The following is a 57,671-nucleotide window of genomic DNA, read 5'->3' as shown; positions in this document are numbered from 1 at the left end:
TATGCTTGTTGTTGCACTCTCCACCATCTTTGTTATTGATCCGGTGCGCAGAAGACATATGAGCTTTACGTTCCATTTCGGATTCGTCCTGTTTACGTTTTTAACGTATGGACTCCTGTCTGCCATCTGTGTCGGACAATTGACGATGTTGATCTATCAATTGCGGACGTTCCATACCGCAATCGGCCGCCGGCGTATGCTACATAATTACCCGTTTAATGTCACACTCGAGCTGTTATTGATTTTGCCTGCCGGACTGGCTTACAATGCGCTCGGCGGGACGCACGGAAAAGATTTTTTATTGATTGAAAATGTCGGACCGTTGCTCGTCATGGTCTTGATTTTATGGATCGTCTTACTGTTCCAGTATAAATTGTCGAACTTTTTACTTGGTGAAAACATCCCGAACAGTGTCATGCTACCGTTGCTTCGGTTTGAGGCAGTTGTCATTGCCGCCGAATTGCTGTTTGGAATTTTCAGTACATTGATGGTTCAAAACAACGGCAACAGCGGTCTCGTCATGACAGCTTTTGCGCTGTTCATCATCAAACGGTCGCTTGGCAGTTCCGTCCATGCCAGTGACCGGATCGAGCACTGGGAACAGATTGAACGATTAAAGGAAGCAGCCTGGAAAGACGGCGATGCCCAGTTCATCATCGAACGGTATTTACGCCAATTGAACCATTTCGTTCGTCCGGATATCGCCTGGATTAAGTTTGATTTCGGTGAAGGGGAGTCGATTTATTATTCGTTAAAAGATGGCCGGAAATTAAAAGCGGATCATGTCCACGGCATCATCATTGAAGATATCATTGACGAAAAAGAAGAAGTGTTGCTGTACGGTATGCAACAGGAATGGGATATCCGCCTGTATGATTGTGTCCCGGAAGAAACGCAATCGATTCTATTTATTCAGCCGGAAGCAACCGAAAAAATCAATTGCTCTTTATTTTTAGCATCTGAAGCGAGCGGCGAGTTCACAAAAGACTTTGGTTATGAATTGTACCGCGCGTTACGTGTCCTCTCCTGGGCAGTTGAACGGGCACAGGAGCGGGAACGTCTGTTGACGGACAGCCGGACGGACGCGATGACGAAATTACCGAACTACCGGGCGTTGCAGGAGTGGGGCGATCGCCGGATTCGGCAACGTGATCTATATCCATTCTCAGCCTTGATGATCGATTTGGACCATTTTAAACAGATCAACGATACATATGGGCATGAAGTCGGGGATATCGTTCTGTTTGAAGTCGCCAAGCTGTTAATGCAGGCGACGCGAATCACGGATCTTGTGGCCCGTTACGGCGGCGAGGAATTTGTTGTCTTGTTACCGAATACGGATCTGGAATCGGCTCAAATCGTTGCCGAACGGATTCGCGAGACGTTACATGCCAATCCGATTCAGGTTGAAGGAGATTCGTTAAGGATTACGGCAAGTATCGGTGTCGATACGTTAAACGAGCTGGGTGATTTAGCGAGTCTGATCCGCAATGCCGACCGGGCAATGTATATCGGTGCGAAGTTCCAAGGACGCGACCGTGTCGCATCATACCAAGAATGGAAAGAACGTGTCATCTAAGCTTAAGATAAAGGGGCTGACTCAAAAGTCGGATTCTACAAAGAGAAGGGTGGCAGAATTGGAATCTGCCACCCTTTTCGCGTAAAAAAAGAAACACTCTTTTCACGCAACTCCTACAGGGAAAAGCGCGATTTTGCGCTGTCAGAGACAAACAAGACCCGGGTTCCTGCCTGATTCAGGCAGGAAAACTGGCTTGTGTCTCGCCTGAGGAAAGGGCGTGAAAGAATGAGTGTTTCTTTTTTTGAGTCAGCCCCTTTTAACGTTCTGATAACGTGTGTAGATCGTGTGGAGAGCTCTTAAGTACCCGTAGTAAGAGTAAGAACAGGAAGCTCTCTGAGGGCGTTAAATGAGACAAAAAAGCCTCATTTTGCAAGAGAAGGAGGCTCAGTGATTATGAATGTATTTGAAGGAAAAATAAAAGCAGGATTATTGGGCTTGCTGGTTGCTCGTACGGATTTCGCTTTCAATCGCATGGATGGCCGCAGACCAAGAACCATACCGGTGCAGTAGAGCTTTCGTCGACGGTTTGTTGTTTCGTTTCGCCCATTCACGATAGGCTTCGAATGAGAGCGAGAAACCGACTTCTTCAATCGCTTGGCGCAATGATGCGGCAAGCTCAGCTTTTGAATAGGTGACGCTTGCTTCTAATCCGGCGGCCGTACAGGCATCATGCCAAGATCCGAACATCTTCACGATATGATAATGACTCGGAGCATGATGAACCGATTTACGCCAGATTTGATATTTCTTTAAGGTGATGGTCGATCCGACATCCTGGGCGTACCGGTGAAACGACTTCAGGATTTCATCTTTCGTATATTTCGGAGCCCGTTCGAGTTCTTCCGGCTGTTGATCGATATGCCATTCATAACCGGCTGCAGATAAAGCTTCCGGCCAAGATCCGAACTGACGAATGATGGTTTCCGGTTGCGGCCAACCATGTTCGATGGCATAACGACGATAAATCGTCCGGCGGGGACGATCCTGGATGAGTTCGCCTAAGGCCTGGATGGCTTGAATCATTTCAAGTTGTTCTTCCGTCCATGTCTGCTGACTCGTAAGTACACGTTGTTTCAAGGGTGAGTCCTCCTTCCTAGTAAATCGTAATAGTTGAGGCAAAAGTCCTCTGTATAGAATATATCGGCACTTTTCCATTAATTATGAATAATTACCGTGAAATATTGTAAATAAAGTGAAAATCATTCTTCTGCTAAGTATAAATGGAAGTAATCCAAATGAAAACAGAATGTTACCAATTTTTAATGAACCGTATAAAAACAGTACATTTGTCTCATATGGAAAAAAAGACCAGACCCGCATGGAGCGAGACTGGTCTTAGGTCATACTTATTTTCCTTCGATATACGTCCATTTGAACGAAGTATCCGCACCGACTTTATGGTTGACGATTCCTTTAACGTACGGTTTACGTAAGAGGGAAGCACCGCGTTGGTACATAACTGAGATCGCTTGATCGTCTTCAAGTAAGACTTTCTCCGCATCTTTCAGTGACTGCCAACGTTTTGCTGCATCTGTTTCTTTCATCGCCGACTTGATGAGTGAATCGTACTTGTCGCTTGTGTACTTACCGCGGTTGTACGGTCCATCTGTCATCCACATGTCGAGGAATGTCATTGGATCCTGGTAGTCAGGGCCCCATCCTGCGAATGAAAGTTCGAACTGACCTTTAGACTCGAGGTCCAATTTGTTTTTGAACGGTTGCTGTTTGATTGTAACTTCAAGACCTGGAAGGTTTTTCTCCCACTCGCCTTTGAGGTATTCGGAGATTTTCTTCGAGTTGTCGTCATCGTATGAAAGAAGCTCAAGCTTGACGGATTTCTTACCGATATCCTTCAGACCTTTTTCGAACGAAGCTTTAGCCGATGAAGCATCGAATGATCCGAAACCTTCGTTGCCGTCACGGAAGTCTTTTCCGTCCGGACCTTTAGCGAATTCTTTGGGTACATAGTAGTAAGCAGGGATCGATCCGTTGTTTAAGAGGACTTTCGCCATCTGCTCTTTATCGTAACCAGAGTCGATTGCTTTACGGATGTCTTTGTTTTTGAGCAATTCGTTTTTGAAGTTCATTTGGATGTAGTACATCGACGCGTCAAGACGTGTATCGAAGTCTTCGCTATCTTTGTACTGATCAACGAACTCACTTGTCAGACCAACTGTATCGATATCACCTTTTTCGTACAGGTTGACGGCTGTTGATACTTCTTTAACGACTTTATAGTTGACTTCTTCGAGTTTGACCGTATCTGCATCCCAATACTGATCGTTTTTCTTGTAGCTCCAGCCGACTTCTGTTTTCCAGTCCGTCAGTTGGAACGGTCCGTTGTAAAGGAAGTTCTCCGGGTTCGTCGCGAAGTCTTTGCCTTTTTCTTCAACAAATTCCTGTTTGAGTGGCATGAATGAACCGAAGCCAGTCAATGCTTTGAAGTATTCAGCCGGTTGTGTCAGTTTGACTTCGAGTGTCTTGTCGTCAACCGCTTTAACACCAACGTCAGCCGGTTTTCCTTTTCCTGTGTTGTACGCTTCAGCGCCATCGATGATATACATGATGTACGCATATTGCGATCCGCTTTTCGGATCAAGAACACGTTTCCACGCATATTCGAAGTCTTTTGCCGTGACGTCACTGCCGTCCGACCATTTAGAATCACGTAATTTAAATGTGTATGTAAGACCATCTTCAGAGACGTCTACACTTTCCGCAACACCAGGTGTCGGCTCTTGTTTTTCGTCGAGACGGAAGAGACCTTCCTGGACGTTGTTTAAGACTGTGAATGAAACTGAGTCTGTCGCAACGGTCGGGCTGAGTGCCGGGATGTCTGAACCGCTTGTCAGGTTAAGAACCTGTTTGTCCGACGCCTTTTTCGTATCAGTCGAACCTGAAGTATCTTTTGAATCATCTGTCGATGTACAAGCAGCGAGGCTTGATCCGGCGATGGCTAAAGCACCAACAAGTGCAAGTGTTTTTTTCGTTTTCATAATAATAAGTTCCCTCCCAAGAATGAATATATATGATTGAAAAATGAGTACCGATTAGAATAGCGATCCGGTGTCCTATTAAAAAAATAAGAGGGGTCATCGCCTTTTATTTTGTTGAAGGAAAGCACCGGATCAACTTGTTACCAATAATAAATACAATATTCAGAAAAATCAATAGTTTATTTTCAGATTATTTCAAATTGATTAAAATTTCGTGTAATATCAACGGTTTTTTTGTAAAAATAATTTTTCGGAAGGATAATATTGGGAGGTAAAAATGATTCCAAAATTAAAACACGCACATCAAATGGCGTGTTTTAATCCGGTCAGTTCAGTTGTTCGAGGAAGGAAAGTGCTTCTGTGACGTGATCTTTGACTTTCACGGAACGCCATTCCTGAATCAATTCACCAGATTCATTGATTAAAAAAGTAGAACGAACGATTCCATAATATTCCTTTCCGTAATTCTTTTTCAACTGCCAGACACCGTATTGCTCACAGACGGTATGGTCGACATCAGACAATAATTCGAATGGAAGTTCGTATTTTGAAATAAAATTCTGGTGACGTTTTTGACTGTCTGCCGAAATGCCGAGAATGACCGTGTTCTTTGCGGCAAAGGCTTCCGAAGCATCACGGAAGTCACACGCCTCCGTCGTACACCCAGGTGTCGAATCTTTCGGATAAAAGTAGACGATGACTTTTTTTCCGCGGAAATCACTTAGTGAAATCATCTCTCCCTGCGCATTCGGCAATGTAAAATCGACTGTATTCATGAATGGTCCTCCTCAACCCAGTTCCATATTCAACTGGTCAGCGTATTTTTCGAGTTTCTTTTGCAGACTTTCCTTTAACGGATCGAGCGCAATCAAATACTTTTCAAAGTCGGTGCCGGCTTTTGCCGTCTTCAGTAACAAGGATTGTTCCTCCCGGTACCAGTCGGCGTAATCCTCATAGTAATTGACAAGCGTCTCCGGATTTCCCTTGTTACCGAGGGCCGGACCGTAAATCATCAGGATGTTGCTGTTCATTTCAAGCGCCATGTAGTCCGTCTGGGCATTGACCCGGGTAAAGACTTCATCCTGCTTATCTTCTTTCGTATTCCCGACGGCTTCCGCCGCTTTCGCATTGACGCCGTATTCATCGGCATTAAAGGATTCAAACAGCGAGGCGAGGGTCGTAAAGACTTCGGGATCAAACTTCGTCGGCACGATGACGACTTTCCATTCGCCGTCCTGTTTTAAAAACAGTTTTGAAGCGCGGTTCGGTAAAGGCAATCCGTCTTCATCGTTGAATTCGTGAATGATGTAGGCGACGTTACCTTCCTGAAAACTTTTGACGACTTTACCCGGTTTGATCTTTAAATTCTTGGCGCCGAGTGTCGCGGCCCGCAACAACTTTTGATCCCCCGTATACTCAATCGCGGCAAGTGCTTCAGCATCAGCTGTACCGGACTGACCAACAGTTTGTTGATACGTCTTGTAGACATCAAGAACGTCTTGACTTGCCTGTTTCGTTTGTTTCGTTTCCGTCGACTTCGGGGATTCAGTATCAGTAGACGGAGCGGAATCGTTTCCGCATCCGGCGAGGATGATTCCCGTTGATACGAGTACCGTCAATAATCGTTTCATATTTCAGTTCCTCCTATATGAACAACATCTTTTATGAACAACATCTTTCATTATGTCTTCACCATACAGGAAATTCGCTTTTTTGAGTAGGGAATAGGTACACTAGCATAAAGGAGAGTGGGTTCACCATGAAAATTCACGTAACAGACGAAGCACTACAATATTTCAAAGAAGAGATGGAAGCAAAGGAAGGCGATACGATCCGCTTTTTCGCCAAGTACGGCGGCTCTACCGATTTAACGCAAGGGTTCTCAGTCGGAGTCCACATGGAGACCGTTGACCGGGCAGCGGTTGAAGAAACCGTCGACGGGATTCATTTCGTCGTCTCCGATCAGGATGACTGGCTGTTCCAGGGACAGGATGTCGAAGTATCCGTCCAAAATGAAGAGATTGTCTTTTCACAAGCTAAGCAATGAACAGCGGATGAAGAGGGCCGAAACGGTCTTCTTCATTTTTTTGTCTAGAATAATTGTAAGCGGCGACATGCTTCTGTACAATGGAGAATGTAAGCGATTAAAAGCAAGTATAAAAGGGGGAATAGAGATGATTCCGTACAAACACGAACCATTCACGGACTTCTCACAGGAAGCAAACAAGAAAGCGTTCGAAGAGGCGCTTGAACTTGTATCGAAAGAGCTTGGAAAAGATTATCCGCTCGTCATCGGGGGAGAACGTGTGACGACAGAGGACAAAATCGTTTCTGTCAATCCGGCAAACAAAGAAGAAATCGTCGGACGCGTTTCGAAAGCGACACAAGCACACGCTGAAGATGCCATGCAGGCAGCTGTCAAAGCATTTGAAACGTGGAAATTCGTCAATCCGAGTGTTCGTGCGGACGTCTTATTCAAAGCCGCAAACATCATCCGGAAACGCAAACATGAATTCTCGGCTTACCTCGTCAAAGAAGCAGGTAAACCATGGAACGAAGCAGATGCGGATACAGCGGAAGCGATCGACTTCCTCGAATACTATGCGCGTCAAATGCTTGTCTTAAAAGAAGGCAAAAAAGTCGAGAGCCGTCCGGGCGAATATAACCGGTACGACTACATTCCACTCGGTGTCGGTGTCATCATCTCACCATGGAACTTCCCACTGGCCATCATGGCAGGAACAGCGGTTGCTGCGATCGTGGCAGGTAACCCGATCCTCTTGAAACCAGCATCGACGACACCGGTTGTCGCTGCTAAATTCGTTGAAGTCATGGAACAGGCAGGTCTTCCGGCCGGCGTCTTGAACTTCATTCCGGGACCTGGGGCGGAAGTCGGCGACTATCTCGTCGATCACCCGAAAACACGTTTCATCAGCTTCACAGGTTCGCGTGATGTCGGACTCCGCATCAACGAACGTGCTTCAAAATTGAACGACGGTCAAATCTGGCTTAAACGCGTCATCGCGGAAATGGGCGGAAAAGACACGATGGTCATCGACGAGTCGGCTGATCTCGACTATGCGGCAGATATGATCACAAAAGCGGCATTCGGTTTCTCGGGACAAAAATGTTCAGCTTGTTCACGTGTCGTCGCACTCGATTCGGTTTATGACGAGTTGCTTGCGAAAGTCGTCGAAAACACAAACAAACTCAGTATCGGTAACCCGGTCGACGTGACGAACAACGTCGGACCTGTCATCGATGCAGCAGCGTTCAAGAAAATCACATCGTACTTCGATGTCGCGAAACAAGAAGGCCGGATTGCAGCAGGTGGTACAGCGGATGATTCGACAGGATACTTCGTCGCACCAACAATCGTCGCTGATGTCCAACCGACAGACCGTCTGATGCAGGAAGAAATCTTCGGACCGGTCGTTGCGTTCACAAAAGCAAAAGACTTCAAAGAAGCAATCGACATTGCCAACAACACGGAGTATGGTTTGACAGGTGCCGTCATCACTCAAGATCGTACGAACCAGGAATACGCACGTGCGAACTTCCATGTCGGTAACTTGTACTTCAACCGCGGTTGCACAGGTGCAATCGTTGGGTACCAACCGTTTGGCGGATTCAACATGTCAGGGACGGATTCAAAAGCAGGCGGACCGGATTACTTGACTTTACATCTTCAAGCAAAAACTACTTCTGAAATGTTCTAAAATGATGTTTAATAGATGAAACGGGTATGCAACCTGCATATCCGTTTTTTTTTTTTAGAAAAGGGGGAGCACGAGATGAACGGAATGTGGTTCGCGATTTTGTTGTATCTGGGTTTGATGGTCACACTAGGTGTCGTCGCGTATTATCGGACAAAAAACATGAACGATTATATGCTGGGAGGACGAACAATCGGACCTGTCGTCACAGCGCTCTCAGCAGGAGCCAGTGATATGAGTGGGTGGCTGTTGATGGGATTACCGGGTGCCATGTTTGCAACTGGTCTGTCCAGTGGTTGGATCGTCATCGGGTTATTGCTCGGTGCCTATGCCAACTGGCTGCTCGTCGCACCACGTTTACGTGCGTATACAGCGCATGCCGGGGATGCCATCACGATTCCCGACTACTTTGAAAAGCGGTTCCACGATAAAAGTGGTGTCCTGCGTACAGTTTCAGCTGGAGTTATCTTAATATTCTTTATAATGTACGCTTCAAGTGGTTTTGTTGCCGGTGGTCGTCTGTTTGAATCCGTCTTCGGACTCGAATATACAACCGGCTTATGGATTTTGGCGGCTGTCGTCATTGCGTATGTCTTCCTCGGCGGATTCCTTGCCGTCAGTTGGACGGACGTCGTGCAGGGCATGATCATGGTCATCGCCTTGCTGATCGTTCCGGCTGTCACGCTGACGCTCAGCGGCGGAATCAATGAAACGCTTGAGACGATTCGTTCGACGGACGGTTCGAAACTCGAACTTTTTAAAGGGACGACCGTGATCGGGATCGTTTCCCTGCTGGCATGGGGACTTGGTTACTTTGGTCAGCCGCACATCATCGTCCGTTTTATGGCGATTCGAAACCTGCATGAAATGAAAGCGGCGCGCCGGGTCGGGATGATCTGGATGACGTTTTCGATCGTCGGGGCCATGATAACGGGATTATTCGGATATGCCTACTTCACACAACAAGGCGGAACACTCGAGAATCCGGAGAACGTCTTCATTCAATTGTCGCGTGACTTGTTCCCGGGTTTCATCACAGGGCTATTACTCGCAGCATTGCTCGCGGCCATCATGTCGACGATCTCGACGCAATTGCTCGTCTCGTCGAGTGCTGCAACCAATGATTTTTATCAGCGTTTCCTGAAACGGAATGCATCAGATAAAGAGTTGATGGTTATGGGGCGGATCATGGTTCTCGTCGTTGCACTGCTTGCGATCGCCTTATCATTTGGCGCGCAAAAATCCATTCTGACGTTGGTCGGATATGCGTGGGCCGGATTCGGTGCCGCCTTTGGACCGGTCGTCCTGTTCAGCCTATTATGGCGCCGGATGAACAAACATGGTGCCCTTGCTTCGATGATTACGGGATCGGTCGTCGTCATCGCCTGGATTTTAGTGAAGATGTACGTCAAAGATCTTCCGTTCTACATCTCGGAGATGTATGAAATGATTCCTGCATTCATCGCGTCTACCGTCGCACTTGTTGTCGGCAGTCTCTTGACGAAGGCACCAAGTCAAGCGATGTATGATGAATTCGATGAAGTACAAGCTCAGCTCAAAGGAGCGGAGCAACAACGGAAAGTAGTTTGATGTTAGCAGAGAGAATGTCCGGTGCCTTGTGCGCCGGACATTCTTTTCTATAGAAGAAACTAACTTGGTGAACATATCTTTACATAAAGCATATATGTTGCCTATACGCAAAAAAAGCGTATACTAACAACTAAAGAGAGGTGAGGCAAAGTGGTAAGTCAACCGATCGTTCCAGTGGAGCGTTTGAAAAAAAGACACTATATCGGACCGGCTTTTGTCGCCGCCGTCGCTTACCTCGATCCGGGGAATTTTGCGACGAACATGACGGCAGGAGCCCAGTACGGATTTTTACTGTTGTGGGTAATTGTTGCCGCCAACCTGATGGCCGTGATGATTCAGACACTATCGGCCAAACTGGGGCTGGTCAGCAATACGAGCCTTGCGGAAGTCATTCGGGATGAACTGTCGCCGGTCATGCGAATTCTTTATTGGGCGCAGGCCGAACTCGTCGCGATGGCAACGGATTTAGCGGAGTTCGTCGGGGCGGCACTCGGTTTTAACCTGCTGTTCGGCATCGATTTGAAAATCGCCGCCTTGCTGACAGCGGTTGCTTCGTTCGTCATCCTTGGATTTGAACGGAAAGGGTTACGTCATTTTGAAGCTGTCATCGGAGCGTTAGTCCTCGTCATCGCTCTGGCGTTTGCGATTCAGGTCATTGAAGTTAAACCGGTCCTGCGCGATGTCGCCGGCGGATTGATTCCCGGATTTTCCGGAACGTCGAGCATTGTCCTTGCAGCAGGGATGCTCGGGGCAACGGTCATGCCGCATGCGATTTATCTCCATTCCGATTTAACGAAACGCCGGATGGGAACAATCGCGGATAAAAAAGGGTTGTTACGGATTCAAAAGATGGATATTTGGGCTGCGATGCTGATTGCGGGGGCAGTCAACGGCGCAATGCTTGTCATTGCCGCGACGGTCTTCTTCGGAACGAGCCAACAGGCAGAGACACTGGAAAGTATTTTTCACGGACTCGGGACGTCGCTCGGCGGCGCGGCACCTTATCTGTTTGGCGGAGCGTTACTGATTTCCGGACTTGCCTCGTCGAGTGTCGGGACGATGTCCGGGGATGCCATCATGCGCGGATTCCTGAAGATGGAGATTCCGATTTTCCTCCGGCGCAGTGTGACGATGTTACCGGCGATCCTCTTATTGTTATCCGGCTTTGACCCGACCCGGGCGTTGATTTGGAGTCAAGTCGCCTTATCGTTCGGAATTCCGTTTGCCTTGATCCCGTTAATTCGTGCGACATCCAGTGAACGGATCATGGGCAAATATAAAAACCGGACGCTGACGAAAGGTGTCGCTTGGACGATCGTCAGTATCGTCATCGTCTTCAATGTCTATCTGCTGGGGGATCTTTTATTTTGAATAATCAGATTTCTTGTTTTGCTTACCGACAGCACGGGTAATTCATTACTAGAAGCTTTCTGCCCGGAAGCTTTGCTACCCCTATAAGGACGATGGTGCGGACCTCCCCCCGATGCACCATCGTCTTTTTTGTCTGGACAAAAAGTGCTATGATTAAAAATAGTGTAAAATATATTGAAAAAGTTCCGGAGGTGGAATCAGATGGCAAAGATTAATGAAGAACAAGTCCGCCATGTGGCGCATTTAGCACGTCTCGCCGTAACAGATGAAGAAGTCCAACAATTTACCGTTCAACTTGAGAAGATTCTCGGGTTCGCTGAACAATTAAATGAGCTTGATACGACAGGCGTCGAACCGACGACACACGTCCTCGATCTCAAAAACGTCTTGCGTAAAGACGAAGTCCGCCCGTCGCTACCGCGCACGGAAGTAGAACGACTCTCACCTGATTGGGAAGACGGACAAGTCCGTGTCCCGGCAGTATTCGAATAAGGAGGAGACCACCGATATGTCACTTTTTGAACATGGTGTAAAGAACTTACACACACTCGTCAAAGACGGAGAAGTCAAAGTATCCGAACTTGTCCAGGAATCCTTTGACCGCATTGACCGTGTCGACGGAAACATCGGCGCATTTTTATCATTAAACGAAGATGCTTTCGAACAGGCAAAACGGATGGACGAGATTGCGAAACACGAAGCAAACCCGTTATTCGGTTTACCGATTGGTGTGAAAGACAATATCGTCACGAAAGGGATGACGACGACGTGCGGTTCGAAGTTCCTCGAAAACTTCGTCCCGGCACACGATGCGACAGTCGTCGAGCGTCTGCATGAAGCAGGAGCCGTCACAATCGGGAAACTTAACATGGATGAGTTCGCGATGGGTTCATCAAATGAAAACTCGGCCTACAAGCCGGTCCGTAACCCGTGGAACACGAAACACGTCCCGGGTGGCTCGTCAGGCGGCTCAGCAGCTGCTGTCGCGGCTGGAGAAGTCTTGTTCAGCCTCGGTTCGGATACGGGTGGTTCGATCCGTCAACCGGCCGCTTACTGTGGTGTTGTCGGATTGAAACCGACTTACGGTCTCGTCTCGCGTTACGGTCTCGTCGCTTTTGCGTCGTCACTTGACCAAATCGGTCCCTTGACACGGACAGTCGAAGACAATGCGTATTTATTGAGTGCGATTGCCGGACACTGTGAAAAGGATTCGACGTCAGCGAACGTCAACCCGACCGATTACACGCAAGCATTGACAGGTGATATCAAAGGTCTCAAGATTGCCGTCCCGAAAGAGTACTTCGGCGAAGGAATCAGTGAAGGCGTTAAAGAAAATATCCGTGCTGCCATCAAGAAACTTGAATCGCTTGGCGCGACAGTCGACGAAGTCTCGCTTCCGAACTCGAAATATGCGCTCGCGACGTATTACCTGCTTGCTTCTTCAGAAGCTTCATCGAACCTCGCACGTTTCGACGGAATCCGTTATGGTGTCCGTGCCGAAGCCGATGCACTCGAAGATGTCTTCAAGTATTCCCGCGCACAAGGCTTTGGTGACGAAGTTAAACGGCGGATCATGCTCGGCACATATGCCCTCAGCTCAGGTTACTACGATGCCTACTATAAAAAAGCACAACAAGCGCGGACGCTGATCAAACAGGACTTCGACCAGGTCCTTGCCAACTACGACGTCATTATCGGACCAACTGCTCCGACACCTGCGTTCGAACTCGGTGCCCAAAACGACGATCCGGTCACGATGTATGCCAACGATATCTTGACGATTCCAATTAACCTGGCAGGTGTTCCGGCAATTTCGGTTCCAGCCGGTCTTGTCGACGGATTACCGGTCGGTCTGCAAATCATCGGAAAACACTTTGACGAGGCGACGATTTATCGTGCGGCGCATGCATTTGAGCTTGCGACCGGCGGATTCGCGCTTCCGAAGTTATAAAGGAGAATGCCTTATGAACTTTGAAACGGTCATCGGTATTGAGGTCCATGCCGAATTAAATACAAATACGAAGATGTTTTGCGGCTGTGCCCGGGAATACGGCGCAGAAACGAACACGAAGACGTGCCCGATCTGTCTCGGACATCCCGGCGTCCTGCCGAAAATCAACGAAAAAGCGGTTGAACTCGCGGTTCGTGCTGCCATGGCGTTAAACTGTCATGTCGCTGATCAAACGAAATTCGACCGGAAAAACTATTTTTATCCGGATACACCGAAAGCCTATCAAATTTCACAGTTTGATCAGCCGATCGGTTTTGACGGCTACATCGATGCGGAGGTCGACGGCGAAACAAAACGTTTCCGGATTGAACGTGTCCACCTCGAAGAAGATGCCGGGAAGATGAACCACACCGGTGCCAATCATTCGGTCGTCGACTTCAACCGGACCGGTGCCCCGTTAATCGAGATCGTCAGTGAAGCGGACATGCGCTCACCGAAAGAAGCGGTCGCTTACCTCGAACGACTCAAGGAAGTCCTCCAATATGCCGGTGTCTCGGACGTCAAGATGGAAGAAGGTTCGTTACGTTGCGACTGTAACATCTCCGTCCGTCCATACGGTCAAGAGAAGTTCGGAACGAAAACCGAGTTGAAGAACTTGAACTCGTTCGGAAACGTCCTAAAAGGTCTTGAGTTTGAAGAAGACCGTCACCGTAAGTTGTTGTTATCCGGCGGCGTCATGCGCCAGGAGACACTTCGCTTTGACGAAACGAAAAAACAAACGGTCTTGATGCGCGTTAAAGAAGGCGCATCCGATTACCGCTACTTCCCGGAACCGGATCTCGTCAAGCTGGTTCTCGACCACGACTGGAAAGAAGCGATCCGCGCCGGCATTCCGGAATTACCGGATGCCCGTCGTGTCCGCTACCAGGAAGCGCTAGGTCTGTCGGCGTATGACGCGAAACAATTGACGGTCACACGTGAGATGGCCGAGTATTTTGAAGCGACGATTGCAGCCGGTGCTGAACCGAAGGCTGCTGCCAACTGGACGGTCGGGGAAGTCCAAGGTCACTTGAACAAATCGACGGAAACGTTCGACACGATCAAGCTGACACCGGCCCGTCTCGCTGAAATGATCGAACTGATTGCCGGCGGAACGATTTCATCGAAAATCGCGAAACAAGTCTTTACGGCAGTCATCGAACAAGGCGTCGAACCACGCGCTTACGTCGAAGAACAAGGACTCGCGCAAATCTCGGACGAAGGACTGCTTCGCGGACTGGTCGTCGAGATGTTCGAAGCTAACCCGGCAGTCGTTGAAGAACTAGTCAACGGCCGCGATCGGAAAAAAGGGTTTGTCATCGGTCAAATCATGAAAAAAACAAAAGGAATGGCGAATCCGGCACTGCTCGATCAGCTGTTCTACGAAGAACTCGAAAAATTAAAATAAGTCTTGCTGAAGCGCCGCTCTCCTCTCCTAAACCAAGAGAAGGAAGCGGGGCTTCTTTTTTTGCCTTTGTAATGTGCCGGTACTTCATGTAAAATAAAACAGTTATGTATCAAATGGATCGGTTGAGTAAAAAAGGAGAAAATCTTATGAGACCTAGAGCGCGAGTGATTTATAACCCGACTTCCGGGAAAGAGATGGTAAAGCGAAATCTGCCGTATATCTTAGACCGGCTGGAAGCAGCGGGTTATGAGACTTCCGTCTATTCGACGAAAGCGGTCGGTGACGCGACATATGAAGCAGCACGGGCCTGTGAAGCCGAATTTGACCTTGTCGTTGCTGCAGGTGGAGATGGCACGTTAAACGAAGTGATTAGTGGCATGGCATCGTATCCGGTGCGTCCGAAACTCGGTGTCTTACCGGTCGGAACGACGAATGACTTTGGCCGGGCGATGCGGATTCCTTTGACGATTGAAGGGGCGATGGATGTCATCTGTACCGGGTACACGATGCCCGTCGACATCGGAAAGATCGAAGGGACGACAGGCACCCACTACTTCATCAACATCGCAGGTGGTGGCATCATGACGGAACTCTCGTATGAAGTTCCATCAAAACTGAAGACGGCACTCGGACAGTTGGCGTATTACGTCAAAGGGATGGAAAAACTCCCGCAAATCCGTCCGACCTATGTCGAGCTCGAACACGAACGCGGGATTTTTAAAGGCGAAGTCATGTTGTTTTTGACTTCGAACACCAATTCTGTAGGCGGTTTTGAAAAACTTTCACCGAATGCTTCCCTCAATGATGGACGCTTTGATTTATTCATTTTGAAAAAATGTAATCTCGTTGAGTTAATCCGCGTCATGCGGTTGGCGTTAAAGGGAGACCACTTCTCTGATCCATGTATTGAACATGTGACGACGTCATTCGTTCGGATGCGAAATACATCCGAGATGAGCTTGAACATCGATGGCGAGTTTGGCGGAATTTGTGAAGGGGAGATGACGAATCTTCAATCGCATTTCGACGTCATGACGCCGAAGTCCCGGATCGACGAGATGGAAACGATCAATTTACAGCTACAGGCACAAGAACAGGAAACGAATCTCGCGTAAGACGCGGGATTTTCTAGGAGGAAAACAATATGATTCCAGTACAAAAAAACGATGAGCACGTTGTCGATATCGTCGACTTGACGCACGACGGTTCAGGAGTTGCCCGGATTGACGGCTACACGGTCTTCATTCCCGGTGCTTTGCCGACGGAACAAGTCAAAATCAGAATTACAAAAACGACGAAATCATACGGTTTCGGACGGATCATCCGTCAAAAAACGAAGAGTGTCGATCGTGTCGAGCCGCCTTGCCCGGTCTATAACCAGTGCGGCGGTTGCCAGTTGCAGCACCTCTCGTATGAGGCGGAACTGAAATTCAAACACAACCGTGTCCGTGATGCGTTCGCGCGTCTTGCCGGTCTTGAGATTCCGGTCCACGAAACGATGGGCATGGAAGATCCATGGGGTTACCGCAACAAGGCACAAGTCCCGGTCGCGTTCCAATCCAACAAGTTAATGGCTGGTTTTTATCAAAAACGCAGTCACCGGATCATCGATATGGATTACTGTCTGATCCAAAATAAAGAGAACGACGATGCCATCCAAGCTGTCCGCAAAGTACTGGCTGACCTGAAGGTTCCAGCTTACGATGAAAAGAAAAACAGCGGTGTCATCCGTCACATCATGGCACGCCACGGGTACCACACAAACGAATTGATGATCGTCCTCGTGACGAAGGTCAAACAATTGCGCGGTGCTGATAAAATCGTCGAAGGCATCTTAAAAGCTGTCCCGAACGTTACATCGATCCAGCAAAACATCAACCCGGATGAGACGAATGTCATCCTCGGAAAACGGAACATCGTCTTACACGGACCGTCTGTCATCCGCGATCAAATCGCCGGATTGACGTATGAAATTTCACCGCATTCGTTCTTCCAGGTCAATCCGTTGCAAACGGAAAAACTGTACGGAAAAGCGCTGGAATACGCGCAATTAACAGGCGATGAAATCGTCGTTGATGCGTACTGCGGAATCGGTTCGATTTCATTATCGCTCGCACAACAGGCAAAACACGTCTACGGCATTGAAATGGTACCGCAAGCGATTGACGACGCACGCCGGAATGCAAAAGCTAACGGCATCGATAACGTCTCGTTCGAATACGGAACGGCAGAAACGGTCATGCCGGCACTCGTTAAAGGCGGCATCAAGCCGGACGTCATCGTCGTTGACCCGCCGCGTAAAGGCTGTGACGAAGAATTCCTCCGTGCTACTGCTGAAGTCGCGCCAAAGCGGATCGTTTACGTTTCTTGTAACGCTTCAACACAAGCGCGTGACGCGAAGCTTCTTGCTGAACTCGGCTACAAGCTGATGGAAGTGACACCGGTCGATATGTTCCCGCATACGACACACGTCGAGAGCGTTGCTTTGTTCGTGCGTGAAGAAAACTAAGTTCTCTTAAATTATAAAAAGCGAGAATCCCTTTACCGATCTTTCGGTAAGAGATTCTCGCTTTTTTATATGATTTTAGCTGGAAACAATGCATTAACAACCCGTTGACTGGCTTTCCCGTCATCGAGGCTACAAAAGCGTTCCTGGAACGCGGTGTATTTCTCTTCGTACTGTTTGGACTGTGTTGCAATGTCTTCGATATAATCGATGACCTGATCACTTTCTTTTAACAGTGGACCGGGAACGACCGCTTCAAAATCAAAATAGAATCCCCGGAGGATGGAAGCGTATTTCTCTAAATCATACGTAAAGAATAACATCGGACGGTTCAAGTGAGCATAATCGAAGAAGACGGACGAGTAATCCGTAATCAACAGATCACTGATCAGATACAGTTCCGCGATATCGCCGTAAGCGGACACGTCGTATGCAAACCCGTCAAACGCCGTCAAGTCCAGGTGTTCCGCAATCAAGTAGTGCATCCGTAACAGAACGATGTAGTCGTCACCTAAACGGGATTGCATCTGTTTCAAATCCAGTTTGAGATTAAACCGGTACTGACCTTTCGTTACGAACTCGTCGTCCCGCCAGGTCGGTGCATACAAGATGACTTTTTTACCGGGCGGCAATCGCAGTGACTGTTTGATCTGTCCGGCTTGTTGCTGACGGTCCGGTGCATACAACAGGTCATTTCGCGGATAACCGGTTTCAAGAAGCAGTCCCCGGAAATCAAAGGCCCGTTTGAAAATGGCGCTGGAATAGAGATTGGGTGAAAGCAGATAGTTCCATTCCTTGGCCTGGGCAGAAAAGTTCTTTTTGTACTGTTCGGTATTCGTACCCGGCATATGGACCTCATCCATGTCGAGTCCGAGCCGTTTTAAAGGAGTCCCGTGCCAGGTCTGTAAATACATTGTTTCCCGTCGTTTTTTTAAGCTGAGCGGCTGACGCGTATTGAAAATCCAGTACTGCGCCCGGGCCATCAGGTAATAGTATTTCGGGCTGTTCCGCAATACCCAGTTCGGACAAGCTGCCTTGACTGCGGCGTTCGGTTCTTTGGCAAAAATCCAGACGAGCTGAAGTTCCGGACGCTGTTTTTGAAGTGTCAGGTAGAGCGCTTTCGGATTGTCCGAATAACCGCGACCTAAAAAGCTTTCAAACAGGACAAGATTTTTTTGAACCGGAAGCTGTTGAAACAGCCGATAGAGAAGCAATCCTTTATGGATTTTCTTGCGGCGGATTTTCGTAAGTAGCTGTGTCATGTCATACTCCTTTAAAAAAGATTAAAAATGATGTTGTCTGTAATGAGTCGGTGTCTCGCCGGTCGTCTGTTTGAACGCCTGACTAAAATGACTTTGACTCGAGAAATGTAACTTGTTCGAGATCGTCAGCAGGGAATCATCCGTCGAACGCAACAGCCGTTTCGCTTCACGAATCCGTTCACGAATGACGTAACGTGCGAGCGGAAGTCCCGTCTCTTCCTTGAACAGGACGGATAAATAATTTGATGAAACGTGAATCGCCTGGCTGATCGACGAGACCGATAACGGATCATACAAGTGCTGCTGGATATAACGGATCGCGGCGAGTACGTGCGGCGAATGGCGCAACTCCTGAATCTGTTTGACGGCCTCTGCAAAGCTGACCGTGATCCGGACGTGGCGGTTACGAAGCTCGGAAATACTGGTTGCCGCTTCAATCGATTCAATCATCCGGTCGCTGAGCATAAAGGCTTCATCCGGTTCCAGCCCGCCGTTAATCGCAGCCCGGGCGCTCAACAACACTGTGCCGAGCAACAGATTTTTTTCAGCCCGTAACGGCTGGTGACGCGCAAGTGATCCGAATTCACCGTAAGCGGGTAGAGAGTAGGTCGTCGCCAAGCGTTCGCTTTGTCCGGAGGAAATCCATTCGATGATCTGCTGTTCCCGCTCCCAGGCCTTGATGTAGGCAGTCGTTGCAGTATGAGGGGAAACATCGGCAATCAGCGGAATTTCCTGCTCTTCGCTTTCCGATTCGGTTCGGATGTCCCGTTTAGCGAGTTGCTGGCCGGTCAGTAAACGGTGGACCAGATGAGCGCAGTCGATCAACCGGTTTTCCGTCGTCCGGGTCAAGGCTTTATAAAATTGATGGAACGCTTCATCCTGAATGTGCGCACGGAACAGAGCCGATTGCAGTAAGACCGGACCGATCCGGTACTGTCCTTGTTCCTGGACGGGAATAAACAGGTAAGCCGTTCCATCTTTTAAGGTATACAGGAGCGGTGTCTGATCCGGTGCCGGCCATTCCTGTTCGATCGATAACCGGCTCGGATGCGAAGGCGCGGCCGGACTGATATCCAGTTTCTCACCGGTCAGGGACTGGTACGAAACAAAAAAGCCCGTCGTCCCGTAAAGACTTTCCGCGATTTGAATCAAATCTTCTGTTGATAAGGGCGACACTGGAGTTCCTCCGTTCTTTAAAAACGTGTTGTTTTCAGTTTACGTCGTGTCCCGATGATTGTATAGCAAGAATCATTTGAAGCCGAGAAGACATTTAAAAAAACAAAAGACATCAACGGCCCGTTTGTTCAGGCGGTTGATGTCTTTTTGAGTTGGAAGGAAAATCGTTTACCGGGGAGCATCGTCAGAAGAGTCTGAGTCAGCCGAATCAGCCGATTCATCGTCCTTTGACGTTTGCTCGGGTTCAGCATGTTCCTCGAGTGAAGCCGCTACTTCGTCGTAAGACAGGTCGTGTACAAGTGGTTCAGATGTTTCAGCCGGAGGGAGAAGTTCGTCCCCGTCGATCGGTTCATCGACTTGGAAGTCGACGGTCAAGGCATGGAGTTCCGTTGCGATTTGCGCGAGATGAGCCGCTGCTGTCGTGACGGCTTCGATCGTCGCATTTGTTTCCTGGATGCTTGCGGCACTCGTCTCGATGCCGGCAGCATTTTCTTCCGTCAAGGCAAGAATCGTTCCCATCGCGTCAGAAACCTCTTCGGTCGCATGAGTCAGGGCACTGATATCTCCCGTCAAAGATTCTGTCCGGTTCGAGACATGCTGGACGGACCCGGCAATCTGTTCGAAATCGACTCCGGTCGTCTTGACCGATTCTAGCGAGTGTTTTAAGTCATCCATGACGCCGTTCATCGCACCCATCGCCGTCTGCGTTTCATGTTGGATGTTATCGAGTAACTGTTTGATTTGTTTCGCGGACTGATCACTTTCTTCGGCCAGTTTCCGCACTTCACTCGCGACGACGGCAAACCCGCGTCCCTGTTCCCCGACACGTGCCGCCTCGATGGCCGCGTTTAAAGCCAAGAGATTGGTTTGACTAGAGATGGCCTGTAACGTTCCGAGAATCTTGCCGATTTCTTCAGAGCGTTTGCCGAGGAAGTCGGATGTATTTTGAATCTCCTGTTCCAATGAATCAGAATGCTGTAACAGATCCGTGATAGTCTGTTTCGTCAGGCGACTGCCACGTGTCGCGGCAGAGGCGACAGATGCGACTTCGGTCAGCGTTTCGGTAGCAGCGGTCTGCATTGCGATCGATCGTTCCTTGACACCGTAAACCGCATGGGAAGAACGTTCCGCTTGTTTCGTCTGCGTTTCACCGGCAGCAGCAATTTCTTCCATTGTCTGTCCGATTTGAACCGATGCATTTTGAACATGAACGGCATTTGACGATAAATCGTGCGAAGCATCCCGGACGGTGCCGGCGGACTCGGTCATCGCTGTAATTGTTTGCCGGAGCTTTTGGCGCATGGCGTCAAAGTTTTCGCCGAGATCCGACAGTTCATCGCGGATCCAGCGTTTCGGGCGGTTCGTTGTGCGTAAATCACCGCTTGCGATGGCTAACGCCTCACGGCGAAGACCGGCTAACGGCCGATTGATGGAACGGCCGATGAGCCAGGCGATTAAAGTCGCCAAGGCGATTGCAATGACGAAGTTGATCAACGATTGTGTCAGCATTGCGTCCTTAGGAGCATACAACGAGGCATAATCGAGAACGACCGCCAGTTTAAAGCCCGTCTTCGAGGACAGTTGCCAGATGACGACGGATTTTTTTCCGCCGACCTCCATGATCGTCGAACCGGATTCCTGACTGATCATTTGTTTAGGGGCTTCGAAATACGCTTTTCCATCTTCGCGTAACTGGTCGACTTTCTTAAAGAAATAGTTTTTATTCGGATGCGTGACGATCTGACCGTCTTTTGTATAACTGAAGACAAATCCTTTTTGACCGATTTCAATCCGTTTCATGTCTTCCGATAACCGGTCGACACTTTTATAGACGGATAAGACACCTTTGATATTCGCCTGATCATCGAGCGCTGCTTTTGAAAAACCGATGACCGAAAGCTTGGTAGCTTGATCATAGTACGGTTCGCTCATCGCGACCGTACTCGAATTTTCCAACGCCTGTTTGTACCAGACGTCCTGGCGTGGATCGTATCCCGACGCGGCTTCCTGTTTCGGCCAATTTAAATAACCGCCCTTGGTATCCGCATATTGGACAAAGGAATTTTCGATTTTGGATGAACCGTATTTTTCGAGGACGCTGTAGATGTCTTTCGCTTTTTGGGACGGGAGTTCCGCTCCCGGTTCCGGTGTATTGCTTATGTAACTCGGCAGTTGTCCGTTCGTCCGGTTAAACGGGAGACCGGCCAACAGGGTCGTATCTTTTTTTGTGTCATCGATGATACGGGAGAAGGATTGCTCAAGCTGTTTTAAGGCCGTTTGGGAGGTCGAATCGACCAACCGTTCGACAGTCTGACTCGTCTGATTATATGAAAACCAGGTCGAGACTCCTAACGTGAGAGCGGGCAGTAAAATCAACCCGATGAAAAGCCGGCGTGTAATTGGAAGACGCATATGTAATTCTCCTATCTTTTTAAATAGTCTTTAAAATCTGTCTATTCTGATTATCGGAAGGGTAGTACTAAATATGAAGGAATTGTGGGGAGATTTTCATGATTTGGGAACTGAACGAAACCTGAGTTCATGATAAAATAGAAGCGGTGTCACAGAGTGGCTAGGGAGGAACGAACATGAATATTGCTTTTTTCTTATTACCAAAAGACGAAGTGAAATACTTAGATCCTGAATCAACGGTCAGACAAGCACTTGAAAAGATGAAACATCATCGATTCACATCGGTCCCACTCGTTGATGACAAAGGAAAATATGCAGGAACCCTGACGGAAGGGGATGTCCTGTGGGCACTTGAAAAAAATCTTGAACATGCGGATTACGATCATGTTCTGCAAACCCGTTTAACGGATATCAAACAGCGTGTCCGGTACAAACCGGTCTCGATCACAGCACAGATGGAAGAGATGATTGAAGTCATCACCGATCAAAATTTCGTACCGGTCATCGATGACGGGAAACACTTTATCGGCATCATTCGTCGCCGTGACATCATTGACTATTTTGCTAAAAAAGTGGCACGCGAGAACGTTCAATACTAAAATCTAGTATAAAAAGCACTGATTTTCACGAAAAGTGGGAAGAAGTGCTTTTTATTGACCCTTTTTAACTGCTTTTGACTTCACGAACCGTCCCGACAAGACGATATAGAAACATAATGACAAGTTAGGGAGGACGATGTGTTGCGACGTTTATCACCAGTCTCCATCGTAGAAGCATTCCGAAAACGCTCCTACTACAAAACGTTCTCATGGATGATTTCAGTTATTGGTCTGTTAGCGTTGTTGATCGCGACGCAACAACTGGTAAAGAATCTGGAAGAAGGATATCAGTTCAAACGCTCAAGCGAGATGATGGATATTTTTGAACGACTCAATCAGGTTGAACGGGATGTGACGAATGAGTATTACCTCACCTTAAGTGAAACGACGGGAGATGCCGTTGCGACACGGACCGAGACGTGGCAACAAACGAAAACGGAACTGACGGCACTTGGCCGGCAGATCAAGCAGCTCCGGATGGAAGGACCTGCTCAAAAAGAACTCCTGTCTGAAATCAACCGGCTGCAGACCGGCGGATATCAGTCGGAGCATCAATTTTTTCAGGCAGCGACTGCCTATAAAAGCGAAGTCCTGTTCAACCAACTGTATTTGAGCGGCGAGACCGGGACCTATTACACGTTTTTCTCGAATCTCTTTTTGATGCAGGAAGAGCTTGGCCGGGCGGGACAGTTTTTAGTGAGCATTAACCGGGAGAATCAATTGAACTCGATTGATCTGTTGCGCCTTCGTCAGACACGCCAGGAGCTGAACTCACGGAACAACGCTTTGATCCAGTCCTTTTACGCAACGATGCGGCCGGAAGATGAAGAGCTTCGCCGGGATATCTCGGTGATGAGCAATCAGATGTACGCCTATTTACGAATGATCGATGCGACCATCAATCAACCGGAACTGAAACAATACGGAACGATGGACGAAGTGGCAAAGCGGTATCAAACCAGTATGTACCGGTCGTTTGATCAAGGGATTGCCGATGTTCAGACCGAAATGACGGATCATGGAAATACGTTGATCCGAAATGCCTGGCTGATGTTCATTGCGACGTGCTGTGTGATTCTGCTTCTGCTTTGGCTGACCTTATCCCTGTTACGGGCATTCCGAAAGGACTTACATATTTTGCAGGCGGAAGCCGACTTTTTTGCGGAAGGTCCGAAACAGTCGCATCATCAGGTGCCGGAGTTAAATGACTTCCATCCGGTCGTTGAAGCGTTCCGGACGATGACGACGATCATTTCCGGATTACTCGATTATAACGATAAAAAAACGATGGAAATCAAACAGAAGAAAGCAGAAATCGAATCCTTATTTTCTCAAAATACGAATCCGATTGTTGCACTCTCCTCTGATTTTCAACTGCTCAGCGGAAATGACCGTTTCAAACAGTTGGCCCAGTCGTCTGAATTGATGACAATCGAGGAACTGATTCATCCGGCAGATTTAAACCGTGTCCGCCGGGCCCTCAACCGGGCAATCGACGGGTACAGCCAGACCATCCGTTGCCAGATGATTTTCAAGCAGGACATTCGGAACATGTTCGTCAACATCATTCATGTTCCTTCGAAAAACGGCAACGGAACGGCACTTTATCTGACCTGTCATGATGAGACCGATCAATTTAAGCGCGAAGAAAAGATCACGCAACTGGCCCTGTTTGATGTGCTGACCTCTTTGTTGAACCGGAACGGGTTTGAGCAAAAGATGGAGGAAGCCATCGCTGCGCCGCAACCGGGAGAACTGGTGACGATCGGCGTCCGGCAGTTCAGACGGATCAACGATATCTACGGACACAGTGCCGGTGATCAAATCCTAAAAGAACTGGCAAACCGCTTGCGTCACCATTTCATCGGGACAGGTTCAGCAGCCCGGATTGGCGGCGATGAGTTTGCCGTCCTGATTTTCCAACAGGAGATCGTTGATTACCGCGATCTGAAAACGATTTTGGAACGTCCTTACCGGATTGACGGTGAAAAAATCGATGTCAGTATCAGTATGAGTATGGTCCGTTATCCGGATGATGCGGTCGCGGTGACGTCGTTGCTGTCTTCCGTCGACATCGCGATGCAGCATGCGAAACGGGAACAGACCGGTGGACCGATCTGGTTTGAGTCCTGGATGAGTGAAGAATACCGGGAATCCGTCGTTCTCGAAGCCGAGTTGCGGGAAGCAATTGCCCGGAACGAACTGCAACTGTTTTATCAGCCGCAAGTCAATCTGAAAACCAAAACGGTCGACGGATGCGAAGCCTTGTTGCGCTGGTTCCATCCCGAGCGTGGGATGATCAGTCCGGCTGTCTTCATCCCGATTGCCGAACGGTCGATGCTGATTGAAGAAATCGGAATGTGGGTGGTCCAGGAATCCGTCAATCAGGTCAGACGATGGGAAGGGACACCGCTTGAGTCACTTCGTGTGTCCGCCAATCTATCCGTCAAAGAACTGGTCTCCGGCCGGATCGTCGAGTTGTTGACGGATGTCCGGGAACGTTACCCCGGGATTGAACAACGGATGGAGCTGGAAATTACCGAATCATTTGGTGTTTTTTCCGATACGCGCGTCTTTGATGCCTTGCAGACACTGCATCGACTCGGTTACCGGCTGGCGATTGACGACTTCGGAACCGGCTATTCCTCGCTGTCGTATTTGAGCCGTTTGCCGATTCAACGACTGAAGATTGACCGTTCGTTCATCAGTGGAACGGATGCCTGTTCAAATGCTCCGTTAATCGAGACAATCATCCGACTCGCCCATACGTTAAAGTATGATGTCGTGGCGGAAGGGATTGAACAGGCCGAACAGGGAGAGAACTTACGAAAGCTCGATTGTGAGTATGGTCAAGGGTTCTATTACTCTCGTCCGATTCCGGCTGATGAATTCGAAATCTGGTATGACCGTTATCAAGAAGATATTAAACAATCCGGATGATCCATTCATCCGATATCATCTGCATACGAAAAGTGACCGCTTCCCGGCTGGTGTCGGGAGCGGTCATTTTTCGTTTGAATGGAACCGTCTTTCAATTCTTTTGATGAAATCAGAAACTAAAAAAACGAACCGAAGGATTTCCCTGATCCGGGATCCATCGGTTCGTTTTTTGATGTTTTTTCCTGCGAATCAATCACACACGATCGAGTGCAAGATCATCCGTTTCGGATAAATAGGCCTTGATCGGTTCGACGGCTGTCCCGACCGTTCCAGGAGCGAACGGGGATTTCAGTCCGGCACGTTCGACGAGTGTCAGGAAGCTTTCCGACCCACCAGCCTTACAGAGTTCAAGATACGATTTCCAGGCAGCTTCCCGGTCTTGCTCCATCCAGGCATAGAACTGGAAGGCACAGACTTGCGCCAGCGTATAATCGATATAGTAGAACGGGCTGCCGAAGACGTGGCCCTGTTGATGCCACCAAGCGCCTGAATCAAGATAATCATTTTCTTCATAGTTCCGGTGCGGCAGATATTTCTTCTCAATATCACGCCATGCCGTCCGGCGTTCAGCCGGTGTCAGTTCCGGTTGATTGTAGATGACATGTTGGAACTCATCAATGGCGACTCCGTAAGGCAGGAACGTCACGCCGCCTGCAAGGTGACTGAACTTGTACTTGGCCGTCTGATCGCCGAAGAATTCTTCCATCCACGGATAAGCAAAGTATTCCATCGACATCGAGTGGATTTCACAGGCTTCATACGTCGGGAACCCGTATTCCGGCACGGTGAAGTGACGGCTTTCGTAGACCTGGAACGCGTGTCCGACTTCGTGTGTCAGGACATCGATGTCACCGGCCGTTCCGTTGAAGTTCGAGAAGATGAATGGGAGTTTTTCGTCCGCGATGTACGTGCAATAGCCGCCGCCTGCTTTACCCGGTTTCGCCGTCAAGTCGAGCGCGCCGCGTTCAAGCATGTATTCAAAGAACTCATTTGTCTCCGGTGACATATCACGGTACATCTTTTTCCCGCCTTCGATGATGAATGCTTCTTCGCCCTGCGGTGTCGCGTTGCCGGTTTTAAAAGCAAATCCTTCATCGTAATAGTAGAGGGAATCGACGCCGATCCGGCGCTGCTGGCGTTCTTTGAGAGATGTCGCAATCGGGACGATCGTCTCGAGAATTTGTTCACGGTAGTTTTCGACCATCGATTGGTCGTAATCGACACGCAGCATCCGGGCATAGCCGAGCTCGACGAACGACGGGAAACCAAGTGTCTTCGCGATGTCGGTCCGGACATGGACGAGTTTATCGTAAATCGTATCGATGGCGTCACCGTGTTCTTTTAAATAGCCGTAGCGTGCTTCAGAAGCGGCTTTCCGGACAGTCCGGTCGGCTGACTGGAGATAGGGACCGAACTGGGACAAGTTCAATGTCTTGCCGTCGAATTCGATTTGCGCCGCCGACATCAGTTTCGTATATTCACTGGCCAGACGATTTTCTTCCTGGAGTTTCGGAATGATTTCGTCAGAGAATGTTTTCAGACTGGCTTCCGCAAGTAAGAAAAGCTGTTTGCCCCACGTCGATTCGAGCGAAGAACGGAGAGGATGAGTCGTCAGTGCCTGATAATAACTCGAGACGTATCCTTGGTAAACCGGACCGGCTTCGTCAAAGAAACCCTGTTCTGTTTCGTAGAAACCGTCACGCGTATCGATCGTATGACGGATCTCCACCAACTGACTGGCTGTTTCAAATTGATTTCTAAGGGTATTAATCTCAGAGATGGCATTGTTTGCTGTATCGACATCTGTTGCTTCACGCAAGCGATCGATGGCAGCATGCATAGAAGTTTCAAGGACGTTCAGGTCAGGACGGACATATGTAAGTTCTGAAAATGTTAACATGTAAGCGCCTCCTTGTGATTTCTAACTATTATCACACAAAAATACTTGCAAAACCAGAGTTACAAACGTATGCTTTTTGTGAGAACGTGAGCGAGTTTGCATTTAACTGGCTCCTATAAAAAAATCGAATCTTCTTTAAGAAGAAAACGATCGAGAAAGTAGAGGGATAGTATCATGGGATTCTTTAAAAAATTGTTTGGTGGTAATGACGCAGGAAACACAAAAATCGCTTCTGCCCTTACAGGTAAAATCGTCAGCATCGAGAACGTACCTGATCAAGTTTTCTCGCAAAAAATGATGGGTGACGGTATCGCAATCGAGCCGACGGAAGGTAAAGTCGTTTCACCAATCAACGCAACGGTCGAAACAATCTTCCCTACAAAACACGCAATTGGTCTTAAAGGCGAAGATGGTCTTGAGTTGTTGATCCACGTTGGATTAGACACAGTTAACCTTAAAGGTGAAGGCTTCACGGCACACGTTCAGTCTGGCGATAAAGTTAAAGCCGGTGACGTCCTCGTTGAGTTTGATCTCGAATTCATCCGTGCAAACGCACCATCTACAATCACACCAATCATCGTGACAAACCACGATCAATTTACACTTTCTGCAGTACCGGCTGAAGGAACATCTGTCGTCGCAGGCGAAACAGAACTCTTCAAAGCAACACATAAATAATCATGTAACGAATACGTCCCCTCGTCTTAGACGAAGGGGCTTTTTTGTCGTCTCCTACCCGAACTTACTATTTTGTAAGATGAATGAAAGTCTGACCGATTCTTTGAAAGACGGATTGCTCGGTATACTGACAGCAAGATCAAGAATACGGGAGGAAACACATCATGAAAGCCATCTTACACGCAGAACAGATCACGAAAGTCTACCATACGAAAAACACACGGCACGAGGCGCTCCGACCGACGACACTGACGATTCACGACGCAGAGTTCGTCAGTATCATGGGACCGTCAGGCGCAGGGAAGTCGACCTTATTAAATTTGTTGTCGACCATTGACCAACCGACGGATGGGACAATTCATATCAATGGAGAAGACGTGACGGGGATGAAAGAAAAACAGTTGGCCCGGTTTCGGCGGGAACAGCTCGGATTTATTTTTCAGGACTTTAACCTGCTCGACACGATGACGGTCGAAGAAAACATTGCCTTACCGCTGGCGTTACAACACATGCCGAAAGCCGATATTCTCGTCCGGGTCACATCCGTCGCCCGGGAGCTTGGAATTGAGGATCTGCTCGCAAAACGGCCGTCTGAACTGTCGGGAGGTCAAAAGCAACGGACAGCTGCTGCACGCGCCATCGTTCATCAGCCGTCACTGATCTTGGCGGATGAGCCGACCGGAGCACTCGACTCGAAATCAGCGACCGGTCTGCTTGAAGCCATGGTCGGCTTGAATGAACAGGGTGCAACGATTTTAATGGTGACCCACGATCCGGTGACCGCATCGTACGCGGAACGGGTGCTGTTCGTCAAAGACGGAGAATTGTTCCGGGAAATTCACCAGTTCGGGACACGCAAGGAGTTTTTCGAACAGATCATGGAAGTCCAACGTGAACTCGGAGGTGCGGTCCGTGAACTTGTTTAAATTAGCTTTCCGGAATTTAAAAAACATCCGGCAAAACATGATGTATCTCGGCGCAGTTACGTTCGCGATTTTGATTTATTATACGTTTTTAGCCATCCGTTCCAATGAGGCGATGTTACAAGCCAATGAACTATACGGGAAACTCGGGACGGTCTTTACCGGTTCAAGCGTCATCCTGGCTCTTTTTTCCGCCGTTTTCATCTGGTATTCGAGTGACTTTTTCCTGCGGCGCCGGAAACAGGAAATTGGTCTGTATGCGTTACTCGGTCTCGAACGTCAACAGATTGCCAAGTTGCTGTTTCTTGAGACGATGGGGTACGGACTGATCGGTCTACTGATCGGTGTTTTACTCGGAACGATTGCCTCAAAATACTTTGTCCAACTGTTGGCCTACGTCATGGGAATGACGATTGAAGCCGATTTCTCCATCAATGCCGGAGCAATCGGTCAGACGGTTGTCGTCTTTTTGACAATCTTCCTTGTGATTGCGCTCCGGTCAGCCCGGACGATTTATCGGTTTACCCTGATCGAGTTGTTTAAGGCGAAACAGCAGGTCGAAACGATTCCGAAAGTCCATCCGGTCCTGGCTCTTGTTTCCGTCCTGTTGATTGGTGTCGGGTATTATTTGACCGGGGAACCGTTGCTCGCACACTTTACGATTGTTGCGCCGGTCTTGATGCTCTGCATCATCGTCGGAACGTTCGGTACGATGAGCTATTTCACGATTTTTTTACTCCGTCTCCTCAGCAAACGTGGTCGCCATTATCGCGGTACGAACCTGATTTTACACGGACAGTTGCTGTCGCGGATTAAATCAAATGCCGTCATGTTGTCGACGATTACCGTCATCACGGCCGTCACCTTGACGACGGTCGGAACCGCGACGTCAATCTATTATTATATTGACCGGACAGTCGAGGAACAGATGCCGTACAGTTTATCGATTGCAAGCCAGCAACAGGCAGCCGAAAAATTAATTCGGTCATCCGACCAAACGATTGAATCGCGGACGATGGTCAACGTCAAAACAGTGAATCATCCATTGAAGGAGTTACCAAATCCGTTGTCGTTTACGATGTCCTATCAGACATTCGGATTTGACGGCGAGCCGGGACAGTTCAGCTACATCAGTTATTCCGACTATCAGAAGTTGGCCAAAAGCAACGGGAAGAAGCAGTTGCCGGAACCGGGAGCCGGTGAAGCAATCGTGCTTGAGACGTTCAAAGGGAACGATTTGCTGAAGGAATCGGTCAAGTCACCGGTGGGCGTGACGTTTAAAGACGATCACTCGTCCTTTCGGATTACCGGTGCGACGAATTTACCAATCACTCAACTCTATGCGAAAAAACGGCTGGCTTTTGCCGTTTCGGATGATGTCTTTGCCATGATGCCGGAAAAAGCAGCGATGCTGACAAACTACCAGTTCTCGGACGAACGTTCAGATGACGGACTGATCGACCGACTGGAGCAATTGTACGGCAAAAAAGCGGAGACGGAGATGGCCGCTTATTATCCGGTCTATGCCATGACGACAGCGACGACAGGTCTGCTTGCCTTTGCCGCCGGATTCCTCGGACTGGTCTTTTTACTGGCGACGGGATCCATCATCTACTTTAAGATGCTCGCAGAGGCGGAAGAATCGAAACAGCGGTTTACGATCATCCAAAAAATCGGCGTCGATCATCAAGAACAGACCGGTATCATCCGGCGATCAGTCGGATTCATGTTCGTCCTGCCGTATCTGCTCGGTCTTGTCCACAGCCTGTTTGCGATGCAGGTCCTGGAAAAGTTATTAAATTATGATTTGCGGTTACCGATGTCGCTTACAATCGGTTGTTATACCGTCGTTTATCTCGTGTACTATCTCGTCACGGTACGCGCATATCGACGGATTGTCATCTAATGTAAATGGACAGGAGACGATTAATCGTTTCCAGTCCATTTTTTGTTCGGTATCATGGGAGAAGAAGGAGTTGAATCTGCAGATGGAAACGATTTTATTGGTAGAAGACGATCAACAGATTGCACTGTTATTAAAAGAATTGTTGGAACGGTATGATTTTAACGTCATTCATGAAGATGGATTAGGAGACGTCGTCGCTCGATTTGAAGAAACGCAACCGGACGTCATCCTGCTTGATGTCAATTTACCGAAGTTTGACGGATTTTACTGGTGCCGCCAGCTCCGAATGAAGACGCGGGCACCGATTCTGTTCATCTCGGCCCGGGTCGGGGAGATGGATCAAGTCATGGCACTCGAATACGGCGCGGATGATTACATCGTCAAGCCGTTCCAGGGAGCCGTCGTCATCGCGAAAATCAAAAGTCAGATTCGACGCGCTTACGGGACATTGTCGCAGGAAAGTGACGAGCGGACGGTCAGTCGTGACGGACTGACGTTATATTTGGACCGGTATATCGTCGAGCACGAGGACCGATCGATCGAGCTGTCGAAAAAAGAAGGACTGATTTTAGAGATGTTGTTGACGGTGAGTCCGCGGATCGTCAGTCGGGGTGACTTGCTGGAACGGATTTGGGATGATGAAGCGTTCGTCGATGAAAATACCCTGAACGTCAACATCACCCGTGTCCGGAAACGGTTGGCGGAAATCGGCATCGGGGGTCTTGAGACGGTTCGGGGAGTCGGCTACAAATTGGTCCTCGACAAATGAGACTTTTCTTCAAACATGCGATTCCGGGGGTTCTGTTCTTCAGTGGGCAGATGGTAGCCTTGTTTCTTATCCTGTGGTTATACGATCTGTATCGTCCGGCAGCCTTTTTTTACATCGCGCTCTTAAATGCAATCGCCTTGCTGATTTATTTAAGTTACCGTTTCTTCAGTATGTTACCGTTGCTCAAACGATTGCAGACACCGATTGAGTCGGTTGCGGAACCGATCCGGGCCGACAGTGACGAACCGCTGGCAGCAGCCGTCGAGCACTTCTTGGAACGCCAACAGACCGTCTTTCGGAACAGCTTGTTTGCTGAACGACGGAAGGAAAAGGAACGGCACCGGTATGTCGACCAATGGATTCATCAAATGAAGACGCCGCTGTCGGTCATCGAGTTGATTCTGGAACATCCGGGCGAACAGTTCCAGGCGGACTTACGCCATGAAGTCGACCGGCTGCGGATCGGACTGGATCAGATGTTGTATTCATCGCGTCTCGAAGCGATCGAGACGGACTTAAAGGCGGAACGGCTGAATCTGCGGACGTTAGTGACGGGCATCATCAATCAGGAAAAACGACTGTTCGTCAAAAATAAAGTGTATCCGAAGCTTGAGCTTGCAACGGAGCTGTATATCTATACCGACTCCAAGTGGTTCCGTTTTGTGGTCCTGCAGTTGCTGACGAATGCCGTCAAATACACGGCCGGTCACGGACATGAAGTCTATATCCGTGCCGTCGAACAAGCGGGGAAAATCGTGCTGACGATTGAGGATGACGGCGTCGGAATACCGAAACGCGATCTGCCGCGTGTCTTCAACGCCTTCTTCACCGGGGAAAACGGCCGGCGTTACGGCGAATCAACCGGAATGGGATTGTACTTCGTCAGTCAGATTTGCCTGAAGCTCGGCCATACCATTGAACTCGACAGCACGGAAGGGGTCGGGACGACCTGTCGTCTGACGCTCGTAGGAGGGAAGCAAGATGATTGAAGTCAAACAGTTAGGAAAAGTCTATCCCGGAAAAGTGACGGAACAGCCGTTGACCGACATCAATTTTCGTGTGGAAGAAGGGGAGATGGTCGCCGTCATGGGACCGTCCGGCAGCGGCAAGTCGACCTTGATCAATCTGCTTGCGACACTGGATCAGCCGAGTTGGGGCTCGATTTTGATTCAAGGCATCGATACGGCGACGTTCAAACGGAAAGAAACAACCCGCTTCCGGCGCGAGACGCTCGGAATCATCTTTCAGGAATTCAACCTGCTTGATTCGTTGACGGTGGCTGAGAATATGCTTGTTCCTTTGATGCTCAGCGGTAAAAAAACGAAGGAAGCCCGGGAAGAGATGCAGCATCTCGCAAAACGGTTACAGATTGATGAGTTGCTTGATAAACAGGTCGACGAGGTCTCGGGCGGGCAACGGCAACGGACGGCCATCGGACGGGCTTTAATTCACGCACCGCGTCTGATGCTCGCCGACGAACCGACGGGGGCACTTGATTTTCAGGCGACGAAACACGTCATGGAGTTGTTGGCAGAATTGAATGCAGCCGGTATGACGATGGTCATCGTCACCCATGATCCGACGGTCGCCTCGTATTGCAATCATGTCCTGTTTCTGAAAGACGGCAGCATTCAGACGGAACTGTTCCGCGATGAACCGCGCCGGGTCTTTTTCCAGCGTGTCATCGAATCGCTCTCGTTATTAGGAGGGGATGAACATCACTTATCTGCAATACGCCCTACGTAACATCAGACGTTATCAACGTCTTTATTATGGCTATGCGTTAACGATTATCGTCGCGATGACGATTGCGACCAGTTACTGGAATCTCGTCGTCAGTGAATCGTTTCAGAACATCGCCAAAGTCCTGAGCCAATTGAATCAGGTCATTGAATTTACGATGATCTTTGTGTTCATTGCCGAAGTCATCATTCTGTTTTTCAGTATTTTATTCATCTATTCGACGACCTATACGATGCTCGAGCACCGGAAAAACGACTTACGGATCATGCGGACGCTTGGAAGCGGATTTTCACATTTTCTGAAATATTTTATGATTGAAATCCTGATTGTCGGCGGGCTCGCGATTATGGGCGGCATCACGCTCGGCGTTGTCCTGACGAAGCTGATGTTACTTTCGATTGAAAAAGTCATGTTCTTACCGCGCCTGACGATTGAGCTTTCCGTTCTTTCTTTTTTAGTATTGATTGCAGGAGCGATGTTGACGCTGTTGATTGCGACGGTCCTCGCGATTTATAGATTCCGTCCGGACCGGCCTGTCCGGACCCGTTCCCGGCTTCGTGTCCGGTTCGGTCTTGCGATGCAGGGAACGGCCGTACTGATCCTGTTTTACGGCTATTTCATGGCATTGACGCGGCAGGATAACTTTCTATTTGTCTTTCCCTTCATCATCTTCGTCGGTTCGTTCTTTTTCTGCCGCCACGTCATTCCGGTCGCGCTCAAACTCTACCGGCCCCGCCGGTTGTCGTTACGCAAGTTAATCGTCTCGGAAATCGCGGTTCAATTACGGACGAACAGTACACTGGTTGCCTTGGGGACGATTTTGACCTCCTGTGCCTTAACGGCTGTCGGTCTGATCTTTATCTTTCAAATGATCGGGTTTGACCTCTCGTCTGACAATCAGTTCGGACTGGTCTATTACGAGGAATCGTCTGTTCCGTCCGGTCGTCTGGAGACTCTGGAACGGACGATGACAAAAGCGTTTCCGGATAAATACCGGCAGGATGTCCGGCTCAAAGGTGGGAAGAGCCGGTACGTGATTCCGTTATCGGACTACAATCAGCTGATGAAGCATTTGGGTTACGAGCAACGGACGCTGTTGACGGACAAACAGACGTTTATGATTCCGGCCCGCCCGGTTCAAGTCAAGGAAGTGACACCGACGATGCAAAAAGCAAAAGCGGAAATGAAGCAAGCCGGCTATCAGTTGGAACCAATGGCGGAGCACGGTCTGTTATTCGGATACAATGACCGGATTAAAACATTGTTCGTCGTCAGTGACCGGGCGTTTGCGAGGATGAATCGTCCGGTCGCCCGGATCCGTGTCTTTGATACACCCTCGTACGCCGATTACGGGACAGAGCGTTGGACAAGTTGGATGTCGATTGTCCGGGACATCCAATCGAAAACGGAGCTCGGTAAAAAAGCATCGGTTCCTTATCAATTGATCAATGAGACGGAAGATAAACTGGACGGGATCCGGATCATTCGTCTTGTCTCGTTTGTCGTCATCCTGTTGACAATCTGGCTGTTTGTCATCAATGCAAGCTTCCTGCACGTTTGGATGCAAATGACGACGGAGCGTGAACAAAAACGGCTGAAGACCCTGTTTGCGCTTGGTTTCAGTAAAGAGAGCATTCGCCGTTTCCTGTTCATCAAATACGGTACGGTATTGATGGTTCCGTACTTTATTTCGATTTTTCATGCCTGGTTACTCTTTCAAGTCATCATATCGGAAGGGGGACTCGAGATCGGTCCGTTTCTTCCGTTGTCCTTCACCTGGATCGGAATCGTCACCGGCTGTTATTTCATCAGTATCCTGCCGTTATGGGCCCGCTATCCGCGTTATTTATTAAAAAAATCGTGCGAAAGTTCGATGTATCCGATACCGGATTCGAGGGTATGATAATAGCATAGCGAGGAGGGGTAACATGCTGGACCATTCACCTTACCGGGGATACGGTGACCGCATCCGAATCTTACGGGAACGCGCCGGAATCTCAATCGACCAGTTGGCGGACAATCTCGGGGTCGCTCCCTATTTCATCCGCCGGACGGAACTCAGCGAAGTGTATCCGACAAAAGCGTATATCGAATCCTTGGCGGAAGCCCTGCATATCGATTCCAGTTATCTGGCACGGCATATCTGGACCGGGGAGTCCTTAAAATTCGTCATGCAGGAAAAAACGCCGCTTGAAGAAATGCGATTGGCGTATGAACAGACAATGGGACAAGACGAAACGATGATTGAACAGCAGCTGGAAGAACGGATGCGCCTGTTTGATTTGATGTATGATGAGGACGTCAAACGGATTGAACAGACGATGAGTGCCACGGAACAACGGATTTTTCATGAGCTGGTGGAGGCGGTCATGGAGGCGGGGGAATTGCAACGGGAAGACGCGGCAGAGACGTTTGAACTGTTTGCCGACAAACTCCCGACGATGCTTCAACTCGATGAATACCTCAACCGTCTGACGGAAGACACTGAGACGACGACAACCGATTGTTATACGGAGTTCAGCCGAAAGATTGACCGAACACGTTATCACCGCAAATGAACGACCGGAATTGATGTTCAGCCAAACAAAAAGAGGAAGACGGATCAAATGTCCGTTTTCCTCTTTTGTGTACACCGACGCTAAAGCCGGTGATGTTTTTTTAACGATTAACGCTGTGGCGCAGGACGTGGAGCCCGGCGTCCCTTTTGTCGTGTCCGTCCAATCAAGAAACCGATGATGGCATTTGCGATGACAAGCACCCAGCCGACATAGCCGAAGTTTAAAGTCAGACTGCCGAGCATGGCCTGCCATTTTAAAATCATCATGAAGTCTCCCCGAATCAGGAAACGAGCGACACAAACGAGTAAAACCGTCGTTCCGCCGATAAAGACGCCGATCCAGCTTCCGAATAAACGCGAGGACTGGATCCGTACAGCGACGAAAGACCAATAAAATAAACTGACGATGAATGTCACTCCGCCGTAAGCGAGGACCAGCTTCCATGTCTCACTTGCTTGTGGAAATTTCGTGAACATGACAAGGGACGAGACGATGGCGGCAGCTGTGAATAAAATCGCTGCCCAAAAACGAGACCGCATAACGTAATTCCTCCTCAAGGCTTTTTCTCACCTAACGATAGCGGAAACGGTTCGTCTTGTAAACTACTACTGGCGTCCGCCTAAAATACGGCGCAATTGCTTCAGCGGATTTGATCCGTAAAAGAGGACACCCCCGCGGTAGAATCGTGTTCCGACGAACAGGGCGAGTGCGATGCTGATCACCATCAGGATGAGTGATAACGCGACTTGCCAGACCGGGACTTCCGTCAGCATGACGCGTAGGAACATCAGCATCGGGGTAAAGAACGGCACGAATGACAGAATGACGACGGCCTGGTTCGTCGGAGCGTTCAGGCTGAAAATCGACACCGTGAAAGCAGCGACGATCAACATGATGACCGGTAGGGTGACCTGTTGGGCATCTTCGACCCGGCTGACGAGCGAACCGAGTGCGGCGAGGAGCGTCGCATACAGCAGATAACCGAGCAGGAAAAAGACGAACAGGTAAACAATCGTCTTGACGCTCAGGGAATCAAGCGACAGCTGATCAAACAGGCTGCTGCTTTGGGCACTGTAATAACCGACTCCGACGAGTAACGATAATTGAATCAGACTGACGGTGGCGATCGATGTGATCTTGGCCAGCATATGTTGAATCGGACTGGCGGCGGAAATCAACAACTCCATGACACGTGATGATTTCTCATTGGCGATTTCCGTCACGATCATGCCGCCGTAGATGGCAATCGTAAAGTACATCAGGAACAGCAACACATAGACGAGAGCCGACGCGGCGAATAATTCGTCCTCGCTCTTACCGCCGGTTGAGGTCAATTCCTGTTTCACGTCGATGGGAGCAGCAAGCGAAGCAAGCAATGCCGGATCGACGTCGGCGTCCGTAATGATCGTCTGGTCACGGACTTGTTTTAAAGCAGTCGACAGTTGTGTCTGCAACTCCTGTTCCGGACTGGCACTGATTAACGTCACCCGGTACGGATCGTCGGACAACAAAGCGACTGCGTCATACGTCCCTTTGTCGACGACTTGTCGTGCCTGCTTCAGGGAATAATCTTTTTCGGTGATCTTTGTTTTGATGCCGACTTCTTTTAGAACCGGAACGATCGGAGCTTCAAGCGAGCTGACGACCGCGATTTTCGGATCGTCTCCCGAGAACCAGTCGATGATCCGCTCGATGTTGCTGAATCCGACAAGGAACACGACCATCAGGACGGTCGAAATCAGAAAACTTTTCGCCCGTAATTTTTGAAACAGACTGAAACGATACAATGTCAGGAATTTACGGTTCATAACGTTTTCCAACCTCCTCGATGAAGATGTCTTGCAGGGATAATTGATCCCATACGAATCGCTCGACATGGAATCCTTCTGTAATCAAATGACGGAGCAGCAAGTCGGCCGCCTCTTTTGACTCGACTTGTAAGCTGTGGCCGGTTCCGTCCGATTCGACTTGAAGAATGCCCGGCAGTGCATCCCAAAGCAGGGCAGGCGCATCGGTCGTCAATAAGACACGTGTCTTGCCGTATCCTGCCTTGATCTCCGGAAGATACCCGGCGACAACCGGTTTCCCGTGATCGAGAATGGCGACATGTTCACACAGTTCCTCGACATGATCCATCCGGTGGCTTGAGAAGACGATCGTCGTGCCTTCTGCCGTCAGTTTCCGGACCGCTTTTTTCAACTGTTCGACGTTGACGGGATCAAGTCCGCTGAACGGTTCGTCGAGGATTAATAAGTCGGGTTTATGTAGGACGGCAGAAATCAGCTGGATTTTTTGCTGATTTCCTTTTGATAATTGTTCGACCCGCATCTTTTCGTACTGCGGAATCTGGAAGTAGTTGAGCCATTCGAGTAAAGAGGCTTTGGCATCTTTTCGTTTCATGTCGCGGAGTTCAGCTAAAAAAATCAATTGTTCATCGACCCGGATTTTCGGATACAAGCCACGTTCCTCAGGAAGGTAACCGATTTTTGATAAAGGAATCGGTTGTCCTTTCCACGTAATCGACCCTTCTGTCGGTTGCAATAAACCGAGCAACATCCGGAACGTCGTTGTTTTTCCGGCTCCGTTCGCTCCAAGTAATCCGAAAATCTGTCCTTCCGGCACTTCGAATGATAAATCGTCGACCGCTGTGAACGACCCGAATCGTTTCGTGATGGCTTTAATTTCAAGCATGGAATCAGTCCTCCTTCATTCAGATAAAGTGCATGGTCCAGTTGAAGTATCTCTTATTCTTACGGGTAAATGGAAGAAAGGTTCCAAAAAAGAGATGTTTAAGCATAATGGTTTACTTTTAGTAAATTAGTTACTATTATTGTGTTAAAGGAAATGAAAGAAGGGAGTGCGAACGAATATGAAAACGAAAGGCATTCATCACATTTCAGCAATGGTCGGTAATCCACAGGAAAATCTTGATTTTTACGGTACGACGCTTGGTCTGCGTTTCGTCAAGAAAACGGTCAACTTTGATGATCCGGGAACCTATCACTTTTACTTCGGCAATGAATCGGGTAAACCTGGAACGATCATCACTTTTTTCCCGTTTGAAGGCATGCAGCAGGGGAAAGTCGGAGCGGGCCAAGTCGGGACGACGGCGTACGCCATTCCGACAGGCAGCTATGACTTTTGGAAAAACCGTTTGACGGAAAAGCAGGTGACGTTCGAAGAAGCAGAACGCTTCGGCGAAAAGCAGCTTGTTTTCCAAGATCCGCACGGATTACAGATTGAATTGGTCGAACGAAGCGAAGGTCCGAACAGCCGTTTTGAAATCGACGGGATCTCGACGGACGTCGCGATCAAAGGATTTGCCGGTGCGACGTTGTTGTCACGTGATCCGGCCGATACGGCACGTCTTTTGACGGAAGCATTCGGATTAACGATTGCGAAACGCTCCGAGACAATGGACCGCTATACAGCGGAAGGCGAGTTCGGCAATACCATCGATATTTTGCATGCGAACGTCCCGGTCGGCCGTCCGGGTGCCGGCACAGTCCACCATATTGCGTGGCGGGCCGACGACCAGGCCGAACAACTGGACTGGATGAAACAACTCAATGCATTCGGATTGATGACGACGGAAGTGAAGGACCGGAATTACTTTACATCGATTTACTTCCACGACCGGGGACGGATTTTGCATGAAATCGCGACTGACAATCCAGGATTTACGGTCGACGAAGCGTTTGAGCTACTGGGAGAAGATTTGAAATTACCGGAACAGTTCGAAGCACACCGGGCGACGATTGAAGGACATGTCGCACCGATTACACTACCAAAGGGGAGACTTGTATGATTCATTTATTTGAACCGGCGAAACGACCGGGCGCACCGATTTTTCTTTTATTACACGGAACAGGCGGGACTGAACAGGATTTAGTCGGGCTCGTTCGACTTCTCGATCCGGAGGCCGGTTATCTGTCGGTCCGGGGTGAGGTGACGGAAAACGGGATGCCGCGGTTCTTTAAACGATTGGCGGAAGGTATCTTTGATGAGGAAGACCTCGCTTTGCGGACAGCCCGTCTGATTGATTTCGTGAAAGAGACAAGCCGTACTTCCGGTTTTTCCCTTCAAGACGTCATCCCGGTCGGTTATTCGAACGGTGCGAATATCGCGGCAAATATGATGTTCGAAGAACGGTTGTTTGAACAGGCGATCTTGTTGCATCCGATGGTCCCGCGTCGCGGCGTGACGTTACCGGATTCGTCACAAGTTCGCGTCTTTATCGGAGCCGGAACCAATGATCCGATTTGTCCGGCTTCGGAGACGGAAGATTTAAAAGTGATTTTCGAACAGGCAGGGGCTACGGTCGATGTGACCTGGTCGAACCATGGTCATCAGCTCATCATGCCGACGATTGAAGCAGCAGCAAGTTGGCTTGCCCAAAAATAATCATAGAAAAAGAGCATGGAATCCAGGAAGCGTGTCCTGATTTTCCATGCTCTTTTTCCATTCAAGCAGGATGGTCACTCTTAGGACGGGAATAGACGATGAGGATACCACGTTCGACCAGTTCGTTCGCAAGTGTCTCGATGGCTTCTGGTGAAGTTTTCGTTCGGGTAATGTGTCGATAGAGATGACGGAGTTCACGGCGCATCGGTTTACGGATCAACCACATGCTGTCGATGATGAGGCACCAGGTCACGACGGTTTCATGACCGATGTAAAACTGGGTTTGCCGATTGAGGTACCGGATCCACCATTCATCCCGGGCCACCTTTAATAAAACGCCGGTAGTCAAGAGGACAGCCAATACAAGCGGAATGCTTTCGTAGATGGGGAGGCTCGCCAATCGATCGCGAAGTCCGGTTACGAAACTGAGCATCGTCCATCCAATGAGACCGATGACGAACCAATAACTAAAGTTGACTAGACTTCGTTGCTTCATCTGAAGTCGGGGTTTCAGGATTGGGGTTGACATCAGAATCACCTCCTTGTTAAATAATCGAATTTTCTGACAATTTATAGTTGTCCTTCTACTATAGTTACTTTTTCCCGAAACGTCTAGTCGTTAGACATAGAAAATGTGTTTCTTTCTTGACGAATTTCGTGTACGCTAAAAAAAGAAAGTGAACGGTTACATACAAGGGGGAGAAATGATGGATCAAGTCGTATGGATTGCAGTCGGTATCGTCGCGATTGCTGTATTTTCAGCATCGAGCGTCGCCGCGTACATGGGTGTTAAAAACCAGGAAGACTGATGACACGGTGCCTGTCACCGCGTAGATGAACGTCGAAAAAAGGAGAATCCGTAAAAAACGGAGTCTCCTTTTTTCGACGTTCATTTGTTTTCCGTAATCTGAATCCGTTCCGCAAATGGTTTTAACGCATCACTCCATCGCAGGTAGCCGCCGCCGACCAGATGGAGTCCGTCGTATGTCATCCGGTTTTGAAGATAACCCTGTTGATTCGTCAACTCCGGACGTAAATCGACAAACGGAACACCGGCTGATTTGGCAAGCTGCTCGAGATTCCGGTTCAAGGCTTCGACGTCACGATTGACACGGACCGAATCGGAGTACTTGGGTGCGACGGGTAACGTTGACTGAATGACGACATCAATGTTATTTTTTCGCAGTGTCGTCACAATTGTCGTCATGTTTTCCGTGATCGTCGGAATCGGGGTGAAGTGCCGGATGTCGTTGATGCCGCCCATCAGGAAAACACGTTTCGGTTTCATCTCGACAATCAGGTCGAGGCGGGTCAGAAAGCCTTCCGTCGTATCACCGGGAATTCCGAAATTGACAATTGTCGGATCATTGAGCAGGATCCGCCAATCACCAAAATTCGTCATCGAGTCACCGAGCATGACAGAATTCGGTGATTTTGGGTATTGATAAGTATGGAAAAGACTATTCAAGCGGACGTAGTTCGGATTTTTCGTATATTGGAATGTCGAAATAGGCTGTGTGTTCGTCGCAGGAAAGGCCTGCTCGAATAACTCGATCGGTTTACGTCCGAGCAATAACGCGAGGAGGACGACGTTGGCGACGATCGAGAGAATGACTAGTGCTTTTTTCATAAAACAATCGTTCCTTTCGAGGGAGTATAAGGGGTAGTGTAACATGAATCGAAATCCGTGGTTTGATAATATCAAAGGATTCCTTGTCATTTTCGTAGTAATTGGTCACATGCTGACGGATTTACGGTTTGATTACGATGGAAAGTTACTCGAAACAGTGTACCTGGTCATTTATTCGTTTCACATGCCATTATTCATTATTTTAAGCGGCTACTTCTTCCGGGAAAATAAATACTTGCGTGTCATTCAACTGTTTGCCGTCTATTGTGTCTGGCAGATTTTGATTGGCTCATGGGCAACGTTTGGAGAAGGACTGCCGTTGTTATCCGGACAAAATCTCGGAACGCATCTGCTCCGGCCGTACTGGGCACTCTGGTATTTATTCGTCATGGTTGTCTGGTATATCGTCACGCCGTATGTCGTCCATCTGCGCGGCTATGTCTGGTTCGGACTCGCTTTTGCCTTATTATACGGTTTTGAATTAGAAAACACCGGATTTCTGGCTTTACGAAAATTGATCATGTTCTATCCGTACTTCCTGCTCGGGAACTACTTGTCGGAACACGAATTCATCCGGATTTTCGAAATGCCGAAAAGCTTTAAACGGCGGATGAACGTCCGATTGATCGGCGGGCTGGCTTTCGCAAGCGTCGTCGGTTTCCTTCTCTATGAAGCATGGCGCGATACACCACAGGAAATCGTCGCCTTGGCAAATGCGTTCAAGCATCGTTTCCCGTATGTCGAACAGTATGACAGTGATGCCTGGGTCGGTGTGTTGAAGCACAGTGTCATCTACTTCCTGTCGATTACGGCGTCTCTAGGCTTTATGATGCTCGTCCCGATGCGTCGTCTGCCGCTCGTGACACGGGCCGGAGAGCTCAGTTTATATGTCTATCTGCTGCACGTCTTCTTCGTCATGGCATGGCGGCAGTACGTAACGACAGCTTTCGTACCGCAAACCTGGCTCGCCCTGCTGATCGTCATCGGTGTCGCCTTGTTGATTGTCGGCGTCATCATTCATCCGTTGATTGTCCGTCTGATGCGTCCGTTGATCGAAATCGATATTCGTCCGATCGTCGAAGAACGACAAGACCTTTCAAAAAAAGGTTAAATGCTATACACTTTAAAGTAGAGCGATTAATAGATGAAGGGCGTGGAAAGTATGTCGTATAACTTAAACAATGCGGATGGTGTCGTCAACGTTTCTCAACAAGTGATTGAAGTGATTGCCGGGGTAGCGGTTCAGGAAACAGAAGGAATTGCTTTTACTCAGGACGATTCGAAGTTACAGGAAAAACAGATGGTCAAGCTCGTGAAGGTCGAAGACGAGGACGGTGCCATTACGGTCAGTCTTTCGGTTCATATCAAATACGGGATGTCGATTATCAAGACAGCAGGAAAAGTACAGGAACGGATTGCCCAAGACATGGAAAACATGTTGGCATTCCAGCCGAAAGCGGTCAATGTTCGTGTCATCGGTTTATTAAAAGGATAATCCAAAAGGGGCTTTTCGTCATTGACGAGAAGCCCCTTTTTTTGAAGGAATTATTCCGGCAGGTACCGTAAAGCCAAAGCATCACTCGGATGTGCCGTGTAGTCAAACAGCAGGCGGACCGCTTGTTCGCTTTGCGGAGACACGGTCACCGAGGCATGCCGGGTTACGGCGACCACCTGATCACCAAGCAACAACTCAAACGCTAGTGAGTCGAGTTCGAGCGTTTGTCCACTCGGATTGCGGACCAGTAAAATGGACTCGACGATCTGTTCCTGTTTGAAAATTGAGACCGGCAACAAGGACCAGCCGTCTGTCGGTGGAGCAGGATGAGAGAAAGCAATTTGACGAATCAGGCGTTGCTCCGAAGCAGTAAAGGAATCATCGATGACGAGATCCGTTAACTGTTCATTGGAGAAAACCAGTTCGAGCGGAGCATCAAGCGTCGACAACTCGACGAACTGCTCTTCCTCCGAAAAGTCGAGCCAAAGCGGTAAGGTCGCTTTCGGAAGCAACACCGGTACCTCCTCGATCGTAAATGTCTTCCTTGCGACGAGCTGATCGCCTGACAGGACGAGGACAACCAGATCATTGAGCTGGAAAGAACGTTCAAGTGTATTTTGGAACAACGCAATCAGCTGCAACGGTTCCGTCTGCAATACTTGAAAGAGGTGGATAGCCAACTGATTCGGTCCGAGTTTCGGTAACTGATTGAGTGCGTACCGAAAAACATACTCGTCTTCTTTGACGATCGGCATATCTTCGGTAAAGTAAAGCGCGGGTTGAATTTCATCTTCAATCGACGGTTGCATGAAGCAGTCCTCCTTGCAGAGTGGTTTCTTCCGGACGGCATAGTCCGGAAACGACTTGTTTTTCAAAACTGAAGATCGCATAACGGAAATAATCCATACCTTCCCGTTCGAAAATTCGGACCGGCTGTTCTTGACCGTAGCTGCGTAAATGAATCCCTTCCTTGAGGGAATTCATCGCTGTCAAATGACTCGTCCACTGCTCATCGAGTGCCAGTAACATGAACCGTCGCGCCGTTTCTTCATCTTCGGTGATCTGTAAGGCCATTCGCTGGTCGACCGCAGCAATGAGCGGTTCCAGTTGCTGTTTGATTGTTTCAATCGAGTCAGCCAGAGGCAGTTCGACCGGTTGATGCAACAATTGTTCCAGCTCCGTCGTCAATAATTCAATCGGCCATTCTTCCGGAACGAGGTCGTCCGTCAAATACTGATCGAGATAGGCTTGGACGGTCCGGGCGGCAAACGGCTGGACGAATTGGTCCAGTGTCGCCGAATCAACGATTTGATTGCGGAGACGATAGATGGCAAGACGTTGTTCACTGATGACTTCCTCGAGTTGGACGAGATCGTCACGGACGCTGCGGTTGACCGATTCGCAGGTTTCCTGCGCATAAGCCATCAGCTGCTGAGCTTCTTTTGCACTGATCGGACCCGAGACAGGAGCGAGCTTCTTTTTGACGCGCTCTAATCGTTCACGGGCAAACCGTCGAGGCAGTTCATCTTCAAGCGACAGATAGAAGCGTGTCAAACCGGGATCTCCTTGACGTCCCGCTCGGCCACGCAACTGGTTATCGATTCGGACCGATTCGTGACGTTCCGTGCCGATGACGAACAGACCACCTTGCGCTTTCGCCGCATCATCGAGCAGGATATCCGTTCCGCGTCCTGCCATGTTCGTCGCAATCGTCACCCGGCCGTGGCGGCCGGCGGACTCGATGATCCGAATTTCCTGGTCGACCGTTTTGGCGTTCAGAATCTCGTAAGGAATGTGCCGCTGATCGAGGACGTCTGCCACCTTTAAGGATTGTTCGATCGAAGTCGTTCCGATCAAGACCGGTTGCCCCGTCGAATGAGCTGTTTCGGTCGCTGCCGCAATCGCGCTGTATTTCTCAGGACTCGTCAAGAACAGGACATCCGCTTCATCGATTCGGATTTTCGGACGGTTCGGTGGAATCGATACCACATCCATCCGGTACGTCTTCAAAAATTCATCACGGGAAGTGGCAGCGGTCCCGGTCATCCCGCACACGTGTTGATAGAGACGGAAGTAATGCTGGATCGTGATTTGCGCTGTCGTCCGATTTTCTTCGGTCACGCTGACGTGTTCCTTCGCTTCAAGCGCTTGGTGGAGACCGTCCGATAAACTGCGTCCTTCCATCAAACGACCGGTGAACAGGTCGACGAGTGCAATCTTATCATCCTTGACGATGTAATCAACGTCTCTTTGGAGAACGACATGAGCCCGCAGCGCCTGAATGACATAATGGAACAAGACAGCATGTTCCGCTGCAAACAGCTGATCGATGCCGAAAGTCTGCTCAATCGTCTCGATGCCTTGATCCGTCAAGGCGACCGCCTTGATTTCTTCATCGAACGTATAATCGGCGTCTTCTTTAAAGTCTTTGACGACATGACGGACCAACTGTTGTAAACCTTCGTGAACGGTGTCCCGTTCCGCCATGATGAGAGGGGTTTTGGCTTCGTCGATCAAAACACTGTCGACTTCATCGATTAACGCGAAGCGGAGGGGACGTTGCAGACGATCTTCCTGCCGCATGACCAAATGGTCCCGCAGATAGTCGAAGCCGAATTCCGTTCCGACTCCGTATGTAATATCAGCGGCATAAGCCTGCTGTTTTTCTTCGAATGACAGTTCTGCTGAATTGATGCCGACCGTCAAACCCAGGAAACGGTGAATCTGACCAATCTGTTCCGCATCACGCTGAGCGAGGTATTCGTTGACGGTGATGACATGGACCCCTTGACCGTGCAGGGCCTGGGTGAAACTAGCGAGTGACGCGACGAGTGTTTTTCCCTCACCGGTCGCCATTTCGGCGATATGTCCGGACAGAAGGGCGAGTCCGCCGATCAACTGGACATCGTAATGACGAAGACCGAGTGTCCGCTTGCTGGCTTCCCGGACAAGGGCAAAGGCAGTCACGGTGATTGCCTCGATTTTCTCACCGGCCTGCAGACGATTTTTCAAGGATGTGGTCAAAAGCTGTAGTTCTTCATCCGTTTTTTGTTCCATTTCTGCTTCTAAGCTGTTAATTAATAAAACGGTTTTTTCATAACGACGCATTCTGCGACTCTGTTCATCTATTAATTGTTTAACGCGCTGAAACATGATTGGTCACTCCTTCGGTTCGACTGTCAAACTCGCTTTTATTATAACAGTTAAAAATTGTAAAACGAATAGAAAAGAACGAAATAAGTAAAACATTCCCTTGAAATTGAAAACGGTTTCTTTTTAGAAACGGAAACGATTTGGATTTGTTTTTTGATAACGCTTGCAAAGGGGGAGGGGAACAGGTAAAATAATTCTTGAGGCAAGTGCAATCGTTTGCGCAAATCATTCGATTTCTTGTCTTTCATGTACGATGGATGAAAGGATGGATGTCGGATGGCACCAACGATTGAAGCGGTCATTTTTGACTTGGACGGCGTAATTACCGATACAGCCGAGTATCATTATCTGGCTTGGAAACAACTGGGTGAGGAGTTGGACATTCCGTTCGACCGGGAGTTCAACGAAACACTGAAAGGCGTCAGTCGGACCGATTCACTGGAGCGGATTTTGACACTTGGCGGGAAGCAGGATGCTTTTACCGCTCAGGAAAAAGAAGCGCTCGCAACGAAAAAGAACGACCATTACGTCACGTTGATCCAACATATTTCAGAACAGGATCTTTTACCGGGAATCATTGCATTCCTGGATGAAATCCGTGCGACTGGGCTGAAAATCGGAATGGCGTCAGCTTCTAAAAATGCGTTGACTGTCGTTGAGGCACTTGGAGTCCGGCACTATTTTGATGACATCGTCGATGCGGCAACCGTCGCCCAGTCAAAACCACACCCTGAAGTGTTTTTACGGGCAGCAGAGGCGCTTGGCGTCGCACCTGAACGTTGCATCGGTGTAGAAGATGCAGCGGCAGGAATCACGGCCATTCACGCAGCGGGTATGTATGCTGTCGGAGTCGGTCCGGAAACGACGTTACATGAGGCAGACTATCGTGTCGATTCGACGGATTTGCTTTCCCTTGAGCAGATTCTAGCTAGTCGCTAATGAAAATCCGCCATTCCCTGATGGCAGATGGTTTTATCTGATCAATCTCTTTTCATGTGAGTACAAAAGGACCGCTTCCCTGAGCGGTCCTTTTGTCATATAAAAAACGCTCGTTCCGATAGACGGAATGAGCGTTTTACAGTCTTTGAACTTAAAGTGTCGCGAGAATACCGTCGGCAATCGCCTGGGCGTAACGTGCCTGATAAGCGGGGTCTGCCAGTTTCGCACGATCTGACGCATTCGATAGGAAACCGAGTTCCGCCAGGACGGCCGGTGCCTGCGTTCCGCGAATGACAGCATAATTGGCAAAGTGGACACCGCGGTCGCGCATGCCGGCGTAACCTGTCAGCCGTTGCTGAATCGCCTGTGCGAGCTGAACGGAAGTTGTTCCCTTATAGTAGTAACTTTCCGCACCGGACGCACTGGTACCATTCGAAGCATTGATATGGATGCTGACGAACCGTGACGTCGACAAAGCGTTTGCCATCGCACTCCGGTCGCCGAGTGACGGATAATAATCGTTTGTGTAGCGTGTTAACGTCAAATCCACTTTTCCTGCCAGCAGACCGGCGACTTGACGCGCGACGGACAGGACGATGTCCCGTTCTGCGAATCCGGCTCGGACTGCACCCGGATCGTAAGCGCCGTGTCCGGGATCGAGGACAATCAATGGACGATTAGACGGACTTGGTTGAAAGAGCGTCAAATAAGTAGCTTCCACATAACCGCGACGTCCGTCAGCTGTTTGGACAGCTACAAAACCACGTGTCTTATGAAGATTGTTTGTCACGAGAAGCGGTGTACCACGGCCGAGACGGGTGATTTGTCCGCTGAGAACGGAAGCGGATGCCCGTAAGGCGACGGTGCTTCCGGCATCAATCAGGACGTACATCTTGCTACCGCTGTAATCCGCCGTTCCGGCAGTCGGGACGGTCGGAGAAGCCGTACCTTTTTTTAAATACGTCCCCATGACATATCCGGTTTTCCCACCGTAACTGATTTTGTGCCAGTTGGAGCTGACGGATAAGGACTGGACGACTTGATTGCTCGGAATCGTCATCAATAGAGCGCCAGATGTCGTCGGTGCAGTCCGGAAGTTCAGCCGTTCCGTCGTCGTATAGGCTGTCGACGATGCCGTCACTTTCTTTAGATAGGCACCCGATACGAAACCGGTTTTATTGTTATACGTCACTTTGTACCAATCGCCGTCCCGGAAGCTTGATGCGAGCTTCGTATTCGCGGGAATCGTCAACAGACGTGCGGAAGACGTCGAGGCTGCCTGTCGTAACGACAAAGCATCTGTCGTCTGGTAATTCGTTTTTGTAAAACTCGTTCCGGTGACGACTTTCGTTAAGTATTGACCGAGTACATAACCCGTCTTGCCGCTGTACGTGACACGATACCACTCCCCGATCCGGTAGTTGGATGTGAGAGACGTTTTTTTCGGAATCGTCGTTAATTTTTTCGAAGAGATCGAGTCAGTCGAGCGTAAATTCAATAAATCCGTTGTTTGATAGGTTGTTTTCGTAAACGTTACGCCGGATGCAGCCGATACTAATGAGGACGGAAAAGCGATGGCAGTCAGAAGCAAAAGTACTAGTGCCTTTGTTAGGATTTTAGTTAATTTGTCCATTAAATTTCCAGTCTCCTTTTAAGTAGAATAAATACGTATAAAACCTTATATAGTCAATTAAGTATTTTTAAAATAGTTTAATTTATAATTTATCTATTCCGTTTTAGCTCCTTTCTGTTAATATGAAGTGTAGTCAAGTGACAACCAATGAGAGAAAAATATTACAGAATAATTAAATATATAATAAAATTATATATTAAAGAGGCAAAATGTAGTTTGTTTTATTTCAAAAAACATACAATTGAAACATAATTGAAATATTTATGTTTAATTTAGGAAAGTGGGTTAACAAATGGGATCGAGTGAACATATCTACCGAGAACTGATGGAAATCGAAGAGGAATACCGTCGTTTGCAACGACGCGCTGAATATTTAATTGCAGAATTAAGCCGGGGAACAAGCGATTCAGCAAAAGAAATCGCGGTGACACAAGAACGTCCCCTTAAACAACGCCGAGTGAATCAACGTTACCCGCTGGAAGTCTATGTCCACCAAATCAGTGACTTGATGCGTGAGCGCGAGTCGATGTCGGCACGCGATATCCAGATGGAACTCGAACTCCGGTACCGTCACCAAATCAGCAACATCTATCAATTGATGGCTAAAGTGGAACAAGCGAATCCTGCGATTAAAAAAGTCGGACGCGGCATCTATACATATGATCCATCTGCAGAAGTCCCAATCTTCATGTGAGCCGCTCGTCGGCTCTTTTTTTTTATGATATAATTCGCGCAGGAGCGTGATGTTATTATGTTATGGACGGCGTCCATTGTCTGTTTTATCGCGGCCTTACTGATCACACCCGTTGTAAAACGCTTTGCGATTGCAGTCGGTGCCGTTGACAGTCCGGACGCGCGAAAGGTACACGTACGAATTATGCCGCGGTTAGGCGGACTTGCGATTTACATCGCATTCATGATCGGTTACTTTATTTTGCAACCTTCCAGTCCCTATGCGACACATATCCTGGTCGGAGGCTTTGTCGTGATTTTGACGGGAGCACTCGATGACCGTTTTCAATTAAATGCCCGGCTTAAATTAATGGGGCAGATCGTCGCGGCCGTCGTCGTCTTAAACGGCGGCATCCGGATCGAGTTCATTAACTTACCGTTCGACCAACAATTGTTTCTCGGCTGGTGGAGTGTTCCGCTGACGTTTTTATGGGTCATCGGTATCACGAATGCCGTCAACCTGATCGACGGGTTGGATGGACTGGCAGCCGGTGTCTCGAGCATCGTTTTGTTGACGCTGATCAGCCTGGCCGTCATTCAGGGCAATGTCTACGTGACGATTGTCGCGATTCTTTTATTGATGAGTACATTTGGTTTTCTGTTCCACAACTTTTATCCGGCCAAGATTTTCATGGGAGACACCGGTGCGTTATTCCTCGGATACATGTTGGGTGTTTTGTCGTTGCTTGGTTTCAAGAACGTCACCTTGTTTTCACTCGCGGTGCCGGTCATCCTGCTCGGAATCCCGATTTCCGATACGCTTTTTGCGATTGTGCGACGGGTATTACAAGGAAAACCACCGTTTGCACCGGATAAAGCCCATCTTCATCACCGGTTACTCGATCTTGGATTTACGATGCGGCAGGCGGTGCTCGTCATTTACGGATTGTGTGCCGTCTTCGGGATGACAGCGGTCCTCTTTTCACAAACGACTTCGCTTGGAGCACTCGTTTCCTTGCTGATGTTATTGCTCGTACTCGATATTTTAGTCGAATCGCTTGGATTACTGGGCGAGCGCTATCGACCGTTACTGAATTTGCTGGAACGAATGACATCAAAATGACCAATCAGCCGCTCAAAGGAATTTGGGCGGCTGATTTGGCGATAGGGGAGTCGAGATGAATCCGATTGAACGAGCCGACCGAATTATCTATCTGGATGTGTTGCGGGGATTCGCTTTATGCGGCATCCTCTTTGTTAATATGCCGAGCTTTCTTGGCGAACGTTTCACGCGTGAGATGGGGAGCACCGATCAGCTGTTGCGTCTCCTGTTTGACCTGTTCATCCAAACAAAATTCTATACGTTGTTCAGCGTTTTATTCGGAGCCGGCTTCATTCTGTTCATCAACCGCTTGCGGGTAAAACGCAAATCACTGTGGATTTTTGTCCGCCGTTTACTCGCTTTATTTCTGTTCGGTCTCATCCATCTGCTGTTCTGGAGAGGAGATATCCTGCAGACCTATGCCCTGTGCGGTCTGATGCTGCTTGCGTTCGTTCAGACACGACCGTCGACGAAGCTGTGGGCCGCTCTCGCCTTACAGCTGTATGTCTTCTTTCGGTATCTGTCGATTTATCAATATGCCGAGTCCGTCGGCGACCGGTCGATTCCGGACCCGGATACGACGCTGCAATCAATCGTGGCGGCACATGACGTCGCGGCATTCGTCATCTATCATGCGACCATTCAATTGCCGCACGGTTTAACGAATTCTCTGGCAATCTGGCCGGAAATTCTTTCCCTGTTTTTAATCGGAGCCTACTTGATGGAACGATTCACGGTCCGTCCGCCGGCGACCCGGACGATTCGTCTTGTGTTTGGTGCCAGTCTGTTGCTGTCGTTGCCGTTGCTCTATCCGATTGTTCAGATTCATCAAGGGCGTTTCCCGGACGGATTGGCCAATTACTTTTTCGTCTGGCTGTCGGGTCGTACCCTTGCTGTCGCATATGCGGCGGGAATTGCCTTACTCGTCCGATCAGGCCGTCCGTTAAGGGGATTTCAAGTGTTGGGACGGATGGCGTTGACGAATTACCTCATGCAGACGGTCATCTTTACACTGGTGCTGTTCATGACCGGACGGTACGGGACGATTCCGCTCTGGCAAGGTACGTTGCTCGTCATCGCGGTATTGGTTGTACAAGTCATCTTCTCGAGCTGGTACTTAAAGCGCTATCGTCAAGGGCCGGTCGAGACTTTTTGGAGAACTGTCACATATGGACGGAAAAAATCACGAAACACCTGAATGGTCACAGAAAATTTACAAAGTTTTCGTATAATTCAGCGTAGAGGTGATCGGATGAACAGATGGATTGAAATTTTCATCGTCTCATTAAAACTTGGATTAACGTCATTTGGCGGACCTGTCGCCCATTTAGGGTACTTTTACGAGGAATATGTCAAACGAAGGAAGTGGGTGGATGAGAAAGCATACGCCGATCTTGTCGCCCTTTGTCAATTTCTGCCCGGACCGGCTTCGAGTCAGGTCGGGATGGGGATTGGTCTTGTTCGGGGAGGCGTCGTCGGTGCGATCGTCTCATTCATCGGCTTTACGTTACCGTCGAGCATTTTACTGATTCTGTTCGCAGTGCTCGCAACCGAATTCGATTTGAAGGAAGCAGGCTTCATTCACGGTCTCAAGCTTGTTGCCGTCGCGATCGTTGCAGACGCCGTGCTCGGTATGGGGACAAAACTTGCCGTCGGTCCGAAACGGTTATTTTTGATGTTGCTGGCGTTGGCCGGTGTCTTGTTGATCGCCCATCCGCTCGCGCAAGTCGGTGTCCTGCTGCTTGCAGCCGTGCTTGGATTATTTCTGTTTAAGGACGAACCGGAAAGTGGAGGCGGACTCAATATCCGTGTCCCGAAATGGCTCAGTATCAGTGCTTTGATCCTGTTCATCGTCCTGCTTGTCGTAACACCGTTCCTTGCGGCGAATGCCGCGGGGAATCTTCAGCTGACGAGTATCATGTACAGTGCCGGTGCCCTCGTGTTTGGTGGTGGACATGTCGTCCTGCCGTTTTTACAGCAATCTCTGGTGCCGGACTTTTTGACAGGCGATAGTTTCCTGGCCGGTTATGCGGCAGCGCAAGCTGTTCCGGGGCCACTCTTTACGTTCGCGACGTATCTTGGGACGGTCGTGAACGGACTGATGGGCGGAATCCTGGCGACGCTCGCGATTTTCCTGCCCGGATTTTTACTTGTCCTTGGAGTCTTGCCGTTTTGGGACCGGGTCCGCGGCAATAAACAGGTCGGACGGATGTTGATTGGGGTCAATGCAGCAGTCGTCGGTATTCTGCTCGCTGCGTTATATGATCCGATCTTCACGTCGAGTGTCAAAACAGGAATCGATTTTTTGATCGCTTTCGGACTGTTTTGCCTGCTCCGTTTCTACAAACAATCACCGCTCCGGATTGTGATCCTCGGTGCAGTGATGGGATCGATCATGGGATGGTTCTGATTGACGTCAAACGTACGAGTATTTACAGCTAAAAAGGGGTGACGGATATTGATATCCGTCACCCCTTTTTCTATGATTCGTTACACATCAAGTACATCGTCACGTTCAAGTGTGACGAGGACGATTGCATCCCGTCTGACTTGATGAACAGGCCGGAATCCGAATTGGCGATACAAAGCGATGGCCGGTTCGTTTAAGGCGGCCGTCGAAACGACACGAAGCGGTTGATGTTCCAAGGCATACCAGATTAATTGCGTCGCGATACCCTGACGAAAATAATCCGGGGAGACGAGCAACCGGGTGATCGTTTCCCCTTCGACGGTCAAAGCGCCGACGAGCCGTTCGTCGAGACGCGTGATGTAACCGGCCGGTTGTTCTTCGTGAAGTGCTGCTTCCGACTGAAGAAGCGGCGGAAAGAAAGTGGCACCGATTAAATCAGCCTCGACACGGTACGCTTGTTGCTGGAGCCGGTGCAGTTCGGGATAATCAGTTGCTTTCAACGGTCGAATCATTGGAAACCTCCGGTGTAGTGGTCGAATCGTCAGCCGTCTCCGGTAAGTTCAGCTGTTCCTTTAACATTGTTTTCGCATCGGCGAGTGAACTCGGGTCGAGCTGATAATAGTAGGCACCGTTGATTTTTGTATCCGTTCCCTTTAAGTCGATCCGGTTGACGGTGTTCAAGGACTTGACGAACGGTTGTAATTGGAACGCTTCCGTCAGGGACATGTTCGTCGTGAAATTATCACCCGTCGCATCCATCAGTTTATTCAGCTTCGTGATGGATCCGAATGACGTCGATTGGTCGATGATCGCCTGGACGACCTGTTGTTGGCGTTTGGTCCGGCCGATATCGCCTTCCGGATCCTCGTAACGCATCCGGGCGTAGGCAAGGGCTTCCTCACCATTTAACCGTTGAAGACCGGGTTCGAGCTTGACGCCGCCTTTTTTATCGGAGGAATTCAACGTATCGATCGGTAATTTGACATCAACGTCAATGCCGCCGACGGCATCGACGATCGCCACAACACCGTTGAAGTTGATCGAACCGTAATAATCGATCGGGATATCAAGTAACGTTTCGACGGTCTCAATCGTTGAATCAATGCCACCGAATGCATAGGAATGATTGATTTTATCTTCGTACCCGACAGACGGAATCATGACGAGGGAATCACGGGGAATACTCAGTAAATTGACTTGTTTATCCGTTTTGTTGAACGTTGCGACAATCATCGTATCGGCGCGTGAGGACGTATCGCCGGGACGTTCATCCGTTCCGACGAGCAGGACGGAAAAATGATCTTTCGTTAAGTCGACGGCAGCAGCCCGCTTATCTGATTTATCGCCGCGCGACAGTTCGACTTCCGATTGTTTAGCTGTTTGAAACGTTTTGTTGGCGACATAGGCAAATGCAGCACCTCCGGCGATGAAAACGACCAGAAAGACGGTGACGAACACTTTAAACCACGACCGCTTTGGTTTTGGTTTGGCAGAACGGGATCGTTTGGAATCATCCACGGTTCATTACTCCTTACTTTACTGAATTATTAAAAAACTTTTAAATTCTTTACAATCAGTATAGCAGGTCAAGGTTGAATGTCACGTTCGACGTAGCGCGAATCGGTTTTCTCAAGCAGAGCCTGTCCGTTCGTCAAATTCGTCATCCACTCAAAAAAAGCAGGGACGGCGGTTTCTTCGACCCAGACATCGATTTTGACATGATCGAGATAATGAATCTGATCGATGATGTGTTCGGTTGCCCGTAACTCATTCTCCAGCTTTCCGAGCCATGTATAATCGACTGTGACTTCGACTAAATCGTGGGCAATCCGCTCCACGATGCCGACAGCGTTCAACCCTTCCGAGACACTGGAACCGTAAGCCCGGATCAAGCCGCCGCCGCCGAGCTTGATGCCGCCGAAGTACCGGGTCACGACGACAACGGTATTGCGGAGATTCCGTTTTTTTAAGACTTCGAGCATCGGGACGCCTGCCGTTCCGCTCGGCTCCCCGTCATCGTTGGCTTTTTGAATCTCATTGTGTTCGCCGATGACGTAAGCGGAGCAATTATGATTGGCATCCGAATGTTTTTTTTTGAGGTCGGCAATGAAGCGCTGTGCCTCTTCTTCCGAGGTGGCACGCGCCAAATATGTAATAAATCGTGACTTTTGGATAATGATTTCATGGAAACCGTTTTCTTTTACTGTATAATAATTAAATAATGTCATAATCAAAAATGTCCTCCTCGTTAACTAGTTCTTTCTAGCATAACGACGATTCGAGAGAGAGACAACCGTGGGGACTGGCAAGGAACGGAGGGAGTAGTATGACGAATGAGATGGGGGAGCGACTGTCCTTGAATGATATCGTACAGAACATCATTGGTGTCGTAGAAGAAAGCCGGGAAGAAATCGTCCGGATTACGGAAAGTTCGCGGGAACAGTATGCTGAAATCCAGCAGGAGTTACGGGAACTGAAGACACGCGTTCACGACTATATAAAAGAAGCTGAACGGCTAGAACGACATATTAAGGATTCGAAAGCGCGACTCGTCATCGTGAGCAAAAACTTCGACAACTACTCAGAACAAGACATCCGGACTGCTTATGAGACAGCCAACGCACTCCAACTCGAATCGTTCATCAATCAACGTGATGAGATGAACTGCCGAAAGCGCCGGGACGAGCTGGAACGCCGTCTCGTTCAACTGGATGAAACGATTGAACGTGCCGACATGTTGATCAGCCGGGTTTCCGTCGTGCTGAACTTCCTGACGGACGACATGCAGGTCATGAACGAAAAGTACGAAAAAGCAATGCAAAAACAGGAGATGGGCTTAAAGGTCTTCCAATCGGCGGAAAATGAACGGCGCCGCCTGTCGAGGGATATGCATGACGGTCCGGCGCAGACACTTGCACATGTGTTGATCCGCGCCGATTTAATTGAAAAGATTCACCAACATAACGGTGCAGAAGCGGCCTTTGAAGAGATCCACCGTCTGCGGAAATTGATCCGTGACGGACTCGCCGATATTCGCCGCATCATTTACGATTTACGTCCGATGACGCTTGACGATCTCGGATTCGTCCCGACACTGGAACGGTATTTACGGCATATGCAGGAAATCTCCAGCATTCCGATTCACTTTAATTATCTCGGTGGCGGGGAACGGATTGAATCGACCTATGAAGTCGCCGTCTTCCGAATTGTCCAGGAAGCGGTCCAAAATGCAGTTAAGCATTCCAAAGCAGGGGACATTCGTATTATCATAGAACAGTATCAACATTCCGTCCGAATCCACGTCAAGGATAACGGGATTGGATTTGACTTTGATTCGATTGTCGAATCGTGCGATGAGTCATTCGGACTGATCGGGATGCGGGAACGGATTGAATTGATAGACGGTGAGTTTGAAATTGAGACGCAGCCGGGTAAAGGGACAGTCATCAAGGTAAGGATTCCAGTTGAGGAATCCGGAGCGAGAGGAGAAACACTGTGAATAACGAGCAAGTAAAAGTAGTCATCATCGACGATCATCAGTTATTCCGGGAAGGCGTCAAACGGATTCTTGATTTTGAAGAAGAGTTCGTCGTCGTCGCGGAGGGCGAGAGTGGAGCAGACGTGATTCCACTCGTTGAAACACATCAGCCTGATATCGTCTTAATGGATATAAATATGCCGAAAGTCAATGGTGTCGAAGCGACAAAACGTTTGATGGAAGTTCATCCCGAAGTCCGGGTCATCATCCTGTCGATCCATGACGATGAAACCTATGTCATGCACGCGCTTGGCGCAGGTGCGGTCGGTTATCTCTTAAAAGAGATGGCGACGGATGAACTGGTCAATGCCATCCGGTCCGTGTACCGCGAAGGCGGATACGTTCACCCGAAAGTCACACCGAACTTGTTACAGGAATACCGTCGTCTGATGAAGATGAAGCAGACGATGTCTTCGCAACCGATTGAAAAACGTGTCGCAGAAGCACCGCTGCACGTGTTGACACGCCGGGAATGCGAAGTGTTGCAGCTACTTGCGGACGGTTTCTCGAACCGGGCAATCAGCGATACGTTGTTCATCAGTGAGAAGACCGTTAAAAACCACGTTTCCTCTATTTTACGTAAAATGAATGTGCCCGACCGGACCGGTGCTGTCGTCGAAGCGATTCGCCGCGGCTGGGTCGTCGTCGTTTAAGTACGGACGGAAGCCGATTC

At 49.0% G+C, this 57,671-nt stretch carries 50 protein-coding genes (1 of these 50 running past the window's edge); 31 read left to right on the top strand and 19 right to left on the bottom strand.

The features are described from left to right. Positions 1-1,579, top strand: the 3' portion of a protein-coding gene (locus tag KNP91_RS08715; RefSeq protein WP_214849635.1) for a GGDEF domain-containing protein. 119 nt of this gene lie to the left of the window's left edge; only the last 1,579 of its 1,698 coding nucleotides appear in the window; its start codon lies off the left edge, out of view; it ends in the stop codon at positions 1,577-1,579. 426 nt (positions 1,580-2,005) lie between these two features. On the opposite strand, the gene KNP91_RS08710 is transcribed toward KNP91_RS08715, so the two are convergent. The 4 genes from KNP91_RS08710 to KNP91_RS08695 all read right to left on the bottom strand — a co-directional run bounded on the left by KNP91_RS08710 (position 2,006) and on the right by KNP91_RS08695 (position 6,206). Next, entirely contained in the window at positions 2,006-2,656 is a 651-nt protein-coding gene (locus KNP91_RS08710; protein WP_012371384.1) for a homing endonuclease associated repeat-containing protein, read from the bottom strand. Positions 2,657-2,925: 269 nt separating this feature from the next. Next, the gene (locus tag KNP91_RS08705; protein ID WP_214767499.1) at positions 2,926-4,575 is read right to left on the bottom strand and encodes a peptide ABC transporter substrate-binding protein; all 1,650 of its coding nucleotides are present in this window, start codon (positions 4,573-4,575) and stop codon (positions 2,926-2,928) included. A 326-nt stretch (positions 4,576-4,901) separates the two neighbouring features. Beyond that, the gene (gene bcp, locus KNP91_RS08700; RefSeq protein ID WP_012371382.1) at positions 4,902-5,351 is read right to left on the bottom strand and encodes a thioredoxin-dependent thiol peroxidase; all 450 of its coding nucleotides are present in this window, start codon (positions 5,349-5,351) and stop codon (positions 4,902-4,904) included. A gap of 12 nt (positions 5,352-5,363) precedes the next feature. Continuing rightward, on the bottom strand, positions 5,364-6,206 hold the full coding sequence (locus KNP91_RS08695; RefSeq protein ID WP_214849634.1) for a hypothetical protein: 843 nt from the start codon (positions 6,204-6,206) through the stop codon (positions 5,364-5,366). Between the two features lie 128 nt (positions 6,207-6,334). On the opposite strand from KNP91_RS08695, the gene KNP91_RS08690 reads away from it, so the two are divergent. The 9 genes from KNP91_RS08690 (at position 6,335) to rlmD (ending at position 17,159) form a co-directional block, all read left to right on the top strand. Then, positions 6,335-6,622, top strand: coding sequence for a HesB/YadR/YfhF family protein (locus KNP91_RS08690; RefSeq protein WP_012371380.1), 288 nt, complete (start codon positions 6,335-6,337; stop codon positions 6,620-6,622). A 127-nt stretch (positions 6,623-6,749) separates the two neighbouring features. After that, entirely contained in the window at positions 6,750-8,294 is a 1,545-nt protein-coding gene (gene pruA, locus KNP91_RS08685; protein ID WP_012371379.1) for an L-glutamate gamma-semialdehyde dehydrogenase, read from the top strand. A 75-nt stretch (positions 8,295-8,369) separates the two neighbouring features. Next, positions 8,370-9,881: a sodium/proline symporter PutP gene (gene putP, locus KNP91_RS08680; RefSeq protein WP_285801096.1), complete on the top strand. Its 1,512-nt coding sequence runs from the start codon at positions 8,370-8,372 to the stop codon at positions 9,879-9,881. Between the two features lie 150 nt (positions 9,882-10,031). Next, positions 10,032-11,252, top strand: coding sequence for an Nramp family divalent metal transporter (locus KNP91_RS08675; RefSeq protein ID WP_214849632.1), 1,221 nt, complete (start codon positions 10,032-10,034; stop codon positions 11,250-11,252). Between the two features lie 201 nt (positions 11,253-11,453). Beyond that, positions 11,454-11,744, top strand: coding sequence for an Asp-tRNA(Asn)/Glu-tRNA(Gln) amidotransferase subunit GatC (gatC, locus tag KNP91_RS08670; RefSeq protein WP_026827487.1), 291 nt, complete (start codon positions 11,454-11,456; stop codon positions 11,742-11,744). Between the two features lie 16 nt (positions 11,745-11,760). After that, on the top strand, positions 11,761-13,203 hold the full coding sequence (gatA, locus tag KNP91_RS08665) for an Asp-tRNA(Asn)/Glu-tRNA(Gln) amidotransferase subunit GatA (RefSeq protein ID WP_214849630.1): 1,443 nt from the start codon (positions 11,761-11,763) through the stop codon (positions 13,201-13,203). Between the two features lie 13 nt (positions 13,204-13,216). Beyond that, positions 13,217-14,650 (top strand): Asp-tRNA(Asn)/Glu-tRNA(Gln) amidotransferase subunit GatB, encoded by a 1,434-nt coding sequence (gene gatB / locus KNP91_RS08660; protein WP_012371374.1) that lies wholly within the window; start codon positions 13,217-13,219, stop codon positions 14,648-14,650. Positions 14,651-14,796: 146 nt separating this feature from the next. Then, the gene (locus KNP91_RS08655; protein WP_214767513.1) at positions 14,797-15,765 is read left to right on the top strand and encodes a diacylglycerol kinase; all 969 of its coding nucleotides are present in this window, start codon (positions 14,797-14,799) and stop codon (positions 15,763-15,765) included. Positions 15,766-15,794: 29 nt separating this feature from the next. Continuing rightward, entirely contained in the window at positions 15,795-17,159 is a 1,365-nt protein-coding gene (gene rlmD / locus KNP91_RS08650) for a 23S rRNA (uracil(1939)-C(5))-methyltransferase RlmD (protein WP_214849627.1), read from the top strand. Between the two features lie 65 nt (positions 17,160-17,224). On the opposite strand, the gene KNP91_RS08645 is transcribed toward rlmD, so the two are convergent. The 3 genes from KNP91_RS08645 to KNP91_RS08635 all read right to left on the bottom strand — a co-directional run bounded on the left by KNP91_RS08645 (position 17,225) and on the right by KNP91_RS08635 (position 22,006). Next, positions 17,225-18,418: a CDP-glycerol glycerophosphotransferase family protein gene (locus KNP91_RS08645; protein ID WP_214849625.1), complete on the bottom strand. Its 1,194-nt coding sequence runs from the start codon at positions 18,416-18,418 to the stop codon at positions 17,225-17,227. Between the two features lie 21 nt (positions 18,419-18,439). Next, positions 18,440-19,594, bottom strand: coding sequence for a helix-turn-helix domain-containing protein (locus tag KNP91_RS08640; protein ID WP_214849623.1), 1,155 nt, complete (start codon positions 19,592-19,594; stop codon positions 18,440-18,442). A gap of 168 nt (positions 19,595-19,762) precedes the next feature. Then, positions 19,763-22,006, bottom strand: a complete 2,244-nt coding sequence (locus KNP91_RS08635) for a methyl-accepting chemotaxis protein (protein WP_214767521.1) — start codon at positions 22,004-22,006, stop codon at positions 19,763-19,765. A gap of 176 nt (positions 22,007-22,182) precedes the next feature. Here KNP91_RS08635 and KNP91_RS08630 point away from each other — a divergent pair, with 176 nt between their 5' ends. Both KNP91_RS08630 and KNP91_RS08625 read left to right on the top strand, forming a co-directional pair. Then, entirely contained in the window at positions 22,183-22,605 is a 423-nt protein-coding gene (locus KNP91_RS08630; RefSeq protein WP_012371366.1) for a CBS domain-containing protein, read from the top strand. Between the two features lie 138 nt (positions 22,606-22,743). Then, entirely contained in the window at positions 22,744-25,545 is a 2,802-nt protein-coding gene (locus KNP91_RS08625; RefSeq protein WP_214849620.1) for a putative bifunctional diguanylate cyclase/phosphodiesterase, read from the top strand. Between the two features lie 193 nt (positions 25,546-25,738). Here the strand turns inward: KNP91_RS08625 and KNP91_RS08620 are convergent, their stop codons facing one another. Continuing rightward, on the bottom strand, positions 25,739-27,445 hold the full coding sequence (locus tag KNP91_RS08620; RefSeq protein WP_012371364.1) for a M3 family oligoendopeptidase: 1,707 nt from the start codon (positions 27,443-27,445) through the stop codon (positions 25,739-25,741). A gap of 174 nt (positions 27,446-27,619) precedes the next feature. Here KNP91_RS08620 and KNP91_RS08615 point away from each other — a divergent pair, with 174 nt between their 5' ends. The 8 genes from KNP91_RS08615 (at position 27,620) to KNP91_RS08580 (ending at position 36,022) form a co-directional block, all read left to right on the top strand. Next, positions 27,620-28,123, top strand: coding sequence for a PTS sugar transporter subunit IIA (locus KNP91_RS08615; protein ID WP_012371363.1), 504 nt, complete (start codon positions 27,620-27,622; stop codon positions 28,121-28,123). Between the two features lie 164 nt (positions 28,124-28,287). Next, positions 28,288-29,049: an ABC transporter ATP-binding protein gene (locus KNP91_RS08610; RefSeq protein WP_214849618.1), complete on the top strand. Its 762-nt coding sequence runs from the start codon at positions 28,288-28,290 to the stop codon at positions 29,047-29,049. Continuing rightward, complete coding sequence (locus KNP91_RS08605; protein ID WP_214849616.1) at positions 29,036-30,952, top strand: FtsX-like permease family protein; 1,917 nt, start codon at positions 29,036-29,038, stop codon at positions 30,950-30,952. Before KNP91_RS08610 ends, KNP91_RS08605 begins: the two co-directional genes overlap by 14 nt. Before the next feature lie 82 nt (positions 30,953-31,034). Then, positions 31,035-31,721, top strand: coding sequence for a response regulator transcription factor (locus KNP91_RS08600; RefSeq protein WP_012371360.1), 687 nt, complete (start codon positions 31,035-31,037; stop codon positions 31,719-31,721). Then, positions 31,718-32,710: a sensor histidine kinase gene (locus KNP91_RS08595; RefSeq protein ID WP_214849614.1), complete on the top strand. Its 993-nt coding sequence runs from the start codon at positions 31,718-31,720 to the stop codon at positions 32,708-32,710. The genes KNP91_RS08600 and KNP91_RS08595 overlap by 4 nt, the downstream gene beginning before the upstream one ends. Further along, positions 32,703-33,467, top strand: coding sequence for an ABC transporter ATP-binding protein (locus KNP91_RS08590; protein ID WP_214765902.1), 765 nt, complete (start codon positions 32,703-32,705; stop codon positions 33,465-33,467). The genes KNP91_RS08595 and KNP91_RS08590 overlap by 8 nt, the downstream gene beginning before the upstream one ends. Continuing rightward, positions 33,433-35,367, top strand: a complete 1,935-nt coding sequence (locus tag KNP91_RS08585) for an ABC transporter permease (RefSeq protein WP_214849612.1) — start codon at positions 33,433-33,435, stop codon at positions 35,365-35,367. The genes KNP91_RS08590 and KNP91_RS08585 overlap by 35 nt, the downstream gene beginning before the upstream one ends. 25 nt (positions 35,368-35,392) lie before the next feature. Beyond that, entirely contained in the window at positions 35,393-36,022 is a 630-nt protein-coding gene (locus KNP91_RS08580) for a helix-turn-helix domain-containing protein (RefSeq protein ID WP_012371356.1), read from the top strand. 107 nt (positions 36,023-36,129) lie between these two features. On the opposite strand, the gene KNP91_RS08575 is transcribed toward KNP91_RS08580, so the two are convergent. From KNP91_RS08575 to KNP91_RS08565, 3 genes are all read right to left on the bottom strand, one after another. Beyond that, positions 36,130-36,561 carry a hypothetical protein gene (locus KNP91_RS08575; RefSeq protein WP_012371355.1) on the bottom strand — a complete coding sequence of 144 codons (432 nt, stop codon included), beginning with the start codon at positions 36,559-36,561 and terminating at the stop codon, positions 36,130-36,132. Between the two features lie 66 nt (positions 36,562-36,627). Next, complete coding sequence (locus KNP91_RS08570) at positions 36,628-37,830, bottom strand: ABC transporter permease (RefSeq protein ID WP_214849610.1); 1,203 nt, start codon at positions 37,828-37,830, stop codon at positions 36,628-36,630. Then, complete coding sequence (locus tag KNP91_RS08565; RefSeq protein ID WP_012371353.1) at positions 37,820-38,713, bottom strand: ABC transporter ATP-binding protein; 894 nt, start codon at positions 38,711-38,713, stop codon at positions 37,820-37,822. The genes KNP91_RS08570 and KNP91_RS08565 overlap by 11 nt, the downstream gene beginning before the upstream one ends. 178 nt (positions 38,714-38,891) lie before the next feature. On the opposite strand from KNP91_RS08565, the gene KNP91_RS08560 reads away from it, so the two are divergent. Next, a complete protein-coding gene (locus KNP91_RS08560) occupies positions 38,892-39,830 on the top strand; it encodes a ring-cleaving dioxygenase (RefSeq protein WP_214849608.1) in 939 nt (312 codons plus the stop codon). Further along, entirely contained in the window at positions 39,827-40,426 is a 600-nt protein-coding gene (locus tag KNP91_RS08555) for an alpha/beta hydrolase (protein WP_214849605.1), read from the top strand. Before KNP91_RS08560 ends, KNP91_RS08555 begins: the two co-directional genes overlap by 4 nt. 61 nt (positions 40,427-40,487) lie before the next feature. Here KNP91_RS08555 and KNP91_RS08550 read toward each other — a convergent pair whose 3' ends face one another. Both KNP91_RS08550 and KNP91_RS08545 read right to left on the bottom strand, forming a co-directional pair. Further along, positions 40,488-40,955 carry a hypothetical protein gene (locus KNP91_RS08550; protein ID WP_214849603.1) on the bottom strand — a complete coding sequence of 156 codons (468 nt, stop codon included), beginning with the start codon at positions 40,953-40,955 and terminating at the stop codon, positions 40,488-40,490. Positions 40,956-41,315: 360 nt separating this feature from the next. Beyond that, a complete protein-coding gene (locus tag KNP91_RS08545; protein ID WP_012371349.1) occupies positions 41,316-42,056 on the bottom strand; it encodes an SGNH/GDSL hydrolase family protein in 741 nt (246 codons plus the stop codon). Positions 42,057-42,099: 43 nt separating this feature from the next. Here KNP91_RS08545 and KNP91_RS08540 point away from each other — a divergent pair, with 43 nt between their 5' ends. Both KNP91_RS08540 and KNP91_RS08535 read left to right on the top strand, forming a co-directional pair. After that, on the top strand, positions 42,100-43,167 hold the full coding sequence (locus KNP91_RS08540; RefSeq protein ID WP_214849601.1) for an acyltransferase family protein: 1,068 nt from the start codon (positions 42,100-42,102) through the stop codon (positions 43,165-43,167). A gap of 51 nt (positions 43,168-43,218) precedes the next feature. Continuing rightward, a complete protein-coding gene (locus KNP91_RS08535) occupies positions 43,219-43,551 on the top strand; it encodes an Asp23/Gls24 family envelope stress response protein (RefSeq protein ID WP_234944539.1) in 333 nt (110 codons plus the stop codon). Positions 43,552-43,601: 50 nt separating this feature from the next. Here the strand turns inward: KNP91_RS08535 and KNP91_RS08530 are convergent, their stop codons facing one another. After that, positions 43,602-44,360, bottom strand: a complete 759-nt coding sequence (locus KNP91_RS08530; RefSeq protein WP_214849600.1) for an SLAP domain-containing protein — start codon at positions 44,358-44,360, stop codon at positions 43,602-43,604. Beyond that, complete coding sequence (gene secA2 / locus KNP91_RS08525) at positions 44,344-46,704, bottom strand: accessory Sec system translocase SecA2 (RefSeq protein ID WP_214849599.1); 2,361 nt, start codon at positions 46,702-46,704, stop codon at positions 44,344-44,346. The genes KNP91_RS08530 and secA2 overlap by 17 nt, the downstream gene beginning before the upstream one ends. 276 nt (positions 46,705-46,980) lie before the next feature. Between secA2 and pgmB the strand changes: the two genes are divergently transcribed. Continuing rightward, complete coding sequence (gene pgmB / locus KNP91_RS08520) at positions 46,981-47,643, top strand: beta-phosphoglucomutase (RefSeq protein ID WP_214849598.1); 663 nt, start codon at positions 46,981-46,983, stop codon at positions 47,641-47,643. Between the two features lie 151 nt (positions 47,644-47,794). Here the strand turns inward: pgmB and KNP91_RS08515 are convergent, their stop codons facing one another. Then, complete coding sequence (locus KNP91_RS08515) at positions 47,795-49,276, bottom strand: N-acetylmuramoyl-L-alanine amidase family protein (RefSeq protein ID WP_214849595.1); 1,482 nt, start codon at positions 49,274-49,276, stop codon at positions 47,795-47,797. Between the two features lie 292 nt (positions 49,277-49,568). On the opposite strand from KNP91_RS08515, the gene KNP91_RS08510 reads away from it, so the two are divergent. Genes KNP91_RS08510 through chrA form a run of 4 tightly spaced genes read left to right on the top strand, consistent with a single transcriptional unit; the run spans position 49,569 to position 53,460 of the window. Then, positions 49,569-49,970, top strand: coding sequence for a Rok-like winged helix domain-containing protein (locus tag KNP91_RS08510; RefSeq protein WP_131502245.1), 402 nt, complete (start codon positions 49,569-49,571; stop codon positions 49,968-49,970). 57 nt (positions 49,971-50,027) lie between these two features. Beyond that, on the top strand, positions 50,028-51,071 hold the full coding sequence (locus KNP91_RS08505) for a glycosyltransferase family 4 protein (protein ID WP_026827518.1): 1,044 nt from the start codon (positions 50,028-50,030) through the stop codon (positions 51,069-51,071). A 55-nt stretch (positions 51,072-51,126) separates the two neighbouring features. Next, a complete protein-coding gene (locus KNP91_RS08500) occupies positions 51,127-52,248 on the top strand; it encodes a DUF418 domain-containing protein (RefSeq protein ID WP_214849593.1) in 1,122 nt (373 codons plus the stop codon). Positions 52,249-52,302: 54 nt separating this feature from the next. After that, the gene (chrA, locus tag KNP91_RS08495; RefSeq protein ID WP_214849590.1) at positions 52,303-53,460 is read left to right on the top strand and encodes a chromate efflux transporter; all 1,158 of its coding nucleotides are present in this window, start codon (positions 52,303-52,305) and stop codon (positions 53,458-53,460) included. 80 nt (positions 53,461-53,540) lie between these two features. Here chrA and KNP91_RS08490 read toward each other — a convergent pair whose 3' ends face one another. From KNP91_RS08490 to KNP91_RS08480, 3 genes are all read right to left on the bottom strand, one after another. After that, a complete protein-coding gene (locus KNP91_RS08490) occupies positions 53,541-53,972 on the bottom strand; it encodes a GNAT family N-acetyltransferase (RefSeq protein WP_214849589.1) in 432 nt (143 codons plus the stop codon). Continuing rightward, positions 53,947-54,978: an LCP family protein gene (locus tag KNP91_RS08485; protein WP_214849588.1), complete on the bottom strand. Its 1,032-nt coding sequence runs from the start codon at positions 54,976-54,978 to the stop codon at positions 53,947-53,949. Before KNP91_RS08485 ends, KNP91_RS08490 begins: the two co-directional genes overlap by 26 nt. Positions 54,979-55,046: 68 nt before the next feature. After that, on the bottom strand, positions 55,047-55,688 hold the full coding sequence (locus tag KNP91_RS08480) for a YigZ family protein (RefSeq protein ID WP_214849974.1): 642 nt from the start codon (positions 55,686-55,688) through the stop codon (positions 55,047-55,049). A 98-nt stretch (positions 55,689-55,786) separates the two neighbouring features. Here KNP91_RS08480 and KNP91_RS08475 point away from each other — a divergent pair, with 98 nt between their 5' ends. Both KNP91_RS08475 and KNP91_RS08470 read left to right on the top strand, forming a co-directional pair. Further along, complete coding sequence (locus KNP91_RS08475; protein WP_214765867.1) at positions 55,787-56,959, top strand: sensor histidine kinase; 1,173 nt, start codon at positions 55,787-55,789, stop codon at positions 56,957-56,959. Further along, on the top strand, positions 56,956-57,651 hold the full coding sequence (locus KNP91_RS08470; protein WP_214765865.1) for a response regulator: 696 nt from the start codon (positions 56,956-56,958) through the stop codon (positions 57,649-57,651). The genes KNP91_RS08475 and KNP91_RS08470 overlap by 4 nt, the downstream gene beginning before the upstream one ends. Positions 57,652-57,671 lie beyond the last annotated feature (20 nt).

It is taken from the genome of Exiguobacterium sp. s138 (genome assembly GCF_018618775.1).
GTDB lineage: Bacteria > Bacillota > Bacilli > Exiguobacteriales > Exiguobacteriaceae > Exiguobacterium_A > Exiguobacterium_A artemiae.
The sequence above is the reverse complement of the archived record's forward strand: the minus strand, read 5'-3'. Positions and strand labels throughout refer to the sequence as shown.

What these genes read in the sequence shown, in the direction of transcription:
- KNP91_RS08620 (WP_012371364.1), bottom strand. Translation starts at nt 27,445, where the DNA reads ATGTTAACATTTTCAGAACTTACATATGTCCGTCCTGACCTGAACGTC.
- KNP91_RS08580 (WP_012371356.1), top strand. Translation starts at nt 35,393, where the DNA reads ATGCTGGACCATTCACCTTACCGGGGATACGGTGACCGCATCCGAATC.
- KNP91_RS08545 (WP_012371349.1), bottom strand. Translation starts at nt 42,056, where the DNA reads ATGAAAAAAGCACTAGTCATTCTCTCGATCGTCGCCAACGTCGTCCTC.
- KNP91_RS08655 (WP_214767513.1), top strand. Translation starts at nt 14,797, where the DNA reads ATGAGACCTAGAGCGCGAGTGATTTATAACCCGACTTCCGGGAAAGAG.
- KNP91_RS08530 (WP_214849600.1), bottom strand. Translation starts at nt 44,360, where the DNA reads ATGCAACCGTCGATTGAAGATGAAATTCAACCCGCGCTTTACTTTACC.
- KNP91_RS08645 (WP_214849625.1), bottom strand. Translation starts at nt 18,418, where the DNA reads ATGACACAGCTACTTACGAAAATCCGCCGCAAGAAAATCCATAAAGGA.
- KNP91_RS08630 (WP_012371366.1), top strand. Translation starts at nt 22,183, where the DNA reads ATGAATATTGCTTTTTTCTTATTACCAAAAGACGAAGTGAAATACTTA.
- KNP91_RS08505 (WP_026827518.1), top strand. Translation starts at nt 50,028, where the DNA reads ATGTTATGGACGGCGTCCATTGTCTGTTTTATCGCGGCCTTACTGATC.
- KNP91_RS08500 (WP_214849593.1), top strand. Translation starts at nt 51,127, where the DNA reads ATGAATCCGATTGAACGAGCCGACCGAATTATCTATCTGGATGTGTTG.
- pruA (WP_012371379.1), top strand. Translation starts at nt 6,750, where the DNA reads ATGATTCCGTACAAACACGAACCATTCACGGACTTCTCACAGGAAGCA.
- KNP91_RS08510 (WP_131502245.1), top strand. Translation starts at nt 49,569, where the DNA reads ATGGGATCGAGTGAACATATCTACCGAGAACTGATGGAAATCGAAGAG.
- KNP91_RS08610 (WP_214849618.1), top strand. Translation starts at nt 28,288, where the DNA reads ATGAAAGCCATCTTACACGCAGAACAGATCACGAAAGTCTACCATACG.
- pgmB (WP_214849598.1), top strand. Translation starts at nt 46,981, where the DNA reads ATGGCACCAACGATTGAAGCGGTCATTTTTGACTTGGACGGCGTAATT.
- KNP91_RS08540 (WP_214849601.1), top strand. Translation starts at nt 42,100, where the DNA reads ATGAATCGAAATCCGTGGTTTGATAATATCAAAGGATTCCTTGTCATT.
- gatC (WP_026827487.1), top strand. Translation starts at nt 11,454, where the DNA reads ATGGCAAAGATTAATGAAGAACAAGTCCGCCATGTGGCGCATTTAGCA.
- KNP91_RS08475 (WP_214765867.1), top strand. Translation starts at nt 55,787, where the DNA reads ATGACGAATGAGATGGGGGAGCGACTGTCCTTGAATGATATCGTACAG.
- KNP91_RS08560 (WP_214849608.1), top strand. Translation starts at nt 38,892, where the DNA reads ATGAAAACGAAAGGCATTCATCACATTTCAGCAATGGTCGGTAATCCA.
- KNP91_RS08695 (WP_214849634.1), bottom strand. Translation starts at nt 6,206, where the DNA reads ATGAAACGATTATTGACGGTACTCGTATCAACGGGAATCATCCTCGCC.
- KNP91_RS08515 (WP_214849595.1), bottom strand. Translation starts at nt 49,276, where the DNA reads ATGGACAAATTAACTAAAATCCTAACAAAGGCACTAGTACTTTTGCTT.
- KNP91_RS08705 (WP_214767499.1), bottom strand. Translation starts at nt 4,575, where the DNA reads ATGAAAACGAAAAAAACACTTGCACTTGTTGGTGCTTTAGCCATCGCC.
- KNP91_RS08585 (WP_214849612.1), top strand. Translation starts at nt 33,433, where the DNA reads ATGAACATCACTTATCTGCAATACGCCCTACGTAACATCAGACGTTAT.
- putP (WP_285801096.1), top strand. Translation starts at nt 8,370, where the DNA reads ATGAACGGAATGTGGTTCGCGATTTTGTTGTATCTGGGTTTGATGGTC.
- KNP91_RS08635 (WP_214767521.1), bottom strand. Translation starts at nt 22,006, where the DNA reads ATGCGTCTTCCAATTACACGCCGGCTTTTCATCGGGTTGATTTTACTG.
- gatB (WP_012371374.1), top strand. Translation starts at nt 13,217, where the DNA reads ATGAACTTTGAAACGGTCATCGGTATTGAGGTCCATGCCGAATTAAAT.
- KNP91_RS08575 (WP_012371355.1), bottom strand. Translation starts at nt 36,561, where the DNA reads ATGCGGTCTCGTTTTTGGGCAGCGATTTTATTCACAGCTGCCGCCATC.
- KNP91_RS08550 (WP_214849603.1), bottom strand. Translation starts at nt 40,955, where the DNA reads ATGTCAACCCCAATCCTGAAACCCCGACTTCAGATGAAGCAACGAAGT.
- KNP91_RS08535 (WP_234944539.1), top strand. Translation starts at nt 43,219, where the DNA reads ATGTCGTATAACTTAAACAATGCGGATGGTGTCGTCAACGTTTCTCAA.
- KNP91_RS08590 (WP_214765902.1), top strand. Translation starts at nt 32,703, where the DNA reads ATGATTGAAGTCAAACAGTTAGGAAAAGTCTATCCCGGAAAAGTGACG.
- gatA (WP_214849630.1), top strand. Translation starts at nt 11,761, where the DNA reads ATGTCACTTTTTGAACATGGTGTAAAGAACTTACACACACTCGTCAAA.
- KNP91_RS08565 (WP_012371353.1), bottom strand. Translation starts at nt 38,713, where the DNA reads ATGCTTGAAATTAAAGCCATCACGAAACGATTCGGGTCGTTCACAGCG.
- KNP91_RS08690 (WP_012371380.1), top strand. Translation starts at nt 6,335, where the DNA reads ATGAAAATTCACGTAACAGACGAAGCACTACAATATTTCAAAGAAGAG.
- rlmD (WP_214849627.1), top strand. Translation starts at nt 15,795, where the DNA reads ATGATTCCAGTACAAAAAAACGATGAGCACGTTGTCGATATCGTCGAC.
- KNP91_RS08480 (WP_214849974.1), bottom strand. Translation starts at nt 55,688, where the DNA reads ATGACATTATTTAATTATTATACAGTAAAAGAAAACGGTTTCCATGAA.
- KNP91_RS08615 (WP_012371363.1), top strand. Translation starts at nt 27,620, where the DNA reads ATGGGATTCTTTAAAAAATTGTTTGGTGGTAATGACGCAGGAAACACA.
- KNP91_RS08555 (WP_214849605.1), top strand. Translation starts at nt 39,827, where the DNA reads ATGATTCATTTATTTGAACCGGCGAAACGACCGGGCGCACCGATTTTT.
- KNP91_RS08570 (WP_214849610.1), bottom strand. Translation starts at nt 37,830, where the DNA reads ATGAACCGTAAATTCCTGACATTGTATCGTTTCAGTCTGTTTCAAAAA.
- KNP91_RS08595 (WP_214849614.1), top strand. Translation starts at nt 31,718, where the DNA reads ATGAGACTTTTCTTCAAACATGCGATTCCGGGGGTTCTGTTCTTCAGT.
- chrA (WP_214849590.1), top strand. Translation starts at nt 52,303, where the DNA reads ATGAACAGATGGATTGAAATTTTCATCGTCTCATTAAAACTTGGATTA.
- KNP91_RS08600 (WP_012371360.1), top strand. Translation starts at nt 31,035, where the DNA reads ATGGAAACGATTTTATTGGTAGAAGACGATCAACAGATTGCACTGTTA.
- secA2 (WP_214849599.1), bottom strand. Translation starts at nt 46,704, where the DNA reads ATGTTTCAGCGCGTTAAACAATTAATAGATGAACAGAGTCGCAGAATG.
- bcp (WP_012371382.1), bottom strand. Translation starts at nt 5,351, where the DNA reads ATGAATACAGTCGATTTTACATTGCCGAATGCGCAGGGAGAGATGATT.
- KNP91_RS08490 (WP_214849589.1), bottom strand. Translation starts at nt 53,972, where the DNA reads ATGATTCGACCGTTGAAAGCAACTGATTATCCCGAACTGCACCGGCTC.